The following is a 57052-nucleotide window of genomic DNA, read 5'->3' as shown; positions in this document are numbered from 1 at the left end:
GGCGGGTACCCCTGCGGCGGCGGGGGTTGCTGCTGATAGGGCTGCTGCGGTTGCTGCTCCGGCCAGCCGTTGCCGCCGCCTGGGTATGCCATGAAGCGAGCTTAGTTGGCGTTCCCGAGCACGGCCGCACGTACCGCCGCCAGGTCGGACAGGTTGTCGAGCACGGTGTGCGCGCCCGCGTCGGCCAGTTCCTCCGCGCTGAACTGACCTGTCGCCACGGCCACCGCGACGGCGCCGTTGTCGAGCGCGGCCCGCACGTCGTCCGGGGTGTCGCCGATGACGACGACCGACGACGGCGCGAAGTCGGTGCCATGTTTCGCCGAAGCGTGGCCGACGGCGGCGGGTACCAGATCGGAGCGGTGCGCCGAGAGCGAGCCGTAGCCGCCGATCTCGAAGTCCACGTGCTCATGCAGGCCGAACGCGGTCAGCTTGTGCACGGAGATCTCCGGCAGGTTCCCGGTGACCAGTGTCTGGACGATGCCGCCGTGTGCGGCGAAGGCGTTCAGCGCGTCTTTGGCGCCCGGGAGCGCCCTGCCGTTCGAAGACAGTGTCGGGGCGTGGCTTTCGGAGACCGCGATCAGCGCGAGCCAGAGCTTGCGCACGTTCTCCTCGGTGGGCTCGACGCCGTGCGAGGTCAGGATGTCCGCGCTGATGGCGCGTTCGGTGCGGCCGCCGAAATTCGGCAACGCCCGCAGTTCGACGCCGGCGACCTCGGCGAGCGCGGTCGTGTACCAGGCGGCGCCGACGCCGCGCAGGTCCACGAGGGTCTGGTCGATGTCCCACAGCACGAGCCGGTGCGGAGTAGTCACGCGGTCGACGGTACCGGTGAGTTTATTCAACGTCTGTTGACTTCTTTGCGGCCGAGGCCTACTTTGGCAGCTAATTCAACGTCTGACGAATAAATGGAGGACGGTCATGCCGACCCCGAGCCGTCGCCCCGCCGGGGCCTTCACCTTGGTCGCCGCGGTTGCCGGTGCGCTGGTCGCCGTCGTACTCGGCTTTCTCACCTTCGGTGCCCAGGCCACCGTCGCGCCCGAGGGTCTCCCCATCGCCGTGGCCGCGCCCCCGGGGCCGCTCCAGGTGGCCGCCAAGGGGATCGCGTCGCATGGTGGAGACCAGGTCTCGTGGCGGGTGACCTCTCCGGAGGAAGGCCGGAAACTGTTGGAGGACAAGGAGGTCTACGGCGTCCTCGAACTTCCGTCGACGGTCGTCGTCTCCGGGGCGGTGAACCCGTCCGGAACGCAGATCGCGCAACAGGCGCTGACCGGCGCCGCGCAAGCCCTCGGCGGGACGCCGAAGGTCGAAACGCTGCACCCCGCGAGCGCGGCCGGCCGGGTCGCACCGCTCGCGCTGAGTGCGCTGGCGTGGGTCGGCTGCCTGGCCGCGGGCGCCGTGCTGACACTGGCCGGACGACGGATCGGCCGGGACGCGGGAGCCGCCGCGCGCTTCACGCAGATCGTTTCGGCGGGCGCGCTGGTCACCGCTGTCCTGACCGGGTTCCTGAAACTGTGGGACTCCGCGCTCCCGCTCGGCTGGGACGTCCTCGGCTTCCTTTTCCTGGCCTCGACCGGGTTCGCCGCCCTGCAGACCGGACTGCTGCGGTTGCTCGGCGTGCGGGCGATGGCGATCCTCGGCCCGCTGTACCTGGTCGCGCCCGCCGTCGCGGGTCAGGTGCCCGAGTTGCTGAACCCCGCCTACCGCGCGGTGCTGTGGTCCTGGACGCCGTTCCGGTTCTCCGCGGAAGGACTCCGGAGCCTGCTGCAGGGCGTGCCCGGTGCGCCTGATGTCACGACCGGGGTGTGGGTGCTCGCCGGATTGCTCGTGGCGGGGCTGGTGCTCGCGCTGTGGCCGGCCCGGTCAGCCCTCCAGAAGACTGAAGCGGACACGCCGGACCGGGTTGTCCAGGTTGGTGTCCACTAGGCAGACCGACTGCCAGGTGCCCAGCGTCATCACCCCGCCGAGCACCGGGATCGTCGCGAACGGCGGCAGCAGCGCGGGCAGGACGTGGTCACGGCCGTGACCGGGACTGCCGTGCTGGTGCCGCCAGCGCCCGTCGCGGGGGAGCAGGTCGTCGAGCGCCGTGAGCAGGTCCTCGTCGCTGCCGGCGCCGGTCTCGAGGATCGCCAGCCCGGACGTCGCGTGCGGGACGAAGACGTGCAGGATCCCGTCTTCGGCGTCCGCGTCGCGCAGGAAGGCTTCGGCGTCCTTGGTCAGGTCGTGCACCACGGCCACGCTGCCGGTGCGCACCTCGATCTCCGTGGAGTACATGCTCGTCACGGTAGTGCCCCGAAGCGCGCGACGTAGTGCCAGACGCGGTTGAGGACCCGGGAGTGCATCACCCGGGTATCAGGCGTGCCGCCGGGCGAGGGCGACCAGATATCGGACCGGCTCCTCGGTCGGGTTGACGTAGGCGCATGGTCGCGGAGTGCCGAGCTGCAGGCAGTCGCCCGCGTCGAGTTCGTGGTCGACGTCGCCCTCGCGGAAGCGCAGATGCCCGTCGAGTACCCAGATCTGGTGATGGGTCAGGGCGTAGGTGTGGGCGGGGAAGGCGACCTCGGCGCCCGCGGGCAGCACGACCTCGACCAGCTCCAGCGGTCCGCCGAGCGAAGGCGAGACCGAGCGGCGCACGTACCCGGTGTCAGGGTCGGTCCAAGTCGGCTGATCGGCGGCGCGCACCAGCCGCCGGTCGCCGTGTTCGGCGCGGGCGATCAGCTCGGACAACGTCATCCCGAGCGCGGCGGAAAGCCTGCTGAGCAGGACCGCCGTCGGCTGCGCCTCGCCCCGTTCGATCTTGCCGATCATCGCCCTGGACACGCCCGAGGACTCGGCGAGGGCATTGGCCGAAAGGTTCTGGTCGAGTCTCGCGGACTGGAGCGTCGCGGCGAGGGACGCGGACAAGGGATCGGACATACTGCTCACTATAGTGGCAACCTCGGTTACTATCGTCGCCATGGTGATCAGGGAAGCGACGGAAGCCGACGCGACGGCGTGCGCGGAGATCTACGCGCCGTATGTCACCGACACGGTGGTCTCGTTCGAAACCGAGCCGCCCGAACCGGACGAGATGGCCGAGCGCATCGCCAAGGCGCAGCGGTCGCACGCGTGGCTCGTGCTCGAAGACGATGAAGGTCGTGTCGCCGGCTACGCCTACGGAGGTCCCTTCAGCGGCCGGCCTTCCTATCGCTGGTCTTGCGAGGTCAGTATTTATCTCGTACTCGGCCGCCGGAGGACCGGTGGCGGGCGCGCGCTCTATGAGGCGCTGCTGGACAGGCTGGCGTCGCGCGGCTTCAGGAACTTCTGCGCGGGGATGGTGCTGCCGAACGACGCGAGCGCCGGACTGCATCGCGCTTTGGGATTCGAGCCGGTGGGGACATACCGGCGGATCGGGTACAAGCACGGGGCCTGGCGGGATGTCGCGTGGGTGCAGCTTTGCCTGCCGGAGGTGGACGGGGTCCCGGTGGAGCCGCGGTAGTCCGTGAAGGTCTAGGACTCCAGGTACCGCAGCACGGCGAGAACCCGCCGGTTGTCCCCCTCGGACTGAGGGAGCGCCAGCTTCCCGAAGATGCTCGACACGTACTTCTCCACCGAGCCCGCCGAAAGGAACAGCCTCGCCGCGATGGCCGAGTTCGACCGGCCCTCGGCCATCAGGCCCAGCACCTCGCGCTCTCGCGGCGTCAGTCCCGCGAGCGCGTCCGTCTTCCGGGTGGCGGTGAACAGCTGGCTGACCACTTCCGGGTCGAGCACGGTCTCGCCGTCGGCCACCCGGCGGAGCGCGTCGAGGAAGTCCGACACCTCCGCCACGCGGTCTTTCAGCAGGTACCCGACACCACCCGCGCGGTCGGCAAGGAGCTCCGTCGCGTACTGCGTCTCGACGTACTGCGAGAACAGCAGAATCGCGCACCCGGGCAGTTCCGCGCGCAGTGCGATCGACGCGCGCAGCCCTTCGTCCGTGTGCGTCGGCGGCATCCGGATGTCCACAATGGACACGTCCGGCCGGTGTTCGCGAACCGCCGCGCACAGGCTGTCGCCGTCGGCGACGGCCGCGACGACCTCGTGCCCCCGAAGGTTCAGCAGTTCGACGAGCCCCGCCCGGAGGATGGCCGAATCCTCCGCGATCACGACGCGCACGCCGCCCCCTATTTCCGTAATGGTATTTCCGCGCTGATCACCGTAGGCCCTCCCGGAGGGCTGTCGATGTCGAGCCCGCCGTCCACCGTCGCGAGCCGCTCGGCGATCCCGGCGAGCCCGCCGCCTCGTTCCGGCCGGGCCCCGCCTTCGCCGCCGTCGCGCACCACGAGCCGCAGGTTGCCGCCGACGATACCCACGTCGACCTCGATCGCGGCGGAAGTGTGCTTGGCGGCATTGGTCAGCAGTTCGGCGACGGTGAAGTAGGCGATGGTCTCGATCGACGGCGACGGCCTGCTCGGCAGGTCCACGGTGATCCGCGCGTCGATGCCCGAGCCCGCGGCCAAAGTGGACAGCGCGACGTCGAGGCCGGCGTCGAGCGCGGCGGGATGGATGCCGCGGGCGAGGTCGCGCAGTTCGACCAGGGCCTGTTTCGCGTTGGCGTGCGCGGCGGTGACCAGGGCGGTGACCTGCTCGATGTCGCCGCCGCCGGACAGTTCGTCCTTCGCGATACCGAGCTTCATCGCCAGCGCGACCAGCTGGGCCTGCGCGCCGTCGTGCAGGTCGCGTTCGATCCGGCGCAGGCGCCGTGTCGCGTCGTCGACCGCGGTCGCGCGGCTGCGTTCGAGGTCGCGCACCCGTTTGGAGAGGTCCTCGGCACCGAGGACTCCGCGCACCAGCAGGCGGTCGAACTCGGTCAGACCGTGGACCACCCACGGCATCGCCAGCAGGACGGCCAGCCCGGTGAAGGCGAGTGGCAGGGTGAGGGGCCAGGTGTCGACGCGGAGGTCGAACGTCGGCATGGCCTCGCCGTTCAGGGTGAACCAGAACAGCGGATAGCTCAGCGTGCTCACGGCGTACACGAACAGGGTCGCGACCAGGAAGAGCCCGATCAACGCCAGCGGCAGCCGGATCAGCAGGTAGGCGATCGACCGCCAGCCGAGCGGATCCCCGAGCCGCCCTTTGACGCCGTTCCAGAGGCCGGGCCGCGGTTCGGGCCGGACGGGCGGGGTGACCGTCGTCCCGAGCAGGGCACGCGCCAGGCCGATGTGGGCGGTCCCGATCAGCCGTGCGCCCGCCAGGACGCCGATGAGCACCGGCAGCCCGATGGTGAGCAGGCTCAGGCCCGCCCCGAGGAACAGTCCGACGACGACGAGCATCACGCACGCCAGGGTCAGCGGCGCGCCGATGATCACCCAGGCCAGCTCGGCCCGGTACGCGCGGCTCAGCTGTGCGCTGAGTACACGTCCAGGCAAGGCGAGGCGGGTGATCACGGCTTCAGCTTGCCGTGGCCACCCGCCTCGTGCCCATCCAGGTTTCCCTAGTCTTCGTCGCGGTGCCGTTCGTCCGCCTGCGCCCGCTGGGACGCCTCGCGCATCTCGATGACGTCCGTCAGCCAGTCGCCGGTCTCGCGGGCGATGTCCCGGATCGCGCCGGTGATGATCGTCGCGATGTTGCCGATGTGGGTGGCCGCGGACTCGGTGACCTCTTGGACCACGTCCTTGGTGCTTTCGAACTGACCGACCATGTCAGACACCTTAAGCCGCTCGGAGGGTCTTGTCGCTCTCCACGGTAGCCGGAGTGCGGGGTTCGCCGTTCCACGGCAGGGCCAGCTTCACGATCTTCTTGGCCACCGAGAACAGCTGCTTGTGCAGGGGACCGGTGTTGTACGGCAGGCCGTACTTCTCGCAGATCGCCCGCACCTCACCCGCGATCTCCGGGTAGCGGCGCGCCGGGATGTCCGGGAACAGGTGGTGCTCGATCTGGTGCGAGAGGTTCCCGGTCATGATGTGGAAGAGCTTGCCGCCGGTGATGTTCGCCGAGCCGAGGATCTGGCGCAGGTACCACTGGCCCCGCGACTCGTTCTCGGTCTCCTCCTCGGTGAAGCTCTCGACGTCGGCGGGGAAGTGCCCGCAGAAGATGATCGAGAACGCCCACAGGTTGCGGGTCAGGTTCGCGGTGGCGTTGCCGAGGAAGGTCAGCGGCGCGAGCGGACCGGTCAGCAGCGGGAAGAGCACGTAGTCCTTGCCGACCTGACGGCCCGCCTTGCGCACGATCTTCCGCAGCACCGGCTTGTTCTCGGCCCAGGTGCGTTCGCCCTTGACGACCCGGTCGACCTCGAGGTCGTGCAGCATGACGCCCCACTGGAAGAACAGCGCGAGCAGCGTCGCGTACACCGGGTTGCCCAGGTAGTACGGGTTCCACTGCTGCGCCGGGTCCATCCGCAGGATGCCGTAACCGATGTCGCGGTCCTTGTCGAGGATGTTGGTGTAGGTGTGGTGGATGTAGTTGTGGGAATGGCGCCAGTTCTCCGAGGGCGCGACGGTGTCCCACTCGAACTGCTGGGAGCTCAGCGCCGGGTCGCGCGTCCAGTCGTACTGGCCGTGCATGACGTTGTGGCCGATCTCCATGTTGTCGAGGATCTTCGCCACCGAAAGCGCGGCGACGCCGGCGACCCAGGCAGGCGGGAAGAACCCGGCGAACAGCAGCCCGCGGCCGGTGACCTCGAGCGCGCGCTGTGTCTTGATGACGTTGTGGATGTAGTCGACGTCCGCCTGGCCGAGGTCGGCGACGATCCGTTGCCGGATCGCGTCCATCTCGCGGCCGAACTCCTCGACCTGCGCGGGTGTCAGCTTGTCCTGCAAGCCGGTCATGGCTGGGTCCCTTCTAAGCGTTGATCTCGACGTCCCCGACCGGGACGGAGATGCAGAGCTGGATCTCTTCGTTCTCTTCGCTGGAGGTCTCGCCGGTCTTCGCGTTGCGTACGCAGCCGGAGGTCTTGATCTGCGTGCAGGAGAAGCAGATGCCCATCCGGCAGCCGTGTTCCGGGCTCAGGCCCGCCTCTTCGGCCTGCTCCAGCAACGGTTTCCCGGAGTTGGCGAACTCGCGGCCGCTGCGCGCGAAGCGCACCTGTCCTTCGGCGTTCTCGGTGTCGAAGGTGAGCGCCGGCGGCGTGAATTCCTCGGTGTGCAGATGTGCACCGATGCCGTCGGCCTCGAACGTCTCCCGGACGGAGTCCATCAGCGGTTTCGGACCGCACAGGAAGGTCTCGGCGTCGCGGTACCACGGAACGGCCTCCGCGAGGTGTTCCTTCGAGAAGAACCCGTGCAGGTCGCCGCCGGTTTTCGCGTGAGTGAACGCGTGTACCACCCGTAGGCCGGGCAGGCGGCGGGCGAGGTCGGCGAGTTCGGTGCGGTAGAGCGCGTCTTCGGCGCCGTTGGAGTAGTGCAGGAAGGCGAGGTCGCCCTCGTGCTTCTCGTCCGCGAGGGTGCGCAGCATCGACAGGACGGGCGTGATCCCGCTCCCGCCGCTCAGCAGCAGGATCCGCCGCGGCCTCGGCGAGGGCAGGGTGAACTCTCCATCCGGAGTGGACAGTCCGAGCACCGAACCGATCGTGACCGTGCGGTTCAGGTGCCGCGAGACGAGGCCCCGCGGGTCGGCCTTGATGGTCAGTTCCAGTGTGCCGTCGTGCTCCGAACCGGCGGGTGAATAGCAGCGGGTCCGGCGGACGCCGTCGATCTCGACGGTCACCCGCACGTACTGGCCGGCGACGTGTCCCCGCCAGGCCCGGCTAGGCCGGATGGTCAGCGTGACCGTGTCGGGCGTCTGCCTCCGGACGCCGGTGACCAGGCCGCGGACCTCGCGGCGGACCAGCATCGGATCGACGAGTTCGAGGTAGCGGTCCATGCCGTGGGGCGTGAGCAGGGCCTCGGCCAGCGAGGCCAGCCGCCTGGCCCTGCGCGGTACCAGTGCCGTCATCACTTTCTCCCAAGTTCAGTGAACGCTTGTACACTGAATAGTGAAGTGGTGAAGATCCCGCTTGTCAACGCGAGAGGACGGCGATGTGACGTGGGTGATAGCGCGGAGGCGATTACGCTGTCTGTCGTGACAACCGAGCCCGTTTCCCGGCAGGAGCGCAAGCAGCGCACACGGCAGGCGCTGCTGGACGCGGCACTGGACCTGGTGGCGGAACGCGGGTTCTCCGGGCTCAGCCTGCGCGAGGTGGCGAAACAGGCCGGGATCGTCCCGACGGCGTTCTACCGCCATTTCGCGTCGATGGACGAACTCGGGGTGGCGCTGGTCGAGGAGTCGATGCGCACCTTGCGCACGATGATCCGCTCCGCGCGCACGAGGCCGTCGGCGTACAACGACATGATCCGCTCGTCCGTGCGCATCCTGCGCGAGCACGTGCGGGCGCACGAGGACCACTTCCACTTCCTGACCAGGGAGCGCTACGGCGGTACCGGCCCGGTCCGGCAGGCGATCGGTTTCGAACTCAAGCTCTTCGTCAGCGAACTCGCCGTCGACCTCGCGCGGTTCGACTTCCTGCGCGACTGGAGCACCGAGGATCTGCATCTGCTCGCCGACCTGATCGTGACGACCATGCTCACGACGGTGCTGGAGTTGCTCGAAACGCCTTCGCGTGACGACGAGATCGTGCGCACGGCCGAACGGCGGTTGCGGCTGATCTTTCTGGGCGTGCCGAACTGGCACAGCGTTCCGTGATGCGGAAAGCGTTGCTCCTTAAGGCGGGCTGAAACGCGGCGCGAAAGCCACTTCCGGGACATCCGACGTCATGAAAGTGGCTTTCGCGACATGCTCACCGGCGTGATCGAGCACGGAACTCACGTGATCAGAGGGCGAACTCGCGTGACGGGATGCCGCACTCGGTGTTCGGCTTCTGATCACGCGAGATCCGTGCCTGATCACGCGAGTGTGGCGCCGCGTCACAGCCGCCCTGCCCCTCTTCATGACTTCGCGCACCTGGATCGATGGCTGGATCGATCGTGATGATCGATGTCACGGAAAGATGCCGTCCGGATACTTTCAGCCAGGAAAGTTATCGGTCGGGCGTGGTAAGAAGTGCGGGTTCGTGTGGTCCTCTCCAGCGAGGAGGTCGCCTGTGGCGGCAGAGAACGAGCAGCTCACGGTCGGTGTAGTCCGGGAAACCGGACAAGGTGAACGCCGCATCGCGCTGGTACCGAAACTCATCGAGCGCGTCTCCGGACGCGGACTGCGGGTGGTGGTCGAGCCCGGCGCGGGCGCCGGCGCGCTGCTCGCCGACGAGACCTTCGAGCAGGCGGGCGCGATGATCGGCGATCCGTGGGATGCCGACATCGTGGTCAAGGTGGCGCCTCCGAGCGCGGCCGAAGTCGCGAAGCTCAAACAGGGCACCATTCTCATCGGCTTCCTGAATCCGAGGGGTGATCCGGAGGGGATAGCGGCGCTCGAATCGGCGGGCGTCCGCGCCTTCGCCGTCGAGGCGATCCCGCGGATCTCCCGCGCGCAGGCGATGGACGCGCTGTCGTCACAGAGCAGCGTCGCGGGTTATCGCGCGGTCTTGCTGGCCGCGGAGAAGCTCACCCGCTTCTTCCCGATGCTCACCACCGCGGCCGGGACGGTGCCGCCCGCGAAGGTGCTCGTGCTCGGCGCCGGTGTCGCCGGGCTCCAGGCCTTGGCGACGGCGAAACGGCTCGGCGCGCAGACCACCGGGTACGACGTCCGGCCCGAGGTCGGCGAGCAGGTGAAGTCGCTCGGCGCGAAATTCCTCGACCTCGGCATCGAGGCGGTCGGCGAGGGCGGGTATGCCCGCGAGCTGACCGAGGAGGAAAGAGCCGAGCAGCAACGCAGGCTCACCGAGGCGATCACGAAGTTCGACGTCGTGATCACCACCGCGCTCGTCCCCGGCCGCAAGGCGCCGACCCTCGTCACCGCCGACGCGGTGAAGGGGATGCCCGCCGGTGGTGTCGTGGTCGACCTCGCCGGCGAGTCCGGCGGCAACTGCGAACTGACGAAACCGGGCGAGGAGATCGTCGAGCACGACGTCACCATCTGCTCGCCGCTCAACCTCGCCGCGGAGATGCCCGCGCATTCCAGCGAGCTCTACGCGCGCAACGTCACCGAGTTGCTGGAACTGCTCGTCGACAAGGAAGGCAGGCTCGCACTCGACTTCTCCGACGAGATCGTCGCCGGGGCCTGTGTGGCCGGCGCTCGCGATTCCGAAAAGCAAGGGGGCGAGTGATGCTCGTAGGCAGCCTGGCGATCCTCGTGCTCGCCGGATTCGTGGGATTCACGGTCATCTCCAAGGTGCCCAACACCCTGCACACCCCGCTCATGTCGGGAACCAACGCCATCCACGGCATCGTCCTGCTCGGCGGGCTGATCGTGCTCGGCCTCGGGGTCGACGGCGTACTGAACAAGATCCTGCTGGTGATCGCGATCGCCTTCGGCACGATCAACGTGGTCGGCGGCTTCCTCGTCACCGACCGGATGCTCTCGATGTTCAAGGCGAAGAAGCCGGAAGACGGTGGTGACAAGTGACGACCTTCATCGCCGTCCTCTACATCATTTCCTTCGCACTGTTCATCTACGGCCTCATGGGCCTGACCGGTCCGCGCACCGCGGTGCGCGGCAACTGGATCGCCGCCGTCGGCATGGGCATCGCGGTGATCGCGACGCTGCTGACGCCGGGAATGAGCAACTGGCTGCTGATCGCGCTCGGCGTCGCGATCGGTGTCGTCGTCGGCGTGCCGTCCGCGCGCAAGGTGAAGATGACCGCGATGCCGCAGATGGTGGCGCTGTTCAACGGCGTCGGCGGCGGGGCGGTCGCGCTCATCGCGTGGGTCGAGTTCCGCACCACCGAGGGCTACGCGCACGAGCCGGCGTACGTCGCGATCGCGTCGTTGTTCGCCGCGATCGTCGGTTCGGTGTCTTTCTGGGGCTCGAACATCGCGTTCGGGAAACTGCAGGAACTCATCTCCGGCAGGCCGATCACCCTGGGCAAACTGCAGCAGCCGGTGAACGCGCTCGTGCTGATCGCCGCGATCGTGTTCGCGGTCGTCATCGCCACCGGCGGTGACGCCGAACTGCTGATGATCGGTCTGCTGGTCGCGGCGGGCGTGCTCGGCGTGGTGGTCGTGCTGCCGATCGGCGGCGCGGACATGCCGGTCGTCATCTCGTTGCTGAACGCGCTCACCGGATTGTCGGCGGCGGCCATGGGGCTCGCGCTCGACAACACCGCGCTGATCGTGGCGGGCATGATCGTCGGCGCCTCGGGTTCGATCCTGACGAACCTGATGGCGAAGGCGATGAACCGGTCGATCCCGGCCATCGTCGCCGGCGGGTTCGGCGGCGGCACGGCGGTCGCGAGCGGCGGATCCGGCGAGGTCCGGCCGGTCCGCAGCACCAGCGCGTCCGACACCGCGATCCAGATGGCGTACGCCAACAAGGTCGTGGTCGTGCCCGGGTACGGCATGGCCGTCGCGCAGGCGCAGCATGTGGTCCGCGAGATGGCGAAGCTGCTGGAGGCCAAGGGAATCACGGTCGCGTACGCCATCCACCCGGTGGCGGGCCGGATGCCCGGGCATATGAACGTGCTCCTCGCCGAGGCCGACGTCCCGTACGAACAGCTCAAGGAAATGGACGAGATCAACTCCGAGTTCGCCCAGACCGACGTCGCGCTGGTGATCGGCGCGAACGACGTCACGAACCCGGCCGCGGAGACCGATCCGGGCTCGCCCATCTACGGGATGCCGATCCTCAAGGTGAACCACAGCCGGTCGGTGATCGTGCTCAAGCGCGGGATGAGTTCGGGCTTCGCGGGCATCGACAACGAGCTCTTCTACGATGCGAAGACAAGCATGCTCTTCGGCGACGCCAAATCGTCGGTGGGCGAGATCGTGGAGGAACTCAAAGCACTGTGATCGGTCCCTCGGAAGTCGTCGCCTCGTTCGACGACCCGGCCGACAACCTCGCGTTCGACGAAGCCCTCCTGCGCGCCGCACCGGAGGCGCCGGTCCTGTGGATCTGGCGCAACACCGACTGTGTGGTCGTGGGACGGGGGCAGAAGATCGAACGCGAGGTCAAGGCCGACGTCTGCACGAGTGACGGCGTCCCGGTGCTGCGCCGGGCCAGCGGCGGCGGCACGGTGTTCCACGATCCCGGCAATCTCAACATCACGCTCGTCCTGCCGGGGCTCGGTCTGTCAGGGGAAGCCGTCAAACCGCTCGAAGCACTCGGGGAACTGATGACCGCGACGGTGGCCGAACTCGGGCTGCCGTCGCGGCTCGGTGATCGAGGCCTGTTCGTCGGTGACGCGAAGCTGTGCGGTTTCGCCGTGTTCCGGACGAGAACGGGCTTGCTCGCGCATTCCACTCTGCTCGTTTCGACCGCGGCCGAACGGGTCGGCCGATACCTCACTGCGGCCCCCGCGGATCCCCGTCCGCTCGACTCCCATCGGAGCCGGGTCGCGTCGCTCGCCGAGCACGGCCTGCGTAAAGGTGTCGCCGAAGTCACGGACGCCGTCCGCGTGGCGGCGGCCGCACAGCTGGGTGAACTCACCACCCGGAAGCCCTCGGCCGAGGAGTGGGAGTGGCACCGCTCGCTCCAGCACACGCGGTACCACTACGCGGAATGGCATGCCGAAGGCGCTCAGCGTAAATGAGGTGAAAAACGAAAAGGCCCTTTCGCGAAGATCGCGAAAGGGCCTTTCGATGAATTACTTTTCGGTGGCCGAGAAAGTGACGGCTGGCACCTTGCGGGCGGTGCGCGTGGTCTTCTTCGGCTCGGCGCCCTTCTTCACCGGCACCTTGGCCGCCTTCGGCGCGGCGGTCTTGGCGGCGGTCGTCTTCGCGGCCGCGGTCTTCGGCGCGGCCTTCGCGACCGTTGTCTTGGCGGCGGCCTTCGGTGCCGCCTTGGCCGGGGTCTTCGCCGCGGCGGCGGCCTTCGCGCGGCCGGCCGGAGCCTTGGCCGCGGTGGCCTTCGCCGTCGCGCCGCGGGTCGTCTTCGCCTTGGCCGCGGTGGCTTTCGCCGTGGTCTTGGCGGGTGCCTTGGCCTCCGCCTTGGGGGCGGCGGCCTGCTTGGCGGCGGCGGGCTTGCGGCCGGCGACACCCTTCGCGGCGGGCTTGCGCCCCGGCTTCGCGGCCGTCTTCGCCTCGGCCTTCGCGGCGGTGGCCGCGGTCTTCGGGGTCGACTTCGACACCCGTGCGCCCTTGGGCCGCTGCACGACCCGCGGCCGCAGCTTCCGTCCGCCGATCCGGCGGCCGTTCTCCACATAGGCACGCAGGATTTCCCGGAGTGCGGCGGCGTTGTCGGCCGAAAGGTCGATGTCGTAAGCGATTCCGTCCAAACCGAAAGCGACCGTTTCTTCGGCCGACTCGCCGGTCAGATCGTCCAGCAAATGCACAGCAGTGTTCCTGGCCATGAAAAAACCTCCCGCGCTCGATCGTTCTACTGCGTAACCGGCACGGTGAAACCTGAACCCGCGGCTGATGACTCACGCAGCGACACGAGGATAGCGGCAGGTTGCGCGAAGCTGCGCGGTGGTGTGCGCTGAATGCATGTCAGCACAGACTTTTGACGTGATCGTGATCGGAGGCGGCCCCGTCGGCGAGGTCGCCGCCGAACGGGCAGCGCGCGGCGGTCTTCACGTCGCGCTCGTCGAACACGAACGCTTCGGCGGCGAATGTTCTTACTGGGCCTGCATTCCGAGCAAGGCACTGCTGCGGCCGGGGAACCTCCTCGCCGCCGCCAAGCGGGTCCCCGGTGTCCCGGTGGGCGACGCGGTCGACCCGGCCGAGGTGTTCGCGCGCCGGGACTGGTTCACCGGCGAGGGAGACGACACCGGACAGGTCAAGTGGGCCGAAGGCGTCGGGATCGTCCCGATCCGCGGGCACGGCCGGATCACCGGTGAGCGGGAGGTCACGGTCGGCGGCGGTGACGTGCTGACCGCGCGGCACGCCGTGATCGTCGCCACCGGCAGTGTCCCGCGGACGCCGTCGATCCCCGGACTGGACACGATTTCCCCATGGGGTTCGCGAGAGGCGACCTCGGCGGAGGAGGTCCCGCGCCGTCTCGGCGTACTGGGCGGCGGTGTCGTCGGAGTCGAAATGGCGCAGGCCTTCGCCACGCTCGGCTCCGAAGTCCACTTGATCATCTCGGGAGCGCGTCCCTTGCCGCGGCTGCCGGACTTCGCGGGTGACGCCGTCATCGCGGGGCTCCGCGAAGCCGGGGTCACCGTGCACACCGGCTCCGGTCTCGACTCCGTGTCCGCCGTGGACGGTGGTAAGGAATTGACCTTGAAGGGCGGTGATCGGTTGATCGTCGACGAATTGCTCGTCGCCACCGGCCGCCGTCCGGCTACCGGTGGGCTCGGCGTGGAGACGCTGGGCCTCGAAGCCGGCGCGCCACTCGAGACGGACGACAACGGTCGTGTGTCCGCTGTGGACGGTGACTGGCTGTTCGCCGTCGGGGACGTCACCGGCCGGGCGCCGCTGACCCATCAGGGCAAGTACGCGGCCAGGGCCGCGGGCGACGCGGTGGCCGCGCAGGCGGCGGGCAAGCTTGTCGACTCCGCCGCGTGGAGCGCGCACAGTGCCACGGCCGATCACCACGCGGTCCCGCAGGTCGTGTTCACCGATCCTGAGGTCGCTTCGGTCGGGCTCGCCGGGCCCGAGGAGGGCGAACCGCACCGCGTCGTCGACATCGACATCGCGGTGGCCGGTTCTTCACTGCACGCGGACGGTTACGCGGGCAAGGCGCGGATCGTCGTCGACACCGAACGCGGTGTCCTGGTCGGTGCGACCTTCGTCGGGCAGGACGTGGCCGAACTGCTGCATTCGGCGACGATCGCGATCGTGGGGGAGGTCCCGCTGTCGAGGTTGTGGCACGCGGTCCCGTCGTTCCCCACGATCAGCGAGGTGTGGCTGCGCCTGCTGGAGGCGTACGGTCTTTAGCCGTTGACGGGCAGTTCGAGGGCGGCCTTCGCGCCGCGGACCAGGCCGGGATCGTCCGCAGTGGACGGTCCCGGCACCCACACCACCTGGATCAGCCGGACCGACTTCCCGTCCAGGCTGCTCTGGTAGGCGGCGCCCTCGAACACCGGGACTTCGCCCTGCCACTGGTTGGTCTCGGTGGCGAGGTCGAGGATGCCGCCACCACCAGGGTTGTCGGCGGTGGCCTTGAACGCGGCCGCCTGCTCGGTGTTCGGGAATTCCACGACGGCGATCGTCACCGCGGCGGCCCGGCCGTCGATGGAACTGGCGAAGCTGGCGCGTTTCACCCCTGCACAACTCGTCTGCTGAAGGCTCGCCTGGACGTCGCCGTATGCGTGCGACGCGCATTTCTGATCCGCGGCCGACGCCCGGGAGGTGAACTGGATGTTCTCCACCGCACTGCTGCTCGGCGGCGGAGCACTGGTCGCCGGGGTCGGTGGGGGAGTCTGCGTGGACGCGGTGTCGTCACCGCCGGAAGCCACGCTGATGGCCGCGACCAGCAGCACGATGAGCAGGCCGATCGCGGCGACCGGGAGCCACTTCACCGTCTTGGACTGGTGCGACGTCTTCGGGGCGGGCTCCGCGGGAGCGGCCGCCGGCGGCGGGGTCTGCCGAACCGGGGGAACGGGCTTCGCGGCGACCTGCTGAACGGGCGGAGCGGCTTGCGCGGGTTTGGCGGGCGGGGCCTGCTTGACGGGCGGTGCGGGAGGAGCGGCCGGTTTCGCCGGTCTGTTCCCCTTCCCTGGATGCCGCACCGGAACCGTCGGCGCGATCGCGACGAGCGGGTTCTCGCGGATCACCGTCGGCTCGTCGTCGGAGTAGGCGCTGAAGCCTTCCCCGAGGAGCATCTCGTCGGGCATCGGCGGTGCGTCCGGGGCGAGCGCGGCGATCAGGTCCCGCGCCTGCTGGACCGAACGGGGACGGGGCGCGGTGGCCAGGGAGACCGTCGCGGCGAGCATCGTCGTCGCCGTCGGGTAAAGGACACGGACCGAGCCGGCGAGGTCCGCGGCCGGCTGGTCGACCGTCTCCACATACGGGCCGACGGCGATGATCGTGCCGATCGGGCCCGCGCCGGGGGCGACGTCCGCGATCTTGTGGGTGCACGCGGCGGACAGCGAGAGCGCGTCCGTGGCCGGGTTGATCGAGGTGTCACCGTGGACCAGAGGCCAGCCGTCGGCCTTCCACGGCCCGCCGAGCGGGGCTTCGAGTTTCAGCGCCGGGTCCGGCAGGTCGACACCGATGACGATGAGGACACCTTTCGGCATGACCACGACGGCTTCGACGGGCCGCCCGTCGACCGGGCTGGCGCCGATCAGGGCGACCCCGCCGACGACGTTGCTGCCCCGGCCGAGTGAAGCCAGCGCGGCGCGGACGTCCTCGGCCACCCGGGACGGCTGTTGAGCGAGGCGAACGAGTCGCACCGAACCCCTCCCCATCTCGTCGGTCTCGGTGCACAAAGTAGCGCCTCCATCCGGAGCAACGGGGCGACACGGCGCAGGTAGACGAGGTGATGTTGCTCCGAAAAGTTGTCATCGGCGTGAGCGCCGTCACTGCGCCAGGTGTTACTCGTTGGTAGGTCACTGCTCCTTTGTCCCCTGTCACCAGGAGAAACGTCATGGCCGTATCCCGCCCCTGGCGTCGACGCGCCGCGCTCGTCGTCGCCCTGCTCGCTGTCCCGGCCGCGGGGATGGTCCCCGCGCAGGCCGCGGGACCGCTCGCACCCGTCGCCCCCGGACTCTCCCGCCTGCTCTCGACCGTCACCGGCGCCACGGGGGTGACCGCGCTCGTGCACGCCGGCGACGTCGCCACCGCCGAACGCGCCGCCCGCGCGGCCGGGCTCACGAAGATCACCTCGTTCGGGAAGATCGGCGTCGTCGCCGTCCGGGGCACCGCCGACCAGGTGCGCGCGGTCCGCGAGGCCGCCGGGGTCACCTACGTCGAAGGCAACGAGAAGCTCGAGGCGCACGGCAGCACCGGCACCGCGGCGACGCGGAGCCTGCAGACGCAGGCACAGCTCAAGGACGCCGGTGGCGCTCCCGTGGACGGCAGGGGCGTCTCCGTCGCGATCATCGACACCGGCGTCGACCCGACGCATCCGGCCTTCAAGGGCGCCGACGGCAAGACGCGGGTGGTGCGCAGCCTCAAGAGCCTCTGCCTCGACGGCACGGCCACGAACTGCATCGTCGACGTCCCGACCTCCGTCGACACCGACACCCTCTCCCTGGGCGGCCACGGCACGCACGTCACCGGCATCGCCGCCGGGAACCAGCTGACACTGACCGACGGCACGAAGGTCGGCGGCTCGGCGCCGGGCTCGAAGATCGTTTCGCTCTCGACGGGGGCCGCGCTGCTCGTCCTGGGTACGGACGCGGCGCTGAACTGGGTGCTGGAGAACCACAAGGCGCCCTGTGGCGCGGGCGTCGCCGCGTCGGTGTGCCCGCCGATCAAGGTGACCAACAATTCCTACGGTCCCAGCGGCGGCGGCACCTTCGACCCGAACTCGGCGACGGTGAAACTGCAGCGCGCGCTCGCCGCGGAAGGCGTCGTCACGGTGTGGGCGAACGGGAACGACGGTGGCGACGGTTCGGCGAACCTCTCCAACCCGCCGGGACAGGACCAGACGCCGGGCGTGCTTTCGGTGGCCTCGTTCAACGACCAGGGGACCGGTACCCGCGACGGCACGGTCTCCGACTTCTCCTCGCGCGGCCTCGAGACCGACCAGGCGAGCTGGCCCGACGTTTCCGCGCCGGGGGAGAACATCCTCTCGTCGTGCCGTCCCACGCAGCCGATCTGCACGCAGGGCCTGCAGCCGAAGAACGGCCCGGGACTCCTGGACCTCGCCACCTACAACGTGATCAGCGGGACTTCGATGGCGGCGCCGCAGATCACCGGGATCGTCGCGCAGCTGTTCCAGGTCGCGCCGGACGCGAGCCCGGGTGACATCGAGGCCGCGATCAAGGGCACGGCGTACAAGTTCGCCAACGGCTCGCCGTACGTGGCGGCCGGGCCGTACACGTCGAGCTTCGACAAGGGCACCGGCCTGGTGGACACCTTCGCCGCGGCGAAGTCCCTCGGCGCACAGGGCTGATACGTCAGGCGATGGGACTCGTGAGTGGTAAGGACGGTTCTAACCGTCCTTACCACTCACGAGGCTCGGCCGAGTCCCGCGTCCCAATCAGGTGCGACTTGTGGTGTTCATGTGGCCAAACAACACAGTCGGGGTGCACAATGTGCTCACGCGTACCGGGAGGCGACAGGAGCCACCTGACCAGTGCAGCTCGCGAGGTCGTAGGGGAAGACGCCCCTCGTCGAGTAGCGGAGGTCAGCAGTGAGCACCCGTGGCAACACCCGTGGCGTGGTGTACGTCCACTCGTCGCCGTCTGCGGTGTGTCCGCACGTCGAGTGGGCCATTTCGGGCACCCTGGGTGCCCGAGTCGAGTTGAAGTGGACTGCGCAGCCCGCCAGTCCAGGACAGCTCCGCGCCGAATGTGGTTGGCGTGCGCCTTCGGGCACCGGCGGAAAGCTGGCGTCCGCGCTCAAGGCGTGGCCGATGATCAGGTTCGAAGTCACCGAAGAGCCCAGTGCGGGGGTCGACGGCGAGAGGTTCTGTTTCGCTCCGGGCCTCGGCCTGTGGCACGGCAGGACCAGTGCCAACGGTGACATCGTCGTGGGCGAGGACCAGTTGCGCGCTCTGGTGAGCAAGGTCCGCACCGGCGAATCCCTCGCGCACAAGCTCGACGAGCTCCTCGCCGCCAGCTGGGACGAAGCGCTCGAACCGTACCGGCACGCCGGTGACGGCGCACCGGTCACCTGGCTGCACCAAGTCGGGTAGACGCCGGTGAAGACGGAAGAGGCGGGCGGCTAACCTTTCAGGGTGACCGCCCAGCCTCGCCCACTTTCTCGCCAGCGGTGGCTGATCCCCGTCCTCGTGGTCGTGATCTCCTTGACCGTCGGCGTCGGATTGCTGGCACGTGATCTCTACACGCGTCCCGAGGCCGCGCCCACCCAGCCGGTCGTCAGCGACTCGCCGACGTCGGTCGCCCCGGAACAGCAGCCCGGCTCGCCCGTCGTCGAGGTGACTCCCGACGTCTTCGCGCATCCGCAGTACCAGAGCGTCCGGCAGGTGCTGCAGGGGTATTTCGACTCCATCAACGATCGCGACTATCCGAAGTGGACTTCGGTGGTCACCCGCGAGCGGGCCAAGACCAAGACCCCGGCGGAGTGGAAGAAGGACTATCAGTCCACTCGGGACGGCAGCATCCTCGTCTACCGCGTCGAGCCGAGCACGCCGGCCACGCTCCGGGTTCTCGTCGCCTTCACCAGTACGCAAGACGTCGAAGACGCGCCGGTGTACCTGCCGGAGGGCTGCATCCGCTGGCGGCTGGTGCTGCCGCTGCGGCTGGAGAGCGGATCGTGGCGCGTCGACACGACCGACGGCGGTACCAACCCCGAACACGAAAGATGCTGAAGTAAGGGACGACATGGTCCCAGAGGCTGACGTGCGGGGGGAGCCAGACGGAATAGAGTCGCGGGCATGGCAACTGATCAGCCGGCCCTGCTGACCGACGCCTCGAGGGGGCTCACCAGCGACGAGGTCGCCCAGCGGGTGGCCGCGGGCCAGACCAACGCGGTCTCGACGAAGACCAGCCGGACCACCGGCGAGATCATCCGTGCGAACGTCTTCACCCGGATCAACGCGATCTACGGGGTGCTGTTCGTGCTCATCCTGTCGACGGGTTACTTCATCGACGGGCTGTTCGGCGGACTGATCATCGTCAACAGCGCGGTCGGCATCATCCAGGAACTCCGGGCGAAACGGACCCTGGAACGGCTCGCGATCGTCGGACAGGCGAAGCCGACCGTCCGCCGTGACGGTCAGAGCGCCGAGATCGCCCCGGAAGAGGTCGTGCTCGGGGACCTCGTCGAACTGGGGCCCGGCGACAAGATCGTCGTCGACGGCCCGGCGCTGACGGCCGACGCGCTGGAGGTCGACGAATCGCTGCTGACCGGGGAATCCGATCCGGTGGTCAAGCAGCCCGGCGACAAGGTGCTGTCCGGCAGCTTCGTCGTCGCGGGCAGCGGCACCTACCGCGCGGACATCATCGGCGACGAGTCCTACGCGGCGAAACTGGCCGCGGAGGCCAGCAAGTTCACCCTGGTGAAGTCGGAACTGCGCCAAGGCATCGACAAGATCCTCAAGTTCATCACCTACCTGCTCATCCCGGCGGGGGCGCTGACCATCTACAACCAGCTCGCGGGCGACCAGGCGTGGCCGGACGCGCTGCGCGGCATGGTCGCGGCGCTTGTGCCGATGGTGCCCGAGGGCCTGGTGCTGATGACCAGTGTCGCGCTGGCGGTCGGCGTCATCCGGCTGGGCAAGCGCCAGTGCCTGGTGCAGGAACTCCCGGCGATCGAGGGACTCGCCAGGGTCGATGTGGTGTGCGCGGACAAGACCGGCACGCTCACCGAGAACGCGATGCGGCTTTCCGAGGTCCGGGAGATCACGCCGGGCCATCCGGTGGACGACGCGCTGGCCGCGCTCGCCGCCGCCGATCCCCGCCCGAACGCGAGCCTGCAGGCGATCGCGGAGGCCCACCGGACCGATCCGGGCTGGCGGGTCTCCACGACCATGCCGTTCTCCTCGGCGCGTAAGTGGAGCGGTGCCTCGTTCGGCGGCGACGGCGACTGGGTGCTCGGTGCGGCCGACGTCCTGCTGCCCGAAGGGGAGCACCGGGCGGAGGCCGAGAAGATCGGCTCCCGCGGTTTGCGTGTCCTGCTGCTGGGTCGTGCCGAGCGGGCCGTCGACTCGGCCGAAGGCCCCGGCGACATCGAACCGGTCGCGCTCGTGGTGCTGGAGCAGAAGGTCCGCCCCGACGCGAAGGACACCTTGGACTTCTTCGCGCACCAGGACGTCGCGGTCAAGGTCATCTCCGGTGACAACGCCATTTCGGTGGGCGCCGTCGCGGGCACGCTGGACCTGCCGGGCGCGGACAAGCCCGTCGACGCGCGGAAGCTGCCGGAGGACGCCGAAAAGCTGGCCGACACCGTGGAGGATCGCGCCGTCTTCGGCCGCGTGACACCGGTGCAGAAACGCGCGATGGTCGGTGCGCTGCAGTCGAAGGGGCACACCGTCGCGATGACCGGCGACGGCGTGAACGACGTCCTCGCGCTGAAGGACGCGGACATCGGCGTCGCCATGGGCGCCGGCAGCCCCGCCACCCGCGCGGTCGCGCAGATCGTGCTGCTGGACGACAAGTTCGCCACCCTGCCGCACGTCGTCGCCGAGGGGCGGCGGGTGATCGGCAACATCGAGCGCGTCTCGAACCTGTTCCTCACCAAGACGGTCTACTCGGTACTGCTGGCGCTGATGGTCGGTATCGCGCAGGTGCCGTTCCCGTTCCTGCCGCGGCACATCACGATCACCGCGTGGTTCACGATCGGCCTGCCCGCCTTCGTGCTCTCACTGGCGCCGAACAACGAACGCGCCCGCACCGGTTTCGTCGGCAGGGTGATGCGGATGGCCGTCCCGGCCGGGCTGGTCATCGCCACCGCGACGTTCGTGAGCTACCTGCTGGTGTACAAGGGATCCGGGCAGTCCGAACTGGACAAGGTCCAGGCGGGGACGACCGCGCTGATCACGCTCATCACGATCGCGCTGTGGGTGCTCGGGATCGTGGCGCGGCCGTACCGGTGGTGGAAGATCCTGCTGATCGGCGGGATGGTCGTGCTGACGCTCGCGCTGTTCCTGATCCCGTTCACGCAGAAGTTCTTCGCGCTGGACCCGAGCGTCACCTCGTACACGCTTTCGGCGTTCGCGTGTGCCGGAGTCGGGATCGTGCTGGTCGAGGCGGCCTGGTGGATCGGGCGGCATCTGGTCAAGCGCTCGGAAGCCTGACCTAGAAGTACGTGAAGGCCCCCTTCACCGCGCTAGACGTGGTGAAGGGGGCCTTCACGTACTGAAATCAGGCCGCCGGGGTGAACAGCAGAGCCGTGTTGTGCCCGCCGAAACCGAACGAGTTGCTGATCGCCGCGCCCAGCTCGACCTTGCGCGCCTCACCGGAGACGACGTCGAGCTGCACCTTCGGGTCCAGATTCTCGAGGTTCAGCGTGGCCGGGACGAGGCCGTGGTAGATCGCCAGGATCGTGGCGATGCCCTCGACCGCGCCCGCACCGCCGACCAGGTGGCCGAGCGCGCCCTTGGGCGCGGTCACCACGACGTGCTCGCCGATGGCGTTGCGGATCGCCGCGGCCTCGCCGACGTCGCCGACGACCGTCGAGGTCGCGTGCGCGTTGACGTGGCCGACGTCGGCAGGGGAGACCCCGGCCATCGTCATCGCCTGCCGCATGGCGGCGATCTGGCCGACGCCCTCCGGGTGGTTGCCCGTGATGTGGTAGGCGTCCGAGGTGATCCCGTACCCGCTCAACCGCGCGTAGATCCGCGCGTTGCGGGCCTTGGCGCGGTCCGCCCGCTCCAGGATCACGACGCCGGAGCCCTCGCCGAGGACGAAACCGTCACGGTTCACGTCGAACGGCCTGGACGCCTTCGTCGGGTCGTCGTTGCGGGTGGAGACCGTCCGCGCCTGGGCGAAGCCGGCGAGGGTGATCGGGTGGATGCACGATTCGGCCCCACCGGCGACCACGACGTCGGCGCGGCCCGAGCGGATCATCTCGTAGCCGGCGGCGATGCCTTCCGCGCCCGACGCGCAGGCCGACGCGGGCGAGTGCACACCGGCACGCGCCTTCAGATCGATCCCGACGTGCGCGGCGGGGCCGTTCGGCATCAGCATCGGCACGGTCAGCGGGGAGACCTTGCGGAGTCCCTGCTTGTGCAGAAGGTCGTTCTGGGAGATCAGGGTGACCGGACCGCCGACACCGGTACCGATGGTCACCCCGAGGCGCTCGGGTTCCACATCCTGATGCTCGTCGGTCGGCTGCTCGAAACCCGCGTCCGCCCAAGCCTGACGGGCGGCGATGAGCGCCACCTGCTCACAGCGGTCCAGCCGGCGGGCCTGAACCCGCGGCAGGACTTCGGACGGGTCGACGGCGAGCATGGCGCCGATCTTCACCGGCAGTTCGAGTTCGTCGACCCAGTCGGCTTCGATGCGGCGGATCCCGCTCGCCCCGGCGAGCAGGCCGTCCCACGTGGACGCGACGTCCCCGCCGAGCGGCGTGGTCGCGCCCATCCCGGTGATCACGACGTCGATGTTGCTCATTGGAGTCTCCCCAAGGTCGGCGCCTATCAAGAAGTCGGACTTACTTGGAGTTGGCCGACACGTAGTTCACCGCGTCGCCAACGGTCTTCAGGTTCGCCAGCTCGTCGTCCGGGATCTTGACGCCGAACTTGTCCTCGGCCTGGACAGCGATTTCCACCATGGACAGCGAGTCGATGTCGAGGTCGTCCACGAAGGACTTCTCGGCGGTCACGTCGTCCTGCGCCACACCGGCGACCTCTTCGACGATTTCGGCGAGGCCGGCGAGGATCTCTGCGTTGTCTGCCACTGGTTGTTCCCTTCTCGGTGATGCTTTCGGTTGCCCCCCGGACACGGCGCCCGCAGGGGAAGTATTCATCACGGGCAGATGAAGGTCTGGCCCGCGTAGGAGAGTCCGGCCCCGAAGCCCACGGCGAGCACGACGTCGCCCTGCTTCGCGGTGCCCGCCTTGCGCATGTGGTCCAGCGCCAGCGGAATCGACGCGGACGAGGTGTTGCCCGAGTACTTGATGTCGTCGGCCACGACCATGTCCTCGCGGGCGCCCTTGGCCCGCAGCTTCTTGGCGATGGCCTCGACGATGCGGAGGTTGGCCTGGTGCGGGATGAGCACGTCCACATCGGACGGTTCGAGCCCGGCCAGTTCCAGCGCCTGCAAGGCGATCGGCGCGATCTGCGTCGTCGCCCAGCGGAAGACCGACTGGCCCTCCTGGTAGATCCACTTGTCGTCGCGCATGTAGATCAGGTCGACGTGCTCGCCCGCGCTGCCCCAGGCGACCGGGCCGATCTGCGGCGTGTCGGCCGCGCCGACCACCGCCGCGCCGGCACCGTCGGCGAAGATGATCGCGTTCGCGCGGTCGACCGGGTCGACGTGGTCGGTGAGCTTCTCGGCGCCGATGACGAGCGCCTTCTTCGCGCTGCCCGCCCGGATGAGGTCCGAGGCGACGCCGATGCCGTAACAGAACCCGGCGCAGGCGGCGTTGAGGTCGAACGCGGCCGGATGCGTGATGCCGATCCGGTCGGCCACCTGCGCGGCGGCGTTCGGGATCTGGGTGGGCATCGTGCAGTTCGGCAGGATGACCGTGTCCACTTCGGACGGGTCCACGCCGGCGTCCGCCAGCGCGGCGGTGCCCGCCTTGACCGCCATGTCGACCAGCGACTCGTCCTTCTCGGCGAACCGGCGTTCGATGATGCCGACCCGCTCGCGGATCCACTGATCGTTGGTGTCCATGATCTTCGAGAGATCGTCGTTGGTCACGATCTTCTCGGGCTGGAAGCTCCCGACACCGAGGATGCGGGTCCCGGCGGCGCCCGGCGCCTGCCGCAAAGTGGATCGGTCGGTCACGAAGCGTCCTCCTGCCTCTGAAGCTTCGCCAGCTCGGCGGGCGTCTTCAGAGCGATGGTGGTGGTCACGGTTCCCTTGAGCTGCCGCTTGACCAGCCCGGTCAGCGTGCCCGCCGGCGGAAGTTCGAGCGTCGAGGTGACACCCGCGGAGACCAGACCGTCCATGGTCAGATCCCAGCGCACCGGGCTCGTGACCTGCTTGACCAGCCGGTCGAGGTATTCGGCCCCGCTGGTGACGACCTGGCCGTCGGCGTTCGACAGCAGCGGACGCGTCGGGTCCGCCGGGGTGATCTTCGCAGCGTGGGCGGCCAGCGCTTCACGCGCGGGTGCCATATAGGACGTGTGGAACGCGCCCGCGACCTTGAGCGCCCGGACCTTCGTGCCCTCCAGCGGCTCGGCCACGATCTTCTCGATCGCGTCGGCGGCGCCGGAGGCGACGATCTGGCCGGCGCCGTTGCGGTTCGCCGCGGCGAGGCCGTGGCCCTCGAGCCACGCGACGACCTGCTCCGGGTCACCGAGCATGACCGCGGCCATGCTCGTGGGTTCCAGCGCGCACGCCTTCGCCATTTCCGCGCCGCGGACGGCGGCCAGCGCGACGGCGTCTTCGGGGCTCAGCACCCCGGCGATGGCGGCGGCCGCCAGCTCGCCGACGGAGTGACCCGCGGCCGGCGAGTCTGCGGCGACCGGGGCCTCGCGCTGAAGGTACTCGAACGCCAGCAGTGACAGTGCCACGATCAGCGGCTGCGTGATCGCGGTGTCCTGGATCTCTTCGGCGTCCGCCTCGGTGCCGAGGCGGACGAGGTCGAGGCCGGCCCGCTCGGACCAGGCTTCGACGCGCGCGCGGGCACCGTCGAGCTCGAGCCAAGGGGAGAGCATGCCTGGGGCTTGGGAACCCTGACCGGGGGCGAGGACTGCAACTGTCACCCCATTAGAGAACACTCTCGGCCACCATGGTCGTGATGCCGACGTTCACCAAGTCCTGCCGACGTAATTGTCGGAACCCTCCAAAAGCGCCTTCCTGATCTCCGCGCTTAACCCAAAAGCCTTGTCGGGTTCAACCAGCTTTCCCTATGAAGTCTGTCACTGCGCAGAGTTACCAAGCGGTTTACCAGAGCCCTCGGGCACGGGCCAGCCGCCCGACCGTCAGCGCCACTTTCAGCACCCAGGCGTCCCGCGATTCGGCGGCGTGGCGGCCGGTGAGTTCGGCCGCCTTCCGCAGCCGGTACCGGACGGTGTTCGGATGCACGAACAGCGTCCGCGCGCAGGTCTCCAGGACGCCGCCGCTGTCGAGATAGGTCTCCACCGTCCGCAGCAGTGCCGGGCCCGCTTCCTCCAGCGGTCGCGCGATCTCCTCCACGAGCAGGCGCTCCGCCTCGGGATCGCCGGACAACGCGCGTTCCGGCAGCAGGTCGATCGATCTCGCGGGCCGCGGCGCGCCGGGCCAGCCGACGACGGCACGCAGACCGGAAAGCGCTTCGGTCGCGCTGTGATGCGCCTCGGCGAGGGTGGGCACCGTCGGCCCGGCGACGACCGGGCCCTCCGCGAAGGCGACCGACAGCTTGGTGAGGATCTCGCGGTCCTTGACGCTGCCGTCGGTGGGCCCGGCGACGACCACGACCAGCCGGGACCCCTGGACCGAAAGCAGTACGGGGCGTCCGACCCGCGCGGCACGGCTGCGCACCTCGAACACGACGGCGGGCGGGTCGTCCGACGTCGGGGTGCCGACCAGCGCGGTGGCGGGCGCGGCCGGATCCCAGCCGAGGGCGGCGGCGCGGGAGAGCACCGCCTCTTCGGCGTCGCCGCGGACGATGCCGTCGACGACCAGCGCCTCCAGCCGCGCGTCCCAGGCGCCGCGTGCCTCGGCGGCGGCCGCGTAGGAGTTCGCGGCGGCGAACGCGATCTCCCTGCCGTAGCGCAGGATCCCTTCGATCAGCGCGGCGCGTTCCGCCTCGTTCGCGGCGAACTCCGGCAGTTGCTCCTCGAACACCTCGATCGCCAGCCGCACCATGCCGACCGCCTGCCGCAGGCTCACCCAGCGGGAAAGCTCGGCGGGTGCTTCGCGGAACGCCTCGGTGGTGAGGGAGAGCGCCTCCTTGGCGTCGCGGAGCCAGCCGACGAAGCCGGCGGCACCCGCCTGGGTGATCAGCAGGACGCTCGCGCGCTGGTCGGCGGGAAGGCGGGCGAACCAGCTCAGCCGCTCTTCCATCACCGCGACGCTCGCGCTCGCTAGCCGGCCGGAGGCGTGCTCGAGCCGCCGGAGGGTCTTGGCGGACAGCCCGTGGTGCTTGGGCACACGCCGTCCGGAAGTCGCATCAGCCATGGTGAGCCGATCCTAGGTCGTGTCCGGCAAGTCATGTTCGCGGTCTTCGCGCCCGGGTGGCCGTCGCGGCTTCAAGGAATCCACCTGGATCACGCGGTCCATCGAACAGACTTTGCAGGACAGCGCCTGATCCGGCGGGCAAAGGGCCGTCCCCTTCGCCGGCGAAGTCCGAAGTGGACAGTCCGTGGCAGAGAATTGTGAAAAGTGTTCGCATAAAACTCGAGGCCGCCCGGCGCTCGCGTTTTTCGCTGCGCCGGACGGCCTCGTCTCCCCGGTCCCCACCGGTGGAACAAGTATGGGACTTGTCGATCTTTCCCCGCTAGCTCACTCACTCGATCGTGGGTCGCCGAGTTGCCGGTGCGGTGCTCGTGATCAACGATCCCTCGCAAGCCGCACCGGGTAGGGCGCGGATGCGCAGAGGAGGGAGTTCGCCGTGGGCGAGCAGCTGAAAGACGGTTTGGGACAAGCATGGAACCTTGTCGCCACGTTCGTGCCGAAATTGATCGGTTTCCTGATCATCCTGCTGATCGGCTGGTTGATCGCGAAAGCCGTGTCGAAGGCATTGGGACTGGTTCTGTCGAAGATCGGTTTCGGCAAGCTCATCGAGAAGACCGGACTCACCGGAACACTCAAACAGGCGAATGTCGACGCGGGCGGGATCCTCGTCAAACTCGTGTACTACTTCATTCTCCTGATCGCGCTGCAGCTCGCGTTCGGCGTATTCGGTGAGAGCAATCCGGTCAGCGCGCTGCTCAACGACATCATCGCGTTCCTGCCGCGGATCCTGGTGGCGCTGGTGCTGGTGATCGTCGCGGCCGCCGTCGCGAAGGTCGTCCGCGACCTGGTGACCGGAGCGCTGTCCACCCGGCCCGCGGGACGGCTGCTCGGCTCGATCGCCTACTGGATGATCATGGCGTTCGGCATCATCGCCGCGCTCGGCCAGGTGAACATCGCGACCGCGATCACCGGGCCGGTCCTGATCACCGTGCTCGCCACCATCGGCGGCGTGATCGTCGTCGGCTTCGGTGGCGGCCTGATCAAGCCGGCGCAGGACCGCTGGCAGGGCTGGCTGGCCGATCTGCAGGGCCAATTGGAGGCCGGGAACGGCAAGCAGGAGGTCCGTTCGGAGCCGCCGACTTCGCCCGTGGGCATCGGTCGCGTAGATTCCTGAGCATCCCCGCGGGCCCGGTGATCGAGGAAGGCATCGGGCCCGCGTGGAGCCGAAGGGGCCCGTCGCCGCGGAACGCGCGGTGGAGGGCCCTTTTTCGCACCCTGTGAGAACTCGGCTGCTCCGCCTCGGCGTCTCTCGAGCCGTCCTCCTGTTCCGCACCTCACACTCACTGGGGAATGGCGTCGCCACGGAGCATGTTGGAGCGGTAGACGGAGAGGGGTGCGGACGTGGACTTCCTGCTGCACAACGGTGTCACGGTGCTCGGACAGTGGATCTCCTTCGCCGAGCTGGCGGGGCAGATCTTCGCGCTGGCCGTGGTCTTCCTGGCGCAACGCCGCACGTTGTGGACGTGGCCGGTCCAGGTCGGCGCCACCGTGCTGTTGTTCTCGGTCTACATTTCCGCGCATCTCGGCGGGCTCGCGACCAGGCAGATCGCGATCCTCGCCATCTCGATCTACGGCTGGTGGGCCTGGTCCCGCCGCAGCGATCCCGTCTACGGCGTCGTCGTCCGCAAGGGCCGTCTCGGCGAGCGCCTGGCGATGATCGGCGCGTTCGCGATCGGCACCACCGCGATGGCGCTGGTGCTCGACGCGTTGAACGCCTCGTGGGCGCCATGGCCGGACGCCGCGATCTTCGTCGGCACGCTGGTCGCCTTCGCCGCGCAGGGCGCGGGTCTCGTGGAGTTCTGGCTGGTGTGGCTGGTCGTCGACGCGATCGGCGTACCGCTGCAGCTCTCCTCTGGCCTGTACTTCTCCGCCGCGGTCTACATCGTGTTCGCCGGGCTGGTCGTCCACGGCTGGTGGAGCTGGAACCGCACCGCGAAGCAGGTGCCGAATCGCGGAGCGCGTCAGCGCATGGTGGCGTGCGACGGCTTGAGGTCGGCGAGGGTGCGGACGCCCAGCAGCTGCATCGTCCGGACCATCTCGGCGCGCAGGATGTCCACGCACCGCTGAACCCCGCGCTCACCCCCGGCCATCAGGCCGTAGAGGAACGCGCGCCCGATGAGCACCGCGTCCGCGCCGCGCGCGATCGCGGCCACGATGTCGCCGCCGGACAGGATGCCGGTGTCGACCCACACCTCCGCGTCGCCCTGTATCTCGTCGAGCACCGCGGGCAGCAGTTCGATCGGTGTCGGCGCGCGGTCGAGCTGACGGCCACCGTGGTTGGACAGCAGCACCGCGTCGGCGCCGTGCTTGACCACGTCACGCGCGTCGTCGACGTTCTGGATCCCCTTGACCACGAGCTTGCCCGGCCAGGTCTGGCGGACCCAGTCGAGGTCGTCGAAGTTCAGGGTCGGGTCGAAGAGCTGGTTGAGCAGTTCGGCGACTGTGCCGTCGAACTGGCTCAGCGACGCGAAGGTCAGCGGCTCGGTGGTCAGCAGGTTGAACCACCACGCCGGATGCATCGCGCCGTCGACGAAGGTCTTGAGGGTGAGCGCGGGCGGGATGGTCAGCCCGTTGCGGACGTCGCGCAGCCGCGCGCCCGCGACCGGGGTGTCCACCGTCAGCATGAGTGTGTCGAAGCCGGCGGCCCAGGCGCGATTCATCAGATCTTCGCCCGCTTTGTGGTCGCGCCAGACGTAGAGCTGGAACCACTTGCGAGCCTCCGGAGCGGCCGCGGCGAGGTCTTCGATCGACGTCGTCGCCATCGTCGACAGCCCCATCGGGATGCCGTTGCGCTGCGCGACGCGGGCCACCGCGGACTCGCCCTCGTGGTTCATCATCCGCGTGAACCCGGTCGGCGCGAACGCGAACGGCAGCTCCGAACGCTTGCCGAGGATCTCCTTGCCGGTGTCCACATCGGACACGCCGCGCAGGACGTTCGGGTGGAATTCCACGCTGCGGAAGGCCTGCCGGGCGCGGCGGAGGCTGTCCTCCAGCTCGGCGGCGCCGTCGGTGTAGTCGAACGCCGCCCGCGGCGTCCGCTTGCGGGCGAGCATCCGCAGGTCGGCGATCGTGTGCGCGCCGGCCAGCCGCCGGTCGGTTGGGTTGAGCACGATCGGCTTCGGCCGCAGGATCTGCTTCAGCTCACTCGGCTTCGGCAGTCGACGCTTGGTCACTCTCGCTCACCCTTTCCCGCTTCACCGCAAACATCCGATGTCTTACCCTAGCCCGCCACGCGCTGGATGCAATGAAGGGGCCTTTCATCGCGGAGTTCGCAATGAAAGGCCCCTTCATCTCAGCGTCAGGCGCTACCGGAGTCCGACAGCTGCGGACCCGCGGCGGCGACGTCGTCGAGGCGGTACTTGCGGGCCGCCTCCGCCGCCTTCGACCGGTCGATCTCGCCGCGCTTGGCGAGCGCGCTCAGCGCGCCGACCACGATCGACTGGGCGTCGACCAGGAACTTCCGCCGGGCGGCGGGACGGGTGTCGGAGAACCCGAACCCGTCGGTGCCCAGCGTCAGCATGTCGTTCGGCACCCACGGGCGGATGAGATCCGGCACGGCACGCATCCAGTCCGAAACCGCGACGACCGGCCCGTTCACCCCGGACAGCTTCTGCGTGATGTACGGCACACGCGGGGAGTCGCCCGGGTGGAGGAGGTTGTCGTGGTCGGCCTCGACGGCCTCGCGCCGCAGCTCGGTCCACGACGTCGCCGACCACACGGCCGCGCGTACGCCCCACTCCTCGGCCAGCATCCGCTGCGCCCGGAGCGCGTCCGGCATGGTGACGCCGGAGACCAGGATCTGCGCCTCCGGACCGTCGCCCGACGGGGCGTCGGCGTACTTGTAGAGACCCTTGAGCAGGCCGTCGACGTCGAGGTTCTCCGGCTCGGCGGGCTGCTGGTAGGGCTCGTTGTAGATCGTCATGTAGTAGAAGATGTTTTCGCCGTTGCCGTCCGGCCCGGTCTCGCCGTACATCCGGCGCAGACCGTCCCGCACGATGTGGGCGATCTCGAACGACCACGCCGCGTCGTAGGCCACGACGGCCGGGTTGGTCGCCGCCAGCAGCAGCGAGTGCCCGTCGGCGTGCTGCAGGCCCTCACCGGTCAGCGTGGTGCGGCCGGCGGTGGCGCCGAGCACGAACCCGCGGGCCATCTGGTCCGCCGCCGCGTAGAGGCCGTCACCGGTCCGCTGGAACCCGAACATCGAGTAGAAGATGTAGATCGGGATCATCGGCTCGCCGTGCGTGGCGTACGAGGTGCCGACGGCGGTGAACGACGCGGTGGAACCCGCCTCGTTGATGCCCTCGTGCAGGATGACGCCCTTTTCGGACTCCTTGTAGGCCAGCATCAGGCTCGCGTCGACCGAGGTGTAGGTCTGGCCGTGCGGGTTGTAGATCTTGGCCGTCGGGAACATCGAGTCGAGACCGAAGGTGCGCGCCTCGTCCGGGATGATCGGGACGATCCGCTTGCCGATCTCGGAGTCCTTCGCCAGCTCGCGGACGAGCCGGACGAACGCCATCGTGGTGGCGACCTCCTGCTTGCCCGAGCCCTTGCGGATGCCTTCGTAGACCTTGTCGCCGGGCAGCACGAGGGCCTTCGAGGCCTTCGGGCGGCGCTCCGGCAGGAACCCGCCGAGCGCCCTGCGGCGGCCGATCATGTACTCGATCTCCGCCGAATCCTTGCCGGGGTGGTAGTACGGCGGCAGCTTCGGGTCGCGCTCGAGTTCCTCGTCGCTGATCGGGATGCGCTGGGCGTCCCGGAACAGCTTGAGGTCGTCGAGGGTGAGCTTCTTCATCTGGTGCGTGGCGTTGCGGCCTTCGAAGGACGGACCGAGGCCGTAGCCCTTGATGGTGTGGGCCAGGATCACCGTCGGCTGGCCGTAGTGCTCCAGCGACGACTTGTAGGCCGCGTAGACCTTGCGGTAGTCGTGCCCGCCGCGCTTGAGGTTCCAGACGTCGGCGTCGGTGAGGTCCTTGACCAGCTCCTTGGTCCGCGGGTCGCGGCCGAAGAAGTGCTCGCGGACGAAGGCGCCGTCGTTGGCCTTGTAGGTCTGGAAGTCGCCGTCCGGCGTGGTGTTCATCAGGTTGACCAACGCGCCGTCGCGGTCCGCGTGCAGCAGCGAGTCCCACTCGCGGCCCCAGATGACCTTGATGACGTTCCAGCCGGCGCCGCGGAAGTACGACTCCAGCTCCTGGATGATCTTGCCGTTGCCGCGCACCGGGCCGTCGAGCCGCTGCAGGTTGCAGTTGATCACGAAGGTCAGGTTGTCGAGGCCCTCGCCCGCGGCCACGTGGATGAGGCCGCGCGATTCCGGCTCGTCCATCTCGCCGTCGCCGAGGAACGCCCAGACGTGCTGGTCGCTGGTGTCCTTGATGCCGCGATCGCGCAGGTAGCGGTTGAACCGAGCCTGGTAGATCGCGTTCATCGGGCCGAGGCCCATGGACACGGTCGGGTTCTCCCAGAACTCCGGCATCAGCCGCGGGTGCGGGTACGACGGCAGGCCGCCGCCCTCGCCCGCGTGCGAGAACTCCTGGCGGAAGCCGTCCAGCTGGTTCTCGGTCAGCCTGCCCTCGAGGAACGCGCGGGCGTAGATGCCGGGGGAGGCGTGTCCCTGGATGAAGATCTGGTCGCCGCCGCCCGAGTGGTCCTTGCCGCGGAAGAAGTGGTTGAAGCCCACTTCGTACAGCGCCGCGGACGAGCCGTAGGTCGAGATGTGCCCGCCGACGCCGACGCCGGGACGCTGCGCGCGGTGCACCATGATCGCGGCGTTCCACCGGATGTACGCGCGGTAACGGCGCTCGATCTCCTCGTCACCGGGGAACCAGGGTTCGTTCTCGGTGGGGATGGTGTTGACGTAGTCCGTCGACGTCAGCGCCGGGACGCCGACGTGGCGTTCCCTGGCCCGCTCGAGGATGCGCAGCATCAGGTACCTGGCGCGCTGCTGACCACCCCTGGCCAGCGCCTCGTCGAAGGAGTCCAGCCATTCGGCGGTCTCCTCCGGGTCGATGTCGGGCAGGTGCGCCGCCAATCCGTCACGGATGACGCGGACGCGTGCCGGGGTCTCCTTGCCGGAGGCGCCGTCGTTCTGCGGGGCCAAGGGGTCTCCTTGCGAAAGGTGGTAGCTGGTTGTGCTCGTACGCGGGCGTGTTCGCCTTCCATCGTCGTCCTCCGGTTCCGTTCGCGTCACCGCTACTGATCGGTAACGTTCGCGGACCCGATCGCGACACGCCTCGCACGCGCCTGTACTCGCGCGCGCGTTTTCTCTCTCACCCTAAAGCAGGGCGTTCGGAGGTGCCCAGGCGCGCCCGAATTGACGCCGTGAGAGTGGGCTGAATGTCCGTACGCCGCGACACGAGTTGTTCAAGATCCGGTGTGGACGGTTGCGCGGATCGCTTCACCAGTGTTCGCTAACGGGCATCGTGTACCCGAGTGTGGTGCCCGCCCGGCCGATCCGGCCGACGCGACACCACGCTCCGTCGTAGTTGGAGGAGTGACAGCAGTGGTCGCCGCGGGAGACGCTGATCAGAGCAGCGTCGCCGAAAGGCTCGGGATCAAGCCGGACATGGTGGTCCAGGAGATCGGCTGGGACGAGGACGTCGACGACGACCTTCGTGCGGCGATCGAGGAACAGATCGGCGGCGACATCCTCGACGAGGACGCCGACGAGGTCATCGACGTGGTGCTGCTGTGGTGGCGCGAAGACGACGGTGATCTCGGTGACACGCTGATCGAGGTCCGGACCCCGTTGAACGAGAACGGGGTGATCTGGGTGCTGACCCCGAAGACGGGCCAGCCCGGACACGTCGAGCCGAGTGAGATCGCCGAAGCGGTGCCGCAGGTCGGACTGGCGCAGACGGCCAACATCAGCGCCGGTCCCAAGTGGGCGGGCACCCGGCTGGTGTCGCCGAAGTCCAAGACCAAGCGGTGACCTCTCCGAGCGCGCGATCGACACGATAGGGTTGTCGTCGCAGGCCCCTGTTCGCTCTTGAGAGGAAACCGCCGGTATGGCCGTCGAGGTCGGATCGCAAGCCCCGGACTTCACGCTCAACGACTACAACAAGCAGTCCGTGACGCTGTCGTCCTTCAGGGGCGACAAGCCGGTCCTGCTCGTGTTCTACCCGTTCGCGTTCAGTGGCATCTGCACCGGCGAGCTGTGCCAGCTTCGCGACGAGTTCGCGGACTACGACGGCCAGGGCGTCCAGGTCATCGGCGTGTCCGTGGACACCCCGTTCTCGCTCAAGGCGTGGGCCGAGCAGGAGGGCTACCAGTTCCCGCTGCTTTCGGACTTCTGGCCGCACGGCGAGGTCGCGAAGGCCTACGGCGTCTTCAACGAGGCGGCCGGTCTGGCCACCCGCGGCACCTTCCTGATCGACAAGGACGGCATCGTGCGGTTCGCCGAGGTCAACCAGCCCGGCGAGGCGCGTGACCAGCAGGCATGGAAGAAGGCCGTGGCCTCGCTGGCCTGAGTCTTCACCGGTGGCACCCGTGCGCGGGTGTCACCTCCCGGGCGCATAGCTCAGCGGGAGAGCACTCGGTTTACACCCGAGCGGTCGTAGGTTCGATCCCTACTGCGCCCACCGAAAACCCGGCGACACCCTGCTTTCGCGGGGCTACCTTGAGCCGCATGCACGACCTCACGTGGCGGCCCCTCACCCCGCAGGACGCCAAGGCGTCGGCCGACCTCCTCAACGCCATGGAGACCGTCGACGAGATCGGCGAGAACTACACGGCGGAGGACACCCTCCAGGAGCTGACCGACCCGTACGCGGACCTTGAGCGGGCAAGTCTCGCCGCCTTCGACGGCGACGTGATGGCCGGCTACATGAAGATCCGCTTCAAGCCGGCCGCCGAAGAGGTCCATCGGGTCTTCCTCGACGGGGGAGTCCATCCGGGGTATCGCCGCCGGGGCATCGGCACCGCGCTCGTCGACGCGGGAGTGGCCGCGGCCAAGGTGGTGCACGCGCTGCATCATCCGGACTCGAAACTCGTGGTGGACGTCAACCGGCCCGAGCGCATCGCCGGTCTGGCCGAACTCGTCCGGTCCCGGGGGTTCACGCCGGTGCGCTACTTCCAGCGCATGGAGCACTCACTCGGCGCCTCGGCCGGTTCGGCGATCCCGGACGGGTTCCGGGTCGAGCCGTGGTCGGAGCGGAACGACGAGGACTTCCGGACGGTCCGGAACGAGGCGTACCGGGACTACTGGGGCGCGGTGCCGATGCCCGCCGATCTCTGGCGGAACAAGATCACGAATCAGACCTTCCGCTCCGAGGTCAGCTTCCTGCTCCGCGACGAGGCGACGGGCTCCCCGGTGGGGATGCTGGTGACCATGTCGTGGGAGGCCGACACGGAGGCCACTGGCGTCCGCGACGCGCACTTCATGCTCGTCGGAACGCTTCGGGAGTACCGGCGGCGGGGTGTCGCCGGCGCGCTGATGGGACACGCGCTGCGGGCCGCCGCCGATCAGGGGTACGACCGCGCGAGCCTGAACGTGGACTCGGCTGATCCCTCCGGAGCGTTCGGGGTCTTCGAGAAGGCCGGGTTCGCGCCGAAGATGCGCTACGTCCGCTGGGCGCTCGAGGTTTGACCCCTTACGCAAGTAGGTGACTACTTGCGTAAGGGAGATACGTGAAGGCCTCCTTCCCCCGGCTCAGCCGTGGGAAGGAGGCCTTCACGCACCCCCAACACCTGTGGAACGTCTTCGGTTTTCGGCGGTCTGGTCTGCCCCCTCGGCAGGCCAGACCGCCGGTGCGCCGCGCCGCGGGTGGCGAACTTTCGGCTGCACAAGACAGGAGACGGCCGGGACTGCCCAGATACATCAAGATCGGCGGCCATTGGAGTGATTCCGGGCCGCGAGGGGCGATCACGCAGAGCGACTAGGCGCGGATGAGCCTGTTCGCCAGGGTCGACATCGTGTAGGCCCCGATGCCCATGACGACTTCGAGGGCGTTCCGTTCGGTGTATCCGTGCCCGAAGAAGGTCCGCAGCGTCTCGTCGTCGACGCCACCGGCGGTCGCGAGTACCGCCAGCGTGAACTGCCGGACGGCCTCCAGCCGCTCGTCGGGCACTGGCTCCTGCGAGCGAAGCGCCGCGATGATGTCGTCGTCCGCGTGAAGACCCTTCAGCTTGCCGGTGTGGATCTCGACGCACACTTCGCAGCCGTTGCGGGTCGCCACGGTCATCACGACCGTCTCCCGCGCGAGGGGTTCGAGTGTCGTCCGCTCGAAACTCGCACTGAGTTTCAGGAATCCGTCGAGCAGTTCCGGTGACGACGCCTGCCGGGCGACGGCGGTGGGCAGGTGCCCGAACTTCCGGATGGTCGCTTCCATGGCGCGACGCGAGGCTTCGGGTGCGGTCTCGACGGTGTGATCGGTGAACAAGGCTTCCCCTTAAGATGGTCAACGTGGTTGACGAAAAGGTAAACCAGGTTGTCGATACTGGCAAGCGTGTTCCCGAGACCCCTGGGTTCGAGCTGCCACTTCTGCTGTTCGCGGGCTTCCGCTCGATCATCGACCGGATGCACGCCGAACTGGCCGGGCAGGGGCATCCCGACGTCCGCCCGGCGTACGGCTTCGCCATGCAGGCGATCGGCCGCGAAGGCGCGACGGCGAGCGAAATCGGACGACGGCTCGGGGTCAGCAAGCAGGCGGCGGGCAAGACCGTCGACAAGCTGGAGCAGCTCGGTTACGTCGCGCGCGTCGACGACCCGGCCGACGCCCGGCGCAAGGTCGTGCGGCTCACCGACCGTGGGTACGACTCACTCGGCCGGTCGGCGGCGATCTTCGACCAGCTGCGCAAGGAGTGGGCCGACGCGCTGGGCGTCGAGAGGGTCCGCGCGCTCGAAGCCGACCTTCGCACGATGGCCCCCGCGGACGGCTTCCGTCTCGACGTCGCGGGCTGGTTCGGAGCCTAGAACGGACAACCGGGATTCGGCGCGTCCTGCGAAAGCGGGCTCCCGTGCGGTAGCACGTAGAGCACCTCCAGTACCACCGGCGTCGTTCCGAGGTTCCGTCCGATGTGGACGGTATCGCTCGGCTCGGTGAAGGCGGCGCCCTTCCGGTACAGGCCGTCGAGCCCGCAGTCGGCCGAGTTGTGCGTCAGGGTGCCGTCCTTGACGTACGCGTACAGCTTCCCGTCGTGATAGTGCCACCCGGTGTACCCGCCGGGCTGGATGACGACCTCGCGCAGGACGTAGTCGGTGTCCCTGACCGTCTTCTGCTTGAAAATCGTCCCGCTCACCCCGGAGCCGGGGGTCGCCTCGGCCGTCGCGGGGACGGCGAGCGCGAGAACGAGAGTCGCGAGCAGTGTGGCTACGGACCGCAGGCGCATGAGGAGACCGTACCGCGATCGGCACTGCCCGAAAGGGCCGTTCAGTCCGCCCGAAGCGTCCGCCGCGGCATCTTGCCGCTCTTGTCCGGATCATCGTGATAGCCGGATTTCGTGTGCGCGGAACCGAAGTGGCCGGGATCCCGCGCCGCGACTTCGTAGAACGTGCTCAGTGCGTCACCGGCTCGGGGCGTCGCAGGGTTTCCAGATGCCGCCGGAGCACCGTGCGCATCAGCTCCGGCGAGGTCCGGCCCGTCGACAGGGCGAGGCCGTCCAGCAGCGCGGACAGCCGTTCGGTCTCCACCGCCAGGTCGAGGTCGTCGAGCAGGCCACCCGCTTCGTTCGCGCCGTCGAGCACCCGCCGGACGAGGGCGCGGACCCCCTCGTACATGCGAGCGGCCTCCTCGGCGAGGTCGGGACGGTTCTTCGCGGCGGCCGAGAACGCCAGCCAGACGTCGGTTTCGGCCCGGGTCTGCTCGGTGAGCGGGAGCAGTTCGCTGAGCAGCGCTTCGGTGATTTCCTGCCGCCGTGAGCGTGGCGTCGCGGGGTCGAGCAGATCGGGGAGGTGGCCCAGCAGCCTCGACTCGAGCCGGTGGCCGAGCGCGCGCATGGCGAACACGATCAGCTCGTCGTGGCCACGGAAGTAGTGCCGCACCGAGCCGATCGCGAGACCGGCCTCTTCGGCCACGCTCCTGAGCGACGCCTGCGCGAGACCGTCACGCTGGATCACCCGGAAGACCGCTTCGGCTATCTCCAGGCGGCGGGCGTCCGGGTCGACGATCTTGGGCATGTTGTCTTTATAGCACGACCTTGCTATTTTATTTGGCACAGTCATGCTACAAAGGGGGAGTTCATGAGGACCTGGTTGCTGATCGCGCTGGTGGTCGCCGTGGTGATCGCGATCGTCGTGCGCAGGCTGCGCGGGGAGCCACTGGTGGCCCGCGAGGTGTTCGGGGCGCCGGTGATCCTGCTCGCCATCGGGGTCTACGGCCTGACCAAACTCGAAAGCTTCACCGTCACGGACGGTGTCTGGCTCGTGCTGGGCTGCGTCGTCGGTTGCGGCCTCGGCGCGGTGCGTGCCACCAGCACGAAGCTGTTCGAGCGCGACGGCGTGCTGTGGCTGCGCTACACCGGCTGGACGTTCGGTGTCTGGGTGCTGTCACTGCTGGTGAACTTCGGGATCGGCTTCCTGGCCACCACGGCCGGCGCGCATCCCGACGCGCGGCCGGTGACGCTGTCGATCGGCGTCAGTCTGCTGGGTGAGGCGTTGGTGATCGGTAGGCGCGCGAAGACGACGGGGCTGCCCTACGCCCCGCCGTCCGAGTCGCTGCTTTCCCGTCGTTAGGCCAGTTTCGCGATTTCGCCGACGAGGAGAGCGATCTCGTCTTCGGTGTTGAAGTAGTGCACCGAAGACCGGACCAGTGGCGGCAGGTCGCGTGCGACGAAGTCGAATTGGGCGGACATCGCTTCCGTGACGCTGACGTTGATCCTCGCCGCCGTCAGGCGCTGTTTCACTTCCTGCGACGGTGTTTTCGCCACGCTGAACGTGACGATCCCGCATTTCCGCGTGCCCTGGTCGTGGACACGGACGCCCGGGATCTCGCGGAGCGCGTCGCGCAGTTTCTCCGCGAGCGCGGCGACTCGGGCTTCGATGGCGGGCATGCCCCATTCGAGGGCGTAGTCGATCGCCGCGCCGAGACCGTGCAGGGCGGCGTGATCGCGTTCCCAGACCTCGAACATCTTCGCCGTCGGGTCGACTTCGTAGCTTTCGGGCGCTGTCCACGCCGCCGAATGAAGGTCGAGCATCGCGGGCTCGACACGCTCGCGCAGGCGCGGATGCGCGTAGAGGAACCCGGTACCCCGCGGTCCGCGCAGGTACTTGCGGCCGGTCACGCTGAGCGCGTCGCAGTTCAGGCGCGCGACGTCGAGGTCGATCTGGCCGGCGCTCTGGCATGCGTCCAGCAGGAACGGGATCCCGGCCTCGCGCGCGACCGCGCCGATCTCCTCGGCGGGGTTCACCAGCCCGCCCTGGGTCGGCACGTGGGAGACGGCGATCAGCTTGACGTCACCGTCGACGCGACGCTTGAGGTCTTCGACGTCCAGCTGCCCGGACTCGTCGTTCTCGACCACTTCGACGATGGCGCCGGTGCGCTTCGCGATCTGCAGGAAGGAGATGACGTTGCTCGCGTACTCGGATTCCGCCGTCAGGATCCGGTCTCCCGCGGCGAACGGCAGCGCGTAGAAGATCGCCTGCCAGGACCGGGTGGCGTTGTCGGTCAGCGCGATGTCGTGGGGGCCGGCGCCGACGAGGCGTGCGGCCGAGGCGTAGACGCCGTTCATCCGCTCCACGGTCGCCGCGGCCTGCTCGTAGCCGCCGGTCAGGGCTTCTTCACGCAGGTACTCGACGACGGTGTCGGTCACCCGCGCGGGCGGCAGTGACGATCCGGCGTTGTTGAGGTGGACCACTTCCGCGCAGCCCGGGGTCTCGGCGCGAGCGCGGTGCACATCGAAGTCCGTCATGCCTAACTGAATACAGTATGGCTGAAGTGCATGCAATACTGCGCCGATGACGAGGAATCTGCTTCGACGCGATCTCGCGGAGGAGATCACCGCTCGCGTGCTCGACGGCCGGATCGCCGCGGACAGCCGCATCAACGAGGTGCACCTCGCCCGCGAACTGGGTGTCAGCCGGACCCCGTTGCGCGAGGCGCTGATCGGGCTGGCCGATCGCGGCCTGCTCGTCTCCGCGCCGGGCCGCGGCTTCCTCGTGCCGCCGTTCGATCCGGACGAGGCCCGGCAGCTGTACCCGCTCGTCGCGGAGCTGGAATCGCTCGCGTTGCGCTGGAGTTCGCCGCAGGACCTCGCCGTGCTCACCGGCGGCCTGGACCGGATCGCCGCCGAGATGACCGTGGAACTCGGGCGACAGGGCAATCTGTCCACTTTGGATGATCGATGGCACGCGCTGCTCGTCTCGCGCTGCACGAATCCGCATCTGCTGCGCCTGCTCGAGCAGACGAAGCCGCTGCTGAAACGCTATGACGCGCGCTATTTCGGTGGCGTCGAACGCGCCAAGGAGAGTATCGAAGAGCACCACCGGATCACCGAGGCGATCCGCGCCGCCGACCTCGCGACGGCCGCCGGGCTGCTCGTGCGGAACTGGGTGAAAACGTTGGCATATCTGGAAGACTTGGGGTGACACGATGTTCGTGACGGCACATCTGAGCGACAACCATCTCGACGGCGGAGAACGCGCCGACGAACGCACCGCGCGGGTCATGCGGTACCTGGAGAACCTGGCGACACCGGTCGACGCGATCCTGGTGACCGGCGACATCGCCGACCACGGCACACTCGAGGAGTACCGGCGCGCGGCCGAACTGTTCAAGACCGGCACACCGCTCTTCACCTGCCCCGGCAACCACGACAAGCGCGGTCCGTTCCGCGAAGGGCTGCTCGGCCAGGCACCGGACGACGCCCCGGTCAACATGGCGCACACCGTCGGCGACGTCACGTTCGTCATGGCCGACTCGAGCATCCCGGGCAAGCCGGACGGGCGGTTCGACGACGAGACCATGACCTGGCTGGACGGCGTTCTCACCGACGGCGACGGCCCCGCTTTCATCGCCTTCCACCATCCGCCCGTCGCGCTCGGCCTGCCGTTGGTGGACGCGATGCGCCAGTACGGCGAAGACAAGCTGGCCGAGGTGCTCACGCGCCACCCTCGGGTGGTGGCCCTGCTCTGCGGGCACGTCCACACCGCCGCGTCGACGACGTTCGCGGGTGTGCCGCTGCGGTCGGCGCCCTCGGTCGGGTCGAGCATCCTGTTCCCGTGGGAGGAGAACGGCCTCAGGCCCTGGGGTGAAGGCGGGCCGATCGACTACGACCTGCCGCCGTCACTGCTGTTCCACGTGCTGCACGACGACGGCAGGCTGACCACGCACCAGCGGGCGGTCCAGGCCTGACAAAGGGGTAAGGGCAAAGGTGGAGCGCGGTAGGCCTTGCGGGGCCGGAGGGGGTCGCGAAAGCCACTTTCGCGACGTCTGATGTCCCGAAAGTGGCTTTCGCCGTACCTCCGGCCAGGTGCCGGTGACTCAGTCAGGCGCCACAATCGCCTTACCCCTCGAACACCGGCAGCGTGATCCGGGACGGGTGCGCGGGGTCGTGGAAGATCTCGAACCGCGCGGGGTTCCCGTCCACGGCGCTGAAAACCGGTTCGCCGGTGCCGTGGTTGCGGGCGAAGCGCGGGAACGCTCCGCCCGCGACCTGCAATCGCAGGCGATGCCCGCGCCGGAACCGGTAGGCCGTCGGGTCGAGCGGGACCTCGGCCGCGACCACACCGTCCACATCGGACTCGAGACTGCCGGGACGCAGGCGGAGGATACCGTCGGTGACATTGCGGGAGACACCGCGACGATCCACATCGCACAGCCGGACGAAGACGTCGCCGTGCCCGATGTCGGTCCGGACGTGCACCAGCGCGGAGATCTCGCCGATGACGTCGAGGTCGCGCTCGAGCACGTCACCGGTGAAGAGCAGGACGTCCCGCCGCTTCTCGACGTCCTTGTTGTCCTGTTGTTTCTGCACACCCGACAGCAGCGGGCCGCCGACGGCCGGCGTCGGATCGGCCGGATCGAAGGTGAACCTGCCCGGCTTCGACTCGACTGGTTCGGCCACGGAAAGCCCGCCGGGGCGCAGGAAGTACGGGGTGGCGCCGGATTCCGGCGGCCAGCTTTCGAAGTCCAGCCAGCGTCCGGAGCCCTGGAGGTACAGGCGCACGGGTGACTGCCTCAGTGGCGCGCGATCGCCGAGGAGATGGGCGGAGAGGAAACCGATCTGGTCGGTCAGCAGGGTTTTCAGGCTGGCGGGCTCGCCGTGCGCCCACGGGCCGATGGTGATCCGCGGTGCCCGTCCGGCCTTGGCGAGTTCCTTGAAGTCGCGCAGCTGGGCGGAGATGAACAGGTCGTACCAGCCGGTCACCATCGTCACCGGGGTCCTCAGTGCGGCGACCTCGGCGCTGTGGTCCGACGGCGCCCAGAAGTCGTCGCCGGGCTCGGCGTGCGCGGAGACGTCCTGCAGGAACCGCACCTGCTTGCCGATGGCCGCGACGTCGGCGCCGGAAACCGGCAGATGTGCCATGGCCCGTCGGGTCTTCTTCGTCTGCCAGGGATTCGGCAGGCCGGCGAACCGGCCCTCCTGACGGCCGATCAGCGCCGACCACGAGACCATGTTGTCGACCGCGAGGACCCCTCCGGGGTAGAAGGTCGAGACGAATTCCGAAGCGGTGACGCCGAGGCACAGCGCCTCGAGCGGCTCGTCGAGGTACGGCGCGATCGCCCACTGCGTGTGGCCGAGGTAGCTCGCGCCCGCCATCGCGACCCGGCCGTCGCACCACGGCTGCTCGCGCAGCCAGGCGACGGTGGCGAGGCCGTCCTCCTTCTCCAGGTGGAACGGCCGGAACTCGCCGCCGGAGCCGAAGGTCCCGCGCGTGCTCTGGAGGACCGTCTGCAATCCGTGCCGCGCGAACGTCTCGCCGAAGATCTTGCCCATCAGGCCCTCGCGGCCGTACGGCGTGCGGATCAGCACCACCGGCCGCGGCCCGTCGCCCGGGACGGCGTAGCGGTCCGCGAGCAGCTTGACCCCGTCGGGCATCGGGACGGGGATCGCCTTGGTCACCGAGGGGGCGGGGCCTTCGGCCGACGGGAGGCCGAGGTACCGGTCGAGAAGTCGGTCGAACACGCTGGCCGCCTTTCGTGCGGTCTCGTGAGTGGTAAGGACGGTTCTAACCGTCCTTACCACTCACGAGGCCCTGGCGCGGGGCGGACCGCCCGGTACCACCCCGCTGGTCTCAGTGAAGCCGGGCGAGCGTCTCTGGCTTCAGCAGCTTCGCCAGTTCCTCGGCGGGCAGAAGCCCCTTTTCGACGACGAGTTCAGCCACCCCGCGCCCGGTCTCGAGCGCCTCCTTGGCGATCTCGGTCGCCGCCGCGTATCCGATGCTCGGGTTCAGCGCGGTCACCAGCCCGATCGAGTTCTCGACGTAGCCCCGCATCACGTCGGCGTTCGCGGTGATCCCGGAAACGCACCGCTCCGCCAGCACCAGGCAGGCCGACCGCAGATGCGTGATGCTCTCCGAAAGCGAGTGCAGGATCAGCGGCTCGAACGCGTTGAGCTGTAACTGCCCTGCCTCGGCCGCCATCGTGACGGCGACGTCGTTGCCGATCACCTCGAAAGCGACCTGGTTGACCACCTCGGGGATCACCGGGTTGATCTTGCCGGGCATGATCGACGACCCGGCCTGCACCGGTGGCAGGTTGATCTCGTTGAGCCCCGCCCGAGGGCCGGACGAGAGCAGCCGCAGATCGTTGCAGCTCTTCGAGAGCTTCACCGCGATCCGCTTGAGCACACCGGAAAGGTGCACGAAGGCGCCGCAGTCCTGCGTCGCCTCGACCAGGTCGGCCGCGGTCTCGACGGGCAGCCCGGTGATCTCTCGCAGGTGCGCGACGGCGGCTTCGGCGTATCCGGGCGCGGCGTTGAGGCCCGTGCCGATCGCTGTCGCCCCGAGGTTGATCTCGTGCAGCAACGCCACCGCCTCGGTGAGCCGCAGCCGGTCTTCGCCGAGCATGACCGCGTAGGTGCCGAATTCCTGCCCCAGCGTCATCGGGACGGCGTCCTGCAACTGGGTCCGGCCCATCTTCAGCAGTTCTTGGAACTCGACGGCCTTGGCGGCGAAAGCCTGCTCCAGCACGATCATCGCCTCGGCCAGTTCGCGCACGGCGATGATCGTCGCGACGTTGACCGCGGTCGGGTACGCGTCATTGGTCGACTGGCCGAGGTTCACGTGCTCATTCGGGTGTACGCGAGCGTAGTCGCCCTTCTCGTGCCCGAGCAGTTCGAGCGCGCGGTTCGCGATCACCTCGTTGGCGTTCATGTTCGTCGAGGTGCCCGCGCCGCCCTGGATGACGTCGACGACGAACTCCTCGTGCAGCGCGCCCTCCCGGATCTCGCGGCACGCCCGGCAAATGGCGTCGGCGACGTCCGGCTCCAGCAGGCCGAGGTCGGCGTTGGCGCGGGCGGCGGCCTCCTTGACCGAGGCGAGCGCCGCGATCAGATGCGGGTACGCGGAGATCGCGGTGCCGGTGATGGGGAAGTTCTCCCTGGCGCGGGCGGTGTGCACACCCCAGTAGGCGTCGGCCGGGACTTCTTTGTCCCCCAGCAGATCGTGTTCCACGCGATGCATCGAAGGCTCCTCAGGCCGCGAGGTGGAGTTCGGCCAGCGCGCCCGTCACACGCAGGCCGTCGGTTCCGGCGAACGGCTTCACTACGTCTTGCTCGACACCGCACAGCGTAAGTGCGGCGGCGAGCACCGGCCGCCGTGCGCGATCGCCGCCGTCGGCGATCTTGATCGCGATCGCCGTGCCGTCCGCCAGCGCGGCTACCTGGACGGCTTCGAAACCGTCCTTGGCGATCAGGCCGGGCACCGCGCGCATGAGCGCGGTGACGTCGCGCCGGGTACCGGCGACCAGTTCCGGATGCTGCCGGATCCCTTCGGCGACGAGGCTTTCCGGTGTCCCCGGCGCCGACGCGGCGATCTTGCCGACCGCGCGGGCGAGCCCGCGCAGCGAGACCGCGAACAGGGGAGCACCACAGCCGTCGACGGCGACCTTCGGGATCCGCTGCCCGGTCAGGTCCTCGACGCATTCCGCGATCGCCCGCTGCAACGGGTGCCCCGGATCCAGGTAGTCCTTTGTGGACCATCCGTGCAGGCGGCAGGTCGCGAGCATCGCCGCGTGCTTGCCGGAACAGTTGTGCGCCACCCTCGAAGCGGCCCGTCCCGAAGCGACCCAGGCGTCGCGCTCGACCGGGTCGAACGGGAGGTCTTCCGGCGTCCGCAGGTCTTCCGCGGTGAGCCCGGCGCCGTCGAGGGTCTTGAGCACCTCGGCCAGGTGGATCTCCTCGCCGGAGTGGCTGGCCGCGCCGACGGCGAACCCGGCGGCGCTCAGGTCGACCCCGAGCCGCGCCATCGCCGTGGCCTGCAGGGGTTTCGCCGCCGAACGCGGATAGAACGCCGCTTCGATGTCACCCGCGGAGAACAGCACCCGGCCGTCGGGGGCGAGCACCACGGCCGAACCGTGGTGCACCCCCTCGACCATTCCGTCGCGGAGGAGGTGCACCAGCGGTTCGTGGGCGGGAACGCGGATCTCGGGGATCACAGCTTCGTCTTTTCGAAGACGTCCATGTTGATCCGCTTGCGCACCCCGAACCAGCCCGCCACCAGCGCGAGCCCGATGATCGGCAGGCAGTACAGGGTGATCCGGCCGGTCTCGTCGAAGCCCATCAGCACCACGACCGCGGCGAGGAAGATCAGCGTCGCGATCTCGGTGTAGGGCGAGAACGGCAGGCGGTACGACGGGCGCTCGACCTCGCCGCGGTTGGCCTTGCGCACGAACAGCAGATGGGACAGCACGATGATCGCCCAGGTGCCGAGGATGCCGACGGCGGCGAAGTTCAGCACGATTTCGAAGGCCTGGCTCGGCACGACGGCGTTCAGGCCGACCCCGACCACGCAGACCGCGGAGGTGAGCAGGATGCCGCCGTAGGGCACGTGGTTCTTGTTCATCACGCCGGTGAACTTCGGCGCGGATCCGGCCAGCGACATCGACCGCAGGATGCGGCCGGTGGAGTAGAGGCCCGAGTTCAGGCTGGACAGCGCCGCCGTCAGCACCACCAGGTTCATCACGTTGCCCGCCTGCGGCACGCCGATGTGCGAGAGCACGGTGACGAACGGGCTCTCCTGCTTCGAGTAGGCGTCCCACGGCATCAGCATCGTCAGCAGGATCACCGAGCCGACGTAGAAGATCCCGATCCGCCACATGATCGAGTTGATCGCCTTCGGCATGATCTTGCGGGGGTTCTCCGTCTCACCGGCGGCGACGCCGACCAGTTCGACCGAGGCGTAGGCGAACACGACGCCCTGGACGATCAGCACCATCGGCAGCACACCCGCCGGGAAGATCCCGCCGTGATCGGAGATCAGCGAGAAGCCCGGCGTGTTGCCGTCGATCGGCTGCTGCGTGACCAGCAGGAAGATCCCGATCCCCATGAAGGTCACCAGCGCGGCGACCTTGATGATGGCGAACCAGAACTCCATCTCGCCGAACAGTTTCACCGAAACCATGTTCAGCGCCAGCACCACCGCGAGCGCGACGAGCGCCAGCACCCATTGCGGGATCGGTGTGAAGAACGACCAGAAATGCGCGTAGAGCGCGATCGCGGTGATGTCCGCGATACCGGTCGTCGACCAGTTCAGGAAGTGCATCCAGCCCGCGACGAAAGCGCCCTTCTCACCCATGAATTCCCGGGCGTAGGAGACGAAGGCGCCGGAGGAGGGGCGGTACAGGATGAGCTCGCCGAGCGAGCGCACCACGAAGAACGCGAAAAGGCCGCAGACCGCGTACACGATCGCCAGGGCCGGGCCCGCCTGCGCGAGCCTGCCGCCCGCGCCGAGGAACAGGCCGGTTCCGATGGCGCCGCCGATCGCGATCATGTTGACGTGGCGGGGCTTCAGCGCCTTGTCGTAGCCGGCGTCACCGGCGTCGGCGGGCACCGGCGCGGATTTGCCGTCCGCGCTGAGGGTCTGTTCGGTCACGATGTCAGTCGTCCTTGTTCTGGTGCGTCGTGTGGCTCGGCCGCACGATGGTGGTGAGCGCGTTCTCGACGTGTTCGAGATGGGAGGTCATCGCCGCGACGGCGTCGGCTTCGGAGCCGGCGGCGATGGCGGTGACGATCTCACGGTGCTCGGTGTTCGAGCGGGTCCGACGGTCCCCCAATTGGTTGAGAAAGGACGACTGGCGGGCCAGCGCGTCCCGGATCTCTTCGATGACCTTGCCGAACACCGGGTTGCCCGAGGCCTGGGCGATGGTGATGTGGAACAGCGAGTCCAGCGCCACCCACGCGGTGTTGTCGGTTTCGAGGTCCATTCGCTCGACGAGGTGGCCGAGCAGGTCCAGGTCGTCGGTGCTGCGGCGCACGGCCGCGTACCCGGCGACGGGGATCTCGACATGCCGCCGGACTTCGAACAGGTCGCGGGCCGAGTAGGTCCCGAAGGTGGGGTTCTCGACCGGCCCGGTGGCGGTCACGAAAGTCCCTTTGCCCGTTTTGGACACGGTGAGCCCGAGCGCCTGCAGCCCCCGTAGTGCTTCGCGGACGACCGAACGGCTGACCTCGAACTCCTTGCCGAGCGCGGATTCCGACGGCAGCTTCTGGCCGACGGGGTAATCGCCGCGCTCGATGGCGCCGCGGAGGTGGGCCAGAACGGCCTCCATCGCGCTGACGCGTCTTGGACCACCGTGTCCGGCTGTCTGGCTGTCAGACAGGTTCATGAGACGGAATCGTGCGGTCGGCCCAACGCTTTGTCAAGCGTTCAGCCGAGCGCCTCGATCCAGCCTGCGAGGTCCGTGTCGATGGGGTATTCCCCGGAGAATTGAAACCCGTGCTGGGCACCTTCGTAGGCGCGGAGTTCCGTGGTGACACCGGATCCCCGTGCGGAAGTGGCGAGTGTCACAACGTCGTCGTGCAGGACTTCGGCTGTGCCCACCGCGAGCCACAGCGGCGGGGAACCGGTGAAGTCGCCCTGGGAAGGCGACGCAGGTCCGGCCTCGCCTCCGCCGAGGTACGCCTCCACCGATCGCCGGAGCGCGTCGCGGCTGACGATGTCGGCGCCGTCGTTGGTGACGAACGAACCACCCGGAAGGGTCAAGTCCGCGATCGGGGAGATCGCGGCGACCCCTGCCGGGAGGGGCTCGCCGGTGATGAGGAGTCTCAAGAGCGCCGAGAGCACTATCGTCCCGCCCGCGGACTCGCCCAAGAGCACGACCGGCCCCTCGATCGAGCGGTAGACGTCGAGGACGTCGTCGACCTGCGCCGGATAGCGGTGCTCCGGGGCCAGCCGGTACTCCACGGTGACGACCTGGAGCTTCGTCGCCCGCTGCAACGCGTCGTCGCGCAGCCGCCCGATTTCCGGATCGTACGAGGTGAAGCCGCCTCCGTGGGCGTAGACGATCGTGAACGTCATACGCGGTTGAGCGCGATCACCGGGAACGGCCGCGTGGTCTTCGACTGGTGCTCGGCCAGCCGCGGGAACGCCTTCGCCTGCTTCGCGAACAGACGGTCCCGAGCCGCTCCAGTGACCTCGACCGCGTGAGCGGTGAAGGCCTCTCCATCCGCCTCGACGTCGACGGATGGCTTCGCGACCAGGTTGCGGTACCAGTCCGGATGCGCGGGAGCGCCACCGTTGGCGGCGAAGACGATATAGCGGTCGTCGTCGGCAAGGAACAGCATCGGCGTGACGTGCCGTCGTCCGGTGCGAGCGCCGGTGGTGGTGAGCAGCAACGTCGGGAGACCGTCGCCGTGGCGGCCGTTCGCGCGGAACTCCGCGATCACGCGCTCGTTCATGGCCTGCAGGTCGATCATCAATTCTCCGGGCGGTTCGGTGACCTTGGCGGCTGGTCAGTCTGCACATCCGCGCCCAGGTCGGCAAGCATTTTCGGATCATGGCTGCTCACGACGGCACCGAAACTGTCGGTGCCGGTCCGATACTGGAGTGGTGAGCCCCGTCAGCCGCGGCCGCAAGCCCGCCAAACGACCGAAGAGCCCGCGCTCCCACCGGCCACGTCCGCCACTGGACGTGGCCGGGGTGGAGCGCTGGCCGAAGCTGCTCCACGGGCCGATCGAGCTTTCGGACTGTGTCGTCCAAGGTCAGGTGGATCAGGACCTGGTGGTCCTGGCCGCCACGCTGACCGCCGGCAAACGCTCGGTGGGTGTCGAGGTGGTGGTCAACGATCGCGAGGTCGACTTGATCGAACTCCACCCCGTTCCCGAGGATGCCCTCGCGGTTCTTCGCGGCGGCTTCGAGGTGACCGAGGCACCGCTGACACCGGAAGAGTTCCGGAATCAGGTCGATGCCGCGCTGATCGCCAAGGCGGACCGCGACGCCTGGCTTCGGGAGAGGGTCCCCAGGCTCTTGGAGCTCGGGGACAGGCCGGAGCCCGATCTGCCCGAGCGTGCGGTCCAGCTGCGCCGGTGGCTCGGTCTTCCCGCCTACGAACCGCTGCCCCGCATACCGTCGGCCGATCCGCTGCCGCTCGTCCTGCCCGCGCCCCCGCCGGCCACCGGAGTCCGATTGGCGGTCGCCTTGTCCGAGCTGGACGACGCGATCTGGCGACGGCTCGAAGTCCGCTCCGACGTCACCCTCGACGGACTGCACCGGATCCTCGCGGCCGCTTTCGACCGCGACGAGCGGCGGCATCACCGGTTCGAGACCGCGTACGGCGGCTTCAGCGCCGATGCCCAGAGCTGTGAGGGCGACCGTCTGGACGACGAGGTGACCCTCGGCCAGGTCGTCACCTCGCCCGGCCACCGGCTCGTCTACGAGTCGGAGAGCTGGAGGCACTGGATCCGCGTCGAGCGGCTGGCCGCCCTTCCCGAAGCACCGAGCTGCCTCGACGGGGAGCGCGCCGCGCCTCCGGCGGAATGCGAAGACCCGAGCAGCTACGAGATGTTGCTGGAGGCACTGCGCGATCCGGACGGCGAAGAGAACGAGGCGCTGCTCGAAGAGCTCGGCGGCCACGGGTTCGATCCGGAGTGGTTCGACAAGGAGGTGGTCGACGAGCGCCTGGCCCGGCTGAACCGACCCCCCGTTCGGGGGTAACCGGGGCCATCGCGAACCCGCGCCGCGCGCCTGGTTGTTCCCGGCGGATCGCGGGTGGAGACTTCCCTACGTCTGGGTGTCAGCCCCCTCGGGCGCCGAGATCCTCCGGCGCATAAGGTGGGAGGACCGGCCCGCGTCAAGCAGCCAGGGATCCGTCTGCCTAGGGGAGGTTTTCGCTGGTGTCGAACGATTCCTTCGTCCACCTGCATGTGCACACCGAGTACTCGATGCTCGACGGTGCGGCGAAGATCGCCCCCTTGTTCAAGGAGGCGGCGCGCCTGGGCATGCCCGCGGTCGGGATGACCGACCACGGCAACATGTACGGCGCGGACGAGTTCTACCAGCAGGCGGTCAAACACGACCTCAAGCCGATCATCGGCATCGAGGCCTACGTCGCGCCGGAGAGCCGGTTCCACAAGAAGCCGGTCTTCTGGGGGCAGTCGAACCAGCGCGGCGCCGACGAGTTCGGTGAGGGCGGTGACGTCTCCGGTGGTGGTGCCTACACCCACATGACGATGCTCGCCGAGAACTCCACCGGCCTGCGCAACCTGTTCAAGCTCTCCTCGCTCGCGAGCATGCAGGGGTACTACCGCAAGCCCCGGATGGACCGCGAGCTGATCGCGGAGAACCACCACGGCATCATCGCGACCACCGGTTGCCCGTCGGGCGAGGTCCAGACGCGGCTGCGGCTGGGGCAGCGCACCGAGGCGATCCAGGCCGCATCGGACTACAAGGACATCTTCGGCGCCGACAACTTCTTCCTCGAACTGATGGACCACGGGCTGCCGATCGAGCGGTCGGTCCGTGAGGGCCTGCTCGAGATCGGCAAACTGCTCGACCTCCGGCCACTGGCCACCAACGACTCGCACTACGTCACCAAGGACCAGGCCGACACCCACTCCGCGCTGCTGTGCGTGCAGGCGGGCAAGACGCTGAACGACCCGAACCGGTTCAAGTTCGACGGTGACGGCTACTACCTGAAGTCGGCCGCCGACATGCGGGAGTACTGGGACAAGGAGGTCCCCGGCGCCGCCGACTCGACGCTGCTGATCGCCGAGCGCGTCGAGTCCTACAAGGACGTGTACACGCACAAGGACCGGCTGCCGTTCTTCGAGGTTCCCGACGGCTACGACCAGGGCACCTGGCTGCGGGAAGAGGTCGCGCGCGGCCTCAAGTGGCGGTATCCGGACGGCGTCCCGGACCCGTACTACAACGAGCGCATCGAGATCGAGCTCGACGTCATCATCGGGAAGGGCTTCCCCGCCTACTTCCTCATCGTCGCCGACCTCATCAACTACGCCCGTAAGGTCGGCATCCGCGTCGGCCCCGGCCGTGGTTCCGCCGCCGGTTCGCTGGTCGCTTACGTCCTCGGTATCACGAACCTGGACCCGATCCCGCAGAAGCTGCTGTTCGAGCGGTTCCTGAACCCCGAGCGCGTCTCGATGCCCGATATCGACATCGACTTCGACGACCGCCGTCGCGGCGAGATGATCCGCTACGCCACCGAGAAGTACGGCGTCGACAAGGTCGCGCAGGTCATCACCTTCGGCACCATCAAGACCAAGGCGGCCATCAAGGACTCCGCCCGTGTCCACTTCGGCCAGCCGGGGTACGCGATCGCGGACCGGATTTCGAAGGCGCTCCCGCCGCCGATCATGGCGAAGGACATCCCGCTCTCGGGCATCGTCGATTCGAAGCACGAGCGCTACGGCGAAGCGGCCGAGGTCCGCGCGCTCGTCGAGACCGACGAAGAGTGCAAGACGATCTTCGAGACCGCCCGTGGTCTCGAGGGGCTGATCCGCAACGCCGGCGTCCACGCCTGCGCGGTCATCATGTCCTGCGACCCGCTGACCGACGCCATCCCGCTGTGGCAGCGCGACGACGGTTCGATCATCACCGGCTGGGACTATCCGTCGTGCGAGGCCATCGGCCTGCTGAAGATGGACTTCCTCGGCCTGCGGAACCTCACGGTCATCGGTGACGCGATCGACAACATCAAGACCAACCGCGGGATCGACATCGACCTCGACACCCTCGGCGTCGAAGATCCGGAGACGTACAAGCTGCTCTCCCGCGGTGACACGCTCGGCGTGTTCCAGCTGGACGGCGGGCCCATGCGTGACCTGCTCCGCCGGATGCAGCCGACGGTGTTCGACGACATCGTGGCGGTGGGTGCGCTGTACCGCCCCGGACCGATGGGCATGAACGCGCACAACGACTATGCCGACCGCAAGAACGCGCGGCAAAAGGTCAAACCGATCCATCCCGAGCTCGAAGAGCCCCTGAAGGAGATCCTGGCCGACACCTACGGCCTGATCGTCTATCAGGAGCAGATCATGCACATCGGCCAGAAGGTGGCCGGCTACTCGATGGGCCGCGCGGACGTGCTCCGCCGCGCCATGGGTAAGAAGAAGGCGGAAGTCCTCGAGAAGGAGTTCGTCGGCTTCGAAGAGGGGATGAAGTCGAGCGAGCTGATTCCCGGCGGCTTCTCCTCCGAGGCGATCAAAGCGCTCTGGGACACGATCCTCCCGTTCGCCGGCTACGCGTTCAACAAGAGTCACGCGGCCGCGTACGGCCTGATCTCGTACTGGACCGCGTACCTCAAGGCGAACTTCACTCCGGAGTACATGGCCGCCCTGCTCACCTCGGTCGGTGACAACAAGGACAAGTCCGCGGTCTACCTCTCGGAGTGCCGCCGCCTCGGGATCAAGGTCCTCCCGCCGGACGTCAACGAGTCGGCGCTGAGGTTCGCGGCCGTCGGGGAGGACATCCGCTTCGGCATGGGTGCCGTCCGCAACGTCGGCGCGAACGTCGTCGAGTCGATCATCAAGACCCGCGAGGAGAAGGGGAAGTACTCCTCCTTCACCGATTTCCTCGACAAATCCGAGCTGGTGGCCTGCAACAAGCGGGTCATCGAATCGTTGATCAAGGCGGGCGGATTCGACTCGCTCGGCAACACGCGGCTCTCGATGATCCAGGTGCACGAGGACGCGGTCGAGGCCGTGGTCCCGCTCAAGCGCCAGGAGGCGATGGGTCAGTTCGACCTCTTCGGCTTCGGTGGGGACGACGACTCGGAAGCCACGGTGTCCTCTTCGCCGCTCGCGCATCTGAAGTTCGGGGAAGAGGAGTATCCGCGCAAGCAACTCCTGGCCTACGAACGGGAGATGCTCGGCCTCTACGTCTCGGCGCATCCGCTGGACGGCGCCGAACGCATCCTGCGCAAACACGCGCCGCGGCCGATCGCCGCGATCCTCGCCGACCCGCCGAAGGAAGGCGAACTGGTCGTCTCCGGGCTGATCACCTCGCTGGAACGCCGGGTCAACAAGAAGGGCGAGCCCTGGGCGATCTGCACCATCGAGGACATGGACGCCTCGCTCGAGGTGCTGTACTTCCCGAAGTCCTACGCGATGTTCTCCGCCGACCTCATCGAGGACAACGCGGTCCTGGTCAAGGGCCGGGTGAACTGGCGCGAGGACAAGATGTCCATCTTCGGTGGCGGTCTCGTGCCGCTCGACCTGTCCGAGGTCGGCAACGGCGACGACGACCTGCCGCTGGTCCTGCTGGCCGCGGCGGAGAAGATCGACCAGTCGGTGGTCAGCGAACTGAAGCAGACCCTGCTGGCGCACAAGGGCGAGACCCCGGTGCACCTCAAGCTGGTCGGCAAGAACCAGACGGTCTTCGCGCTCTACGACTATCCGGTCAAGGTGACGTCGATGCTGATCGGTGAGCTCAAGGGCATCCCCGGGATCGCCGCCAGCACCTGATGAGCGCGTACGAACCCGATCCCCGGCGCTGGAAGGCGCTCGCCGTCTCCCTCGCCGCCGGGTTCATGGGCCTGCTCGACGTCAGCATCGTCAACACGGCACTGCCCTCGATCCAGAAGGACCTCGGCGCGTCGAGCGGCGCGATCCAGTGGGTGGTGTCGGGTTACGCGCTGGCCTTCGGGCTGGTGCTGGTGTCCGGCGGCAGGCTCGGTGACGCGCTCGGCCGCCGCCGCATGTTCCTGTTCGCGCTCGCCGCGTTCGTGCTGACCAGCGCGTTCGCCGGCGCGGCGCCGAACGAGACGATGCTGATCATCGCGCGGCTCCTGCAAGGTTTCGCCTCGGGCATGATGACGCCGCAGAACAGCGGGATGATCCAGGACCTGTTCCGCGGCGCGGAACGCGGCCGCGCGTTCGGCATGTTCGGCGCCACCGTCGGGATCTCGACCGCGGTCGGTCCGGTGCTCGGCGGTGTGATCCTCGCCGTCTTCGGTGACCCGGAAGGCTGGCGGTGGGTCTTCTACGTGAACGTGCCCATCGGGATCCTGGCGTTCGCGCTGGCCTTGAGATGGCTGCCGAAAGCGGAGGCACCGGCGAGAAGCCTCCGGGGTGAGATCGACTTCGTCGGCATCATGCTGCTGGGTGTAGCCGTACTCGGCGTCCTGCTCCCGCTGATCGAATCCGAACAGGGCGGGCTCGGCAGCCTGTGGTGGCTGTTCCTCGTCGCGGTGGTCTTCGGTTTCGCGTTCGTGCGCTGGGAACGTTCGATGGTGCGGCGCGGCCGTCCGCCACTGCTGGACACCCGGCTGTTCACCGGAACCCCGGGGTACGCGACGGGTGCCGCCGTCGGCGCGCTGTACTTCAGCGGGTTCACCGGCATGTGGCTGGTCTTCGCCATCTACTTCCAGCAAGGCCTCGGCTACACGCCACTGCAATCCGGACTCGCCGTCACCTCCTTCGCCCTCGGCTCGGCCGTGTCGGCGGCGATCGCGGGACGGCTGGTGCCGAAGTGGGGCCGCAAGCTCACCGTCACCGGGCTGGTCATGGTGATCACCGGGATGGTCACGGTCGCCGTCCTCGCCGGTCAGGACCCCGGCGCCGCGGCGGGCTGGTGGTTCGCGCCGCCGTTGCTCGTCGCCGGCGTCGGTGGCGGCATGGTCATCTCACCCAACACCACGCTCACCCTGGAATGCGTCCCGACGTCGATGGCCGGGGTGGCCGGGGGAGCGCTACAGACCGGGCAACGGATCGGTACCGCGATCGGCACGGTCGTGCTGGCCTCGGTCTTCCACGCGGTACTCGACGCGAACGGCGGTTATCCGTCGGCACTGACCGCGGCGATGCTGTGCGCCGCCGCGTTGACGAGCTCGGCGCTCTTACTCGCCGTGATCGAACTTCGCGCGCGCCGGAAACGGCGATCGCTCACTGAGCGGGAGAAAGCCGACCAGACTGCCGCCGCCAGTCAACGCGACTGAGTCTTCCGGACGCGCCGACGACTACGTTCGGCAAGACCGGATGCTCCATCCGAGTGACTGAGGTCGTCAGCCTCTGGTGCTACTCAGAGCAACCGGGTACACCTAACGGAGCCTTCACCGCTGTGACTTGGCTACCGACAGTGGTATTTCTGTCGATCGATCGGGGATGGATCGATCGGCCGGAGCGATCGTGGAGAGTCCGGAGTTCTCAGGAATGGACACCTACGGTCACGAGCCGGTGGACAGCCGTCGGCGTCCGCGGGGGACCGTTCGGCGGCGGCCGGCTCATCACCACTGGCGAGCCGAGTCCCGGTGAGGCATTCGCGCGGGTGGGTCCGCGCGGGGTCGCCTGGGGAGGTGCACCCGGCCCGGGCCCACCTGCCGCGCGTCTCTCCGAGTGTGTGAACCGCTTCCGGCTGCGAAGATCTCCGCAGACCGAGATCGCGGGGAGTACTGATGACGGAGAGTTCCGAGCGGCGGAATCGGCTGCGGGTCTGGTACCGGCCGATGACGATGCGCGATTCCGGTGAAGGGCATCGGGTCGCGACCCCGTTGGAGCTGTTGTTCGACCTGTGTTTCGTGGTCGCCGTCGCGCAGGCCGCAGCCGGGCTGCATCACGCGATCGCCGAGAACCACATCGGGCACGGCGTGCTCAGCTTCGGGATGGTGTTCTTCGCGATCTGGTGGGGCTGGCTGAACTTCAGCTGGTTCGCGTCGTCGTTCGACACCGACGACGTCCCGTACCGGCTGGTGACGCTGGTGCAGATCGCCGGCGGGCTGACCGTCGCCGCCGGCGTCTCGTCCGCCTTCGACGGAGACTTCGGGATCGTGGTGGCGGGCTACGTCCTCATGCGGCTGGCGATGGTCGTGCAGTGGCTGCGCGCCGCACGGACCGACCCGGAATGCCGGCCGGCCGCGCTGCGATACGCCATCGGCATCACGATCGTCCAGATCCTGTGGGTCGTCCGTCTCGGTCTGCCGGAATCGCTGGCGCTGCCGTCGTTCTTCCTGCTCCTGGTGGCGGAACTCGCGGTCCCGGTGATCGCCGAACGCAAGCGCTGGACGGGCTGGCACCCGCACCACATCGCCGAGCGTTACGGCCTGTTCACGATCATCGTGCTGGGTGAATCCATCCTCGGCGCGACCACCGCGGTCAAGGAAGGGCTGGAAGAAGGCGAGCACACCGGCAGCCTGATCTCACTCGCCGCCGCGGGGCTCGTGCTGGTCTTCTCGTTGTGGTGGCTGTACTTCGACCAGCCGGGTCACGTCCGGCTCGAGAAGGCGAAGAACCTGTTCACCGTCGCGAGCTGGGGTTATGGGCACTACCTGATCTTCGCTTCGGCGGCCGCGCTCGGCGCCGGCCTCGAAGTCGCGGTCGACTACGACACCCACACGGGACACGTCGCCTCCTTGCCCGCCGCCATGGCGACGACCGTGCCCGTCGCGATCTACCTGGTGAGCGTCTGGCTCATGCACATCGGGCCCACCAACGAATGCCGTCCGATCGCGATCGGCTTCCCGGTGACCGCGGTGCTCGTGCTCGCCGCGTCGTTCACGCCGGCGCCCATCCACGTCACCGCCGGGCTCGCCGCCGCCCTCGTCGTGCTGACGGTGGTCGCGACCCATGGAGAGCCGGTTCCGGGGGAGCGGGCGGCCGAGAGCTCGATCGACGCAGGTCAGAGCGTCGGCGCGAAAAAAGGGACCCCCCTGTAAACGCCGGTTTCGGGCCGTGTAATGTTCTCTTCGTCGCCAGGGAAACCGAGCGGCCGCCGGGAACACGAACCAAGCTCCCACCGGATGGTGGTAGAGTGGGTGGTCCCGAACCGGAGAGGTAACTCTACCCCCGCTGAAACGGCAGTTTCGAGCAGGTGCTAGGGTGTGCTCCGGACAAAGCCAAGAAATAACTGCTTCGGATAAGGCCGCTTGATTGTGGTGCGATTCGGGGTGTGTTGCTTGAGAACTCAACAGT

General features: G+C 68.5%; 54 protein-coding genes and 1 tRNA gene (1 of these 55 cut by a window edge). 26 read left to right on the top strand and 29 right to left on the bottom strand.

Annotated features, from left to right (window positions below):
• Together H074_RS24800 and H074_RS24795 are read right to left on the bottom strand one after the other, a co-directional pair.
• Window positions 1-92, bottom strand: partial view of a DUF8017 domain-containing protein gene (locus H074_RS24800; protein WP_007032814.1) — the start only. The gene continues 874 nt to the left of window position 1, outside the view; only the first 92 of its 966 coding nucleotides appear in the window; it begins with the start codon at window positions 90-92; the stop codon falls past the left edge of the window.
• A gap of 9 nt (window positions 93-101) precedes the next feature.
• Entirely contained in the window at window positions 102-788 is a 687-nt protein-coding gene (locus H074_RS24795; RefSeq protein ID WP_083920496.1) for an HAD hydrolase-like protein, read from the bottom strand.
• 127 nt (window positions 789-915) lie between these two features.
• Here H074_RS24795 and H074_RS24790 point away from each other — a divergent pair, with 127 nt between their 5' ends.
• The gene (locus H074_RS24790) at window positions 916-1920 is read left to right on the top strand and encodes a YhgE/Pip domain-containing protein (protein ID WP_007032812.1); all 1005 of its coding nucleotides are present in this window, start codon (window positions 916-918) and stop codon (window positions 1918-1920) included.
• Here H074_RS24790 and H074_RS24785 read toward each other — a convergent pair.
• Window positions 1858-2268 (bottom strand): secondary thiamine-phosphate synthase enzyme YjbQ, encoded by a 411-nt coding sequence (locus H074_RS24785; RefSeq protein ID WP_007032811.1) that lies wholly within the window; start codon window positions 2266-2268, stop codon window positions 1858-1860. The two genes, H074_RS24790 and H074_RS24785, sit on opposite strands and share 63 nt — an antisense overlap.
• A 78-nt stretch (window positions 2269-2346) precedes the next feature.
• On the bottom strand, window positions 2347-2910 hold the full coding sequence (locus tag H074_RS24780; RefSeq protein WP_007032810.1) for a helix-turn-helix domain-containing protein: 564 nt from the start codon (window positions 2908-2910) through the stop codon (window positions 2347-2349).
• A gap of 40 nt (window positions 2911-2950) precedes the next feature.
• Between H074_RS24780 and H074_RS24775 the strand changes: the two genes are divergently transcribed.
• Window positions 2951-3472, top strand: a complete 522-nt coding sequence (locus H074_RS24775; protein WP_007032809.1) for a GNAT family N-acetyltransferase — start codon at window positions 2951-2953, stop codon at window positions 3470-3472.
• An 11-nt stretch (window positions 3473-3483) separates the two neighbouring features.
• Here H074_RS24775 and H074_RS24770 read toward each other — a convergent pair whose 3' ends face one another.
• From H074_RS24770 to H074_RS24750, 5 genes are read right to left on the bottom strand one after another with little or no spacing between them, the layout of a single operon-like run.
• The gene (locus H074_RS24770; protein WP_007032808.1) at window positions 3484-4128 is read right to left on the bottom strand and encodes a response regulator transcription factor; all 645 of its coding nucleotides are present in this window, start codon (window positions 4126-4128) and stop codon (window positions 3484-3486) included.
• Window positions 4129-4136: 8 nt separating this feature from the next.
• The gene (locus H074_RS24765; protein WP_007032807.1) at window positions 4137-5399 is read right to left on the bottom strand and encodes a sensor histidine kinase; all 1263 of its coding nucleotides are present in this window, start codon (window positions 5397-5399) and stop codon (window positions 4137-4139) included.
• Between the two features lie 47 nt (window positions 5400-5446).
• On the bottom strand, window positions 5447-5653 hold the full coding sequence (locus H074_RS24760; RefSeq protein WP_007032806.1) for a hypothetical protein: 207 nt from the start codon (window positions 5651-5653) through the stop codon (window positions 5447-5449).
• Window positions 5654-5663: 10 nt separating this feature from the next.
• Window positions 5664-6779 carry a fatty acid desaturase family protein gene (locus H074_RS24755; protein WP_007032805.1) on the bottom strand — a complete coding sequence of 372 codons (1116 nt, stop codon included), beginning with the start codon at window positions 6777-6779 and terminating at the stop codon, window positions 5664-5666.
• Between the two features lie 13 nt (window positions 6780-6792).
• The gene (locus H074_RS24750; protein WP_007032804.1) at window positions 6793-7884 is read right to left on the bottom strand and encodes a ferredoxin reductase; all 1092 of its coding nucleotides are present in this window, start codon (window positions 7882-7884) and stop codon (window positions 6793-6795) included.
• Between the two features lie 90 nt (window positions 7885-7974).
• On the opposite strand from H074_RS24750, the gene H074_RS24745 reads away from it, so the two are divergent.
• The 5 genes from H074_RS24745 (at window position 7975) to H074_RS24725 (ending at window position 12568) form a co-directional block, all read left to right on the top strand.
• Window positions 7975-8631: a TetR family transcriptional regulator gene (locus tag H074_RS24745; RefSeq protein WP_039923330.1), complete on the top strand. Its 657-nt coding sequence runs from the start codon at window positions 7975-7977 to the stop codon at window positions 8629-8631.
• A gap of 397 nt (window positions 8632-9028) precedes the next feature.
• A complete protein-coding gene (locus tag H074_RS24740; RefSeq protein WP_007032802.1) occupies window positions 9029-10147 on the top strand; it encodes a Re/Si-specific NAD(P)(+) transhydrogenase subunit alpha in 1119 nt (372 codons plus the stop codon).
• Window positions 10147-10446 carry an NAD(P) transhydrogenase subunit alpha part 2 gene (locus H074_RS24735; protein WP_007032801.1) on the top strand — a complete coding sequence of 100 codons (300 nt, stop codon included), beginning with the start codon at window positions 10147-10149 and terminating at the stop codon, window positions 10444-10446. Before H074_RS24740 ends, H074_RS24735 begins: the two co-directional genes overlap by 1 nt.
• Window positions 10443-11828 carry an NAD(P)(+) transhydrogenase (Re/Si-specific) subunit beta gene (locus H074_RS24730; protein ID WP_007032800.1) on the top strand — a complete coding sequence of 462 codons (1386 nt, stop codon included), beginning with the start codon at window positions 10443-10445 and terminating at the stop codon, window positions 11826-11828. The genes H074_RS24735 and H074_RS24730 overlap by 4 nt, the downstream gene beginning before the upstream one ends.
• Window positions 11825-12568: a lipoate--protein ligase family protein gene (locus H074_RS24725; RefSeq protein ID WP_007032799.1), complete on the top strand. Its 744-nt coding sequence runs from the start codon at window positions 11825-11827 to the stop codon at window positions 12566-12568. Before H074_RS24730 ends, H074_RS24725 begins: the two co-directional genes overlap by 4 nt.
• 54 nt (window positions 12569-12622) lie before the next feature.
• On the opposite strand, the gene H074_RS24720 is transcribed toward H074_RS24725, so the two are convergent.
• Window positions 12623-13327 carry an Lsr2 dimerization domain-containing protein gene (locus tag H074_RS24720; RefSeq protein WP_083920495.1) on the bottom strand — a complete coding sequence of 235 codons (705 nt, stop codon included), beginning with the start codon at window positions 13325-13327 and terminating at the stop codon, window positions 12623-12625.
• Window positions 13328-13484: 157 nt separating this feature from the next.
• Between H074_RS24720 and H074_RS24715 the strand changes: the two genes are divergently transcribed.
• Window positions 13485-14858, top strand: a complete 1374-nt coding sequence (locus tag H074_RS24715) for a dihydrolipoyl dehydrogenase family protein (protein WP_007032797.1) — start codon at window positions 13485-13487, stop codon at window positions 14856-14858.
• On the opposite strand, the gene H074_RS24710 is transcribed toward H074_RS24715, so the two are convergent.
• The gene (locus H074_RS24710) at window positions 14855-16318 is read right to left on the bottom strand and encodes a hypothetical protein (RefSeq protein ID WP_039923364.1); all 1464 of its coding nucleotides are present in this window, start codon (window positions 16316-16318) and stop codon (window positions 14855-14857) included. The two genes, H074_RS24715 and H074_RS24710, sit on opposite strands and share 4 nt — an antisense overlap.
• Before the next feature lie 194 nt (window positions 16319-16512).
• Here H074_RS24710 and H074_RS24705 point away from each other — a divergent pair, with 194 nt between their 5' ends.
• The 4 genes from H074_RS24705 (at window position 16513) to H074_RS24690 (ending at window position 21792) form a co-directional block, all read left to right on the top strand.
• On the top strand, window positions 16513-17985 hold the full coding sequence (locus tag H074_RS24705) for a S8 family serine peptidase (RefSeq protein ID WP_007032795.1): 1473 nt from the start codon (window positions 16513-16515) through the stop codon (window positions 17983-17985).
• A gap of 240 nt (window positions 17986-18225) precedes the next feature.
• On the top strand, window positions 18226-18729 hold the full coding sequence (locus H074_RS24700; RefSeq protein ID WP_085941006.1) for a DUF3145 domain-containing protein: 504 nt from the start codon (window positions 18226-18228) through the stop codon (window positions 18727-18729).
• Window positions 18730-18771: 42 nt separating this feature from the next.
• Window positions 18772-19365 carry a hypothetical protein gene (locus tag H074_RS24695; RefSeq protein WP_007032793.1) on the top strand — a complete coding sequence of 198 codons (594 nt, stop codon included), beginning with the start codon at window positions 18772-18774 and terminating at the stop codon, window positions 19363-19365.
• Window positions 19366-19431: 66 nt separating this feature from the next.
• Entirely contained in the window at window positions 19432-21792 is a 2361-nt protein-coding gene (locus H074_RS24690) for a cation-translocating P-type ATPase (protein ID WP_007032792.1), read from the top strand.
• A 67-nt stretch (window positions 21793-21859) separates the two neighbouring features.
• Here H074_RS24690 and H074_RS24685 read toward each other — a convergent pair whose 3' ends face one another.
• The 5 genes from H074_RS24685 to H074_RS24665 form a co-directional block, all read right to left on the bottom strand.
• The gene (locus H074_RS24685; protein ID WP_007032791.1) at window positions 21860-23110 is read right to left on the bottom strand and encodes a beta-ketoacyl-[acyl-carrier-protein] synthase family protein; all 1251 of its coding nucleotides are present in this window, start codon (window positions 23108-23110) and stop codon (window positions 21860-21862) included.
• A 40-nt stretch (window positions 23111-23150) separates the two neighbouring features.
• Window positions 23151-23396: an acyl carrier protein gene (locus H074_RS24680; RefSeq protein ID WP_004559006.1), complete on the bottom strand. Its 246-nt coding sequence runs from the start codon at window positions 23394-23396 to the stop codon at window positions 23151-23153.
• 68 nt (window positions 23397-23464) lie between these two features.
• On the bottom strand, window positions 23465-24448 hold the full coding sequence (locus H074_RS24675; RefSeq protein ID WP_007032790.1) for a beta-ketoacyl-ACP synthase III: 984 nt from the start codon (window positions 24446-24448) through the stop codon (window positions 23465-23467).
• Window positions 24445-25371, bottom strand: coding sequence for an ACP S-malonyltransferase (locus H074_RS24670; protein WP_268744777.1), 927 nt, complete (start codon window positions 25369-25371; stop codon window positions 24445-24447). Before H074_RS24670 ends, H074_RS24675 begins: the two co-directional genes overlap by 4 nt.
• 181 nt (window positions 25372-25552) lie before the next feature.
• On the bottom strand, window positions 25553-26767 hold the full coding sequence (locus tag H074_RS24665) for a PucR family transcriptional regulator (RefSeq protein WP_007032788.1): 1215 nt from the start codon (window positions 26765-26767) through the stop codon (window positions 25553-25555).
• 433 nt (window positions 26768-27200) lie between these two features.
• On the opposite strand from H074_RS24665, the gene H074_RS24660 reads away from it, so the two are divergent.
• A complete protein-coding gene (locus tag H074_RS24660) occupies window positions 27201-27938 on the top strand; it encodes a mechanosensitive ion channel family protein (RefSeq protein WP_007032787.1) in 738 nt (245 codons plus the stop codon).
• Between the two features lie 227 nt (window positions 27939-28165).
• On the top strand, window positions 28166-28891 hold the full coding sequence (locus H074_RS39485) for a nicotinamide mononucleotide transporter family protein (protein ID WP_007032786.1): 726 nt from the start codon (window positions 28166-28168) through the stop codon (window positions 28889-28891).
• Here the strand turns inward: H074_RS39485 and H074_RS24650 are convergent.
• Both H074_RS24650 and aceE read right to left on the bottom strand, forming a co-directional pair.
• Entirely contained in the window at window positions 28786-29997 is a 1212-nt protein-coding gene (locus H074_RS24650; protein WP_007032785.1) for an alpha-hydroxy acid oxidase, read from the bottom strand. The two genes, H074_RS39485 and H074_RS24650, sit on opposite strands and share 106 nt — an antisense overlap.
• Window positions 29998-30122: 125 nt before the next feature.
• Window positions 30123-32918, bottom strand: coding sequence for a pyruvate dehydrogenase (acetyl-transferring), homodimeric type (gene aceE, locus H074_RS24645; RefSeq protein WP_039923328.1), 2796 nt, complete (start codon window positions 32916-32918; stop codon window positions 30123-30125).
• 402 nt (window positions 32919-33320) lie between these two features.
• Between aceE and H074_RS24640 the strand changes: the two genes are divergently transcribed.
• The 4 genes from H074_RS24640 (at window position 33321) to H074_RS24625 (ending at window position 35405) form a co-directional block, all read left to right on the top strand.
• The gene (locus tag H074_RS24640; protein WP_005164955.1) at window positions 33321-33749 is read left to right on the top strand and encodes a DUF3052 domain-containing protein; all 429 of its coding nucleotides are present in this window, start codon (window positions 33321-33323) and stop codon (window positions 33747-33749) included.
• A 76-nt stretch (window positions 33750-33825) separates the two neighbouring features.
• Window positions 33826-34287: a peroxiredoxin gene (locus H074_RS24635; RefSeq protein ID WP_007032783.1), complete on the top strand. Its 462-nt coding sequence runs from the start codon at window positions 33826-33828 to the stop codon at window positions 34285-34287.
• A gap of 39 nt (window positions 34288-34326) precedes the next feature.
• A tRNA-Val gene (locus H074_RS24630) sits at window positions 34327-34398 on the top strand.
• 47 nt (window positions 34399-34445) lie between these two features.
• Entirely contained in the window at window positions 34446-35405 is a 960-nt protein-coding gene (locus H074_RS24625; protein WP_007032782.1) for a GNAT family N-acetyltransferase, read from the top strand.
• Window positions 35406-35694: 289 nt separating this feature from the next.
• Here H074_RS24625 and H074_RS24620 read toward each other — a convergent pair whose 3' ends face one another.
• Window positions 35695-36198 (bottom strand): carboxymuconolactone decarboxylase family protein, encoded by a 504-nt coding sequence (locus H074_RS24620; RefSeq protein ID WP_007032781.1) that lies wholly within the window; start codon window positions 36196-36198, stop codon window positions 35695-35697.
• 14 nt (window positions 36199-36212) lie between these two features.
• Here H074_RS24620 and H074_RS24615 point away from each other — a divergent pair, with 14 nt between their 5' ends.
• Window positions 36213-36731, top strand: a complete 519-nt coding sequence (locus tag H074_RS24615; protein ID WP_007032780.1) for a MarR family winged helix-turn-helix transcriptional regulator — start codon at window positions 36213-36215, stop codon at window positions 36729-36731.
• On the opposite strand, the gene H074_RS24610 is transcribed toward H074_RS24615, so the two are convergent.
• Together H074_RS24610 and H074_RS24605 are read right to left on the bottom strand one after the other, a co-directional pair.
• Entirely contained in the window at window positions 36728-37147 is a 420-nt protein-coding gene (locus H074_RS24610; RefSeq protein ID WP_007032779.1) for a cupin domain-containing protein, read from the bottom strand. The two genes, H074_RS24615 and H074_RS24610, sit on opposite strands and share 4 nt — an antisense overlap.
• A 166-nt stretch (window positions 37148-37313) precedes the next feature.
• Window positions 37314-37934 (bottom strand): TetR/AcrR family transcriptional regulator, encoded by a 621-nt coding sequence (locus H074_RS24605; RefSeq protein ID WP_007032778.1) that lies wholly within the window; start codon window positions 37932-37934, stop codon window positions 37314-37316.
• Window positions 37935-37997: 63 nt separating this feature from the next.
• On the opposite strand from H074_RS24605, the gene H074_RS24600 reads away from it, so the two are divergent.
• Window positions 37998-38489 carry a hypothetical protein gene (locus H074_RS24600; protein ID WP_007032777.1) on the top strand — a complete coding sequence of 164 codons (492 nt, stop codon included), beginning with the start codon at window positions 37998-38000 and terminating at the stop codon, window positions 38487-38489.
• Here H074_RS24600 and H074_RS24595 read toward each other — a convergent pair.
• Window positions 38486-39664, bottom strand: coding sequence for an aminotransferase class V-fold PLP-dependent enzyme (locus tag H074_RS24595; protein ID WP_007032776.1), 1179 nt, complete (start codon window positions 39662-39664; stop codon window positions 38486-38488). The genes H074_RS24600 and H074_RS24595 overlap by 4 nt on opposite strands.
• Before the next feature lie 46 nt (window positions 39665-39710).
• On the opposite strand from H074_RS24595, the gene H074_RS24590 reads away from it, so the two are divergent.
• The gene (locus H074_RS24590) at window positions 39711-40340 is read left to right on the top strand and encodes a GntR family transcriptional regulator (protein ID WP_007032775.1); all 630 of its coding nucleotides are present in this window, start codon (window positions 39711-39713) and stop codon (window positions 40338-40340) included.
• A gap of 4 nt (window positions 40341-40344) precedes the next feature.
• Window positions 40345-41106, top strand: a complete 762-nt coding sequence (locus H074_RS24585; RefSeq protein WP_007032774.1) for a metallophosphoesterase — start codon at window positions 40345-40347, stop codon at window positions 41104-41106.
• Window positions 41107-41257: 151 nt separating this feature from the next.
• Here H074_RS24585 and H074_RS24580 read toward each other — a convergent pair whose 3' ends face one another.
• The 7 genes from H074_RS24580 to H074_RS24550 form a co-directional block, all read right to left on the bottom strand.
• Window positions 41258-42880 carry a CocE/NonD family hydrolase gene (locus tag H074_RS24580; protein ID WP_007032773.1) on the bottom strand — a complete coding sequence of 541 codons (1623 nt, stop codon included), beginning with the start codon at window positions 42878-42880 and terminating at the stop codon, window positions 41258-41260.
• Between the two features lie 109 nt (window positions 42881-42989).
• On the bottom strand, window positions 42990-44378 hold the full coding sequence (gene aspA / locus H074_RS24575) for an aspartate ammonia-lyase (protein ID WP_007032772.1): 1389 nt from the start codon (window positions 44376-44378) through the stop codon (window positions 42990-42992).
• 10 nt (window positions 44379-44388) lie between these two features.
• The gene (locus tag H074_RS24570; protein ID WP_007032771.1) at window positions 44389-45351 is read right to left on the bottom strand and encodes an asparaginase; all 963 of its coding nucleotides are present in this window, start codon (window positions 45349-45351) and stop codon (window positions 44389-44391) included.
• Window positions 45348-46787 (bottom strand): amino acid permease, encoded by a 1440-nt coding sequence (locus H074_RS24565; protein WP_007032770.1) that lies wholly within the window; start codon window positions 46785-46787, stop codon window positions 45348-45350. The genes H074_RS24570 and H074_RS24565 overlap by 4 nt, the downstream gene beginning before the upstream one ends.
• Window positions 46788-46791: 4 nt before the next feature.
• Window positions 46792-47463: a FadR/GntR family transcriptional regulator gene (locus H074_RS24560; protein ID WP_007032769.1), complete on the bottom strand. Its 672-nt coding sequence runs from the start codon at window positions 47461-47463 to the stop codon at window positions 46792-46794.
• Between the two features lie 98 nt (window positions 47464-47561).
• A complete protein-coding gene (locus H074_RS24555) occupies window positions 47562-48212 on the bottom strand; it encodes an alpha/beta fold hydrolase (RefSeq protein ID WP_007032768.1) in 651 nt (216 codons plus the stop codon).
• Entirely contained in the window at window positions 48209-48610 is a 402-nt protein-coding gene (locus H074_RS24550) for a nitroreductase/quinone reductase family protein (RefSeq protein ID WP_007032767.1), read from the bottom strand. The genes H074_RS24555 and H074_RS24550 overlap by 4 nt, the downstream gene beginning before the upstream one ends.
• Window positions 48611-48743: 133 nt before the next feature.
• Here H074_RS24550 and H074_RS24545 point away from each other — a divergent pair, with 133 nt between their 5' ends.
• From H074_RS24545 to H074_RS24530, 4 genes are all read left to right on the top strand, one after another.
• Window positions 48744-49847 (top strand): plasmid pRiA4b ORF-3 family protein, encoded by a 1104-nt coding sequence (locus tag H074_RS24545; RefSeq protein WP_235096867.1) that lies wholly within the window; start codon window positions 48744-48746, stop codon window positions 49845-49847.
• Window positions 49848-50026: 179 nt separating this feature from the next.
• On the top strand, window positions 50027-53611 hold the full coding sequence (dnaE, locus tag H074_RS24540; RefSeq protein WP_007032765.1) for a DNA polymerase III subunit alpha: 3585 nt from the start codon (window positions 50027-50029) through the stop codon (window positions 53609-53611).
• Window positions 53611-55083, top strand: coding sequence for an MFS transporter (locus tag H074_RS24535; protein WP_007032764.1), 1473 nt, complete (start codon window positions 53611-53613; stop codon window positions 55081-55083). The genes dnaE and H074_RS24535 overlap by 1 nt, the downstream gene beginning before the upstream one ends.
• 456 nt (window positions 55084-55539) lie before the next feature.
• Window positions 55540-56796, top strand: a complete 1257-nt coding sequence (locus tag H074_RS24530; RefSeq protein ID WP_007032763.1) for a low temperature requirement protein A — start codon at window positions 55540-55542, stop codon at window positions 56794-56796.
• Window positions 56797-57052: the final 256 nt, after the last annotated feature.

It is taken from the genome of Amycolatopsis decaplanina DSM 44594 (assembly GCF_000342005.1).
Classification (GTDB): Bacteria; Actinomycetota; Actinomycetes; order Mycobacteriales; family Pseudonocardiaceae; genus Amycolatopsis; species Amycolatopsis decaplanina.
Note: the sequence above shows the minus strand (reverse complement) of the source record. Positions and strands in the feature narration are given on the sequence as shown.

What these genes read in the sequence shown, in the direction of transcription:
- H074_RS24560 (WP_007032769.1), bottom strand. Translation starts at nt 47,463, where the DNA reads ATGGAGGCCGTTCTGGCCCACCTCCGCGGCGCCATCGAGCGCGGCGAT.
- H074_RS24720 (WP_083920495.1), bottom strand. Translation starts at nt 13,327, where the DNA reads ATGGCCAGGAACACTGCTGTGCATTTGCTGGACGATCTGACCGGCGAG.
- H074_RS24755 (WP_007032805.1), bottom strand. Translation starts at nt 6,779, where the DNA reads ATGACCGGCTTGCAGGACAAGCTGACACCCGCGCAGGTCGAGGAGTTC.
- H074_RS24785 (WP_007032811.1), bottom strand. Translation starts at nt 2,268, where the DNA reads ATGTACTCCACGGAGATCGAGGTGCGCACCGGCAGCGTGGCCGTGGTG.
- H074_RS24605 (WP_007032778.1), bottom strand. Translation starts at nt 37,934, where the DNA reads ATGCCCAAGATCGTCGACCCGGACGCCCGCCGCCTGGAGATAGCCGAA.
- H074_RS24775 (WP_007032809.1), top strand. Translation starts at nt 2,951, where the DNA reads ATGGTGATCAGGGAAGCGACGGAAGCCGACGCGACGGCGTGCGCGGAG.
- H074_RS24750 (WP_007032804.1), bottom strand. Translation starts at nt 7,884, where the DNA reads ATGACGGCACTGGTACCGCGCAGGGCCAGGCGGCTGGCCTCGCTGGCC.
- H074_RS24685 (WP_007032791.1), bottom strand. Translation starts at nt 23,110, where the DNA reads ATGAGCAACATCGACGTCGTGATCACCGGGATGGGCGCGACCACGCCG.
- H074_RS24625 (WP_007032782.1), top strand. Translation starts at nt 34,446, where the DNA reads ATGCACGACCTCACGTGGCGGCCCCTCACCCCGCAGGACGCCAAGGCG.
- H074_RS24665 (WP_007032788.1), bottom strand. Translation starts at nt 26,767, where the DNA reads ATGGCTGATGCGACTTCCGGACGGCGTGTGCCCAAGCACCACGGGCTG.
- H074_RS24595 (WP_007032776.1), bottom strand. Translation starts at nt 39,664, where the DNA reads ATGACGGACTTCGATGTGCACCGCGCTCGCGCCGAGACCCCGGGCTGC.
- H074_RS24530 (WP_007032763.1), top strand. Translation starts at nt 55,540, where the DNA reads ATGACGGAGAGTTCCGAGCGGCGGAATCGGCTGCGGGTCTGGTACCGG.
- H074_RS24590 (WP_007032775.1), top strand. Translation starts at nt 39,711, where the DNA reads ATGACGAGGAATCTGCTTCGACGCGATCTCGCGGAGGAGATCACCGCT.
- H074_RS24615 (WP_007032780.1), top strand. Translation starts at nt 36,213, where the DNA reads ATGGTCAACGTGGTTGACGAAAAGGTAAACCAGGTTGTCGATACTGGC.
- H074_RS24705 (WP_007032795.1), top strand. Translation starts at nt 16,513, where the DNA reads ATGGCCGTATCCCGCCCCTGGCGTCGACGCGCCGCGCTCGTCGTCGCC.
- H074_RS24635 (WP_007032783.1), top strand. Translation starts at nt 33,826, where the DNA reads ATGGCCGTCGAGGTCGGATCGCAAGCCCCGGACTTCACGCTCAACGAC.
- H074_RS24550 (WP_007032767.1), bottom strand. Translation starts at nt 48,610, where the DNA reads ATGATCGACCTGCAGGCCATGAACGAGCGCGTGATCGCGGAGTTCCGC.
- H074_RS24735 (WP_007032801.1), top strand. Translation starts at nt 10,147, where the DNA reads ATGCTCGTAGGCAGCCTGGCGATCCTCGTGCTCGCCGGATTCGTGGGA.
- H074_RS24610 (WP_007032779.1), bottom strand. Translation starts at nt 37,147, where the DNA reads ATGCGCCTGCGGTCCGTAGCCACACTGCTCGCGACTCTCGTTCTCGCG.
- H074_RS24690 (WP_007032792.1), top strand. Translation starts at nt 19,432, where the DNA reads ATGGCAACTGATCAGCCGGCCCTGCTGACCGACGCCTCGAGGGGGCTC.
- H074_RS24555 (WP_007032768.1), bottom strand. Translation starts at nt 48,212, where the DNA reads ATGACGTTCACGATCGTCTACGCCCACGGAGGCGGCTTCACCTCGTAC.
- H074_RS24760 (WP_007032806.1), bottom strand. Translation starts at nt 5,653, where the DNA reads ATGGTCGGTCAGTTCGAAAGCACCAAGGACGTGGTCCAAGAGGTCACC.
- H074_RS24790 (WP_007032812.1), top strand. Translation starts at nt 916, where the DNA reads ATGCCGACCCCGAGCCGTCGCCCCGCCGGGGCCTTCACCTTGGTCGCC.
- H074_RS24585 (WP_007032774.1), top strand. Translation starts at nt 40,345, where the DNA reads ATGTTCGTGACGGCACATCTGAGCGACAACCATCTCGACGGCGGAGAA.
- H074_RS24780 (WP_007032810.1), bottom strand. Translation starts at nt 2,910, where the DNA reads ATGTCCGATCCCTTGTCCGCGTCCCTCGCCGCGACGCTCCAGTCCGCG.
- H074_RS24600 (WP_007032777.1), top strand. Translation starts at nt 37,998, where the DNA reads ATGAGGACCTGGTTGCTGATCGCGCTGGTGGTCGCCGTGGTGATCGCG.
- aspA (WP_007032772.1), bottom strand. Translation starts at nt 44,378, where the DNA reads ATGCATCGCGTGGAACACGATCTGCTGGGGGACAAAGAAGTCCCGGCC.
- H074_RS24535 (WP_007032764.1), top strand. Translation starts at nt 53,611, where the DNA reads ATGAGCGCGTACGAACCCGATCCCCGGCGCTGGAAGGCGCTCGCCGTC.